The organism is Massilia norwichensis, assembly GCF_024753245.1.
Classification (GTDB): Bacteria; Pseudomonadota; Gammaproteobacteria; order Burkholderiales; family Burkholderiaceae_D; genus Telluria; species Telluria norwichensis.
In genome coordinates this window covers 57,672-114,162 of sequence record NZ_JANUGX010000022.1, presented here as the reverse complement: position 1 = coordinate 114,162, position 56,491 = coordinate 57,672, and the positions used below count along the sequence as shown (strand labels likewise).

Sequence of the window (56,491 nt, the reverse complement as noted above, 5' to 3'; positions counted from 1 at the left end):
TAGAGCGGCACCCGCGCCGGCGCCGGCAGCGGACGCACCCAGGGCGGCGGCAACAGCGGCGGCTGCGGCGCGGCGAAGCCGGCGGCCAGGAAGCGGTGCAGCGACGACCAGGGCCAGTCGCCGGCCTGCTCGCAAAAGCCGTGGCGCATCGGGTTGCTGTGCACATAGTCGATCAGCTCCGCATATTCGGCATCGTCGCCGACGCGGTAGTCGCGGTAGTGGCGCTCCCAGATCGTGTTGTCGGCGGCGCCGGCCAGCACCAGCCCGGTCTTGTTCAGCGCCTTGGAAAAGGCGATCTTGACCGCACGCCAGCGGGTGGCGCAATCGTGGTCGCCTGGTGGCAGGGTCCAGATCGCGTGCGCGTGATCGGGCAGGACTACCCAGGCATCGACGTGGAAGGGCTTGCGGATCCGGGCCTGGCGCATGGCTTCGCCAAACGCCGAAAAGTGATCCGTCAGCAATGTGCTGTTCCGGTCCAGCAGGCGTACCGTGAAAAAGTACGTCATGCCGGGCACGCGGTTATCGCGGTAACGTGTCATGAATGATCGTGGCGTGAGCCGACCTCAACGACGCCTGATTCTACACATGAGATGGAAAACGGGCCGATCCATTTCCGCGCGAAAAAACCTTGGCGCGCAAGCCGGCAAGCAGGTTTCAGGATTGTCCAGAACCCTGCTTGCAGCCAGCGATCGGCGAAAAAAAAGCTCCCCGCAGGGAGCTTTTGTGGTGCCGATGCGACTGGGGCGCCGCGAGCAGCTTAGGCGCTGAGCGGTTTGTAGCGGATACGCTTCGGCTTCGCGCCTTCTTCGCCTAGGCGCTTCTTCTTGTCGGCTTCGTATTCCTGGTAGTTACCGTCGAAGAAGGTGACCTGCGAGTTGCCCTCGAACGCCAGGATGTGCGTCGCGATGCGGTCCAGGAACCAGCGGTCGTGCGAGATCACCATCACGCTGCCGGCGAATTCCAGCAGCGCATCTTCCAGCGCACGCAGGGTTTCGACGTCGAGGTCGTTCGACGGTTCGTCCAGCAGCAGGACGTTGCCGCCTTGCAGCAGGGTTTTCGCCAGGTGCAGACGGCCGCGTTCGCCGCCGGACAGGTTGCCGACCACTTTCTGCTGGTCGCCGCCCTTGAAGTTGAAGCGGCCGAGGTAGGCGCGCGACGGCATTTCGAAGCGGCCCACGCTCAGCATGTCGGCGCCGCCGGTGACGTCTTCGAACACGGTCTTGGTGTTGGCCAGGTCTTCGCGGGTCTGACCGACCAGCGAGACTTTCGCGGTCTGGCCGATCACGACTTCACCGCTGTCCGGCTGCTCGAGGCCGGCGATCATCTTGAACAGGGTCGACTTACCGGCGCCGTTCGGGCCGATGATGCCGACGATCGCGCCCGGCGGCACGGTGAACGACAGGTTGTCGATCAGCAGGCGGTCGCCGAAGGCTTTGCTGACGTTCTTGAACTCGATGACTTCGTTGCCCAGACGCTCGGCGACCGGGATGAAGATCTCCTGGGTCTCGTTGCGCTTCTGGTATTCGTATTCGCTCAGTTCGTTGAAGCGGGCCAGACGGGCTTTCGACTTGGCTTGGCGCGCCTTCGGATTCTGGCGTGCCCATTCCAGCTCTTTCGCCAGCGCTTTCTGGCGTGCCGATTCGGTCGCTTCTTCCTGCTTCAGGCGGGCTTCCTTCTGCTCCAGCCAGGACGAGTAATTGCCCTTCCACGGGATGCCGTGGCCGCGGTCCAGTTCCAGGATCCATTCGGCGGCGTTGTCGAGGAAGTAGCGGTCGTGGGTGATGCCGACCACGGTGCCCGGGAAGCGCAGCAGGAACTGCTCCAGCCACTCGACCGATTCGGCGTCCAGGTGGTTGGTCGGCTCGTCCAGCAGCAGCATGTCCGGCTTGCTGAGCAGCAGCTTGCACAGCGCCACGCGGCGCTTCTCGCCGCCCGACAGCACGCCGATCTTCTGGTCCCACGGCGGCAGGCGCAGCGCATCGGCGGCCATTTCCATCTGCAGGTTCAGGTTGCCGCCGTCGGCTGCGGCGATGATCGATTCCAGGCGCTCCTGCTCCTTGGCGAGCGCGTCGAAGTCGGCGTCTTCTTCCGCATAGGCGGCGTACACGGCTTCCAGCTTGGCTTGCGCCTCGAAGGCTTCGCCGAGGCCGGATTCCACTTCCTGGCGCACGGTCTTTTCCGGATCCAGTTGCGGTTCCTGTGGCAGGTAGCCGATGTTCAGGCCCGGCATCGGGCGCGCTTCGCCCTGGATGTCGGTGTCGATACCGGCCATGATCTTCAACAGCGTCGATTTGCCCGAGCCGTTCAGGCCCAGCACGCCGATCTTCGCGCCCGGGAAAAAGGACAGAGAAATGTCTTTCAAGATCTGGCGCTTCGGTGGGACGATCTTGCCCACGCGGTTCATGGTGTAGACGTAATTGGCCATGTGATAGTAGTCGTAATACGGTGAGAAATAAGGACGACAGGATACTGTAAAAATTCGGGGGTCAGACACCGAATTTGGGCAATTTCCTAAAATCGGTGTCTGACCCCGGTTTGTGCTTGCTCAAGCCTTGGCGGTGGCTGGGCGGCGCAGCAGGCCCTCGATGGCGAACAGCGCCAGCGCTGCCCAGATCAGCACGAAGCCGATCAGGCGGTCCGGCGTGAACGGTTCGTGGAACAACCACACGCCCAGCAGGAATTGCAGGGTCGGCGACAGGTATTGCAGCAGGCCCAGCACCGACAAGGGGATCTGGCGCGCGCCCGAGGCGAACAGCAGCAGCGGGATCGCGGTGATCGGCCCGGCCGCGGCCAGCAGCAACTGGGTCGACGTGGAATCGGTGTTGATGAAGGCGTTTTGGCCGTGCATGGTCAGCCAGACCACGTAGGCGGCGGCCACCGGGAACAGCACCATGGTCTCGAAGGACAGGCCCTCCAGCGCGCCCAGCGCGGCGGTCTTGCGCAGCAGGCCGTAGCCGCCGAAGGTGAGCGCCAGCGCCAGCGCGATCCAGGGCACGGTGCCGGCCTGCCAGGTCAGCCAGCCGACGCCCAGCGCCGCCACCGCGATCGCCATCCACTGCGCCGGACGCAGCCGCTCTTTGAGCAGCAGGTAGCCGAGCGAGATGTTCACCAGCGGGTTGATGAAGTAACCCAGGCTGGCCTCGATCACGTGGTGGTTGTTGACCGCCCAGATATAGATCAGCCAGTTCAGGCTCAGCAGCACAGCCGAGGCGACGAAACTGCCGAACACGCGCGGCTGGCGCAGCACGGCGAGCCAGGCCCACTGCTTGCGCACCGCCAGCACGATCACCAGGAACAGCAGCGACCACAACATGCGGTGCGCCAGGATCTGCAAGGGCGGCACTTCGCCGATGGCATGGAAATACAGGGGGAACAAGCCCCAGCACAGGAAAGCCAGGGAGGCGGAAAGGATGCCGGTACGCATGGAGAAAGCCAAATCGAAGTCAGGCCGCGATTATCCCCGAACTGACACGAGTTCGCTGACGGCTTGCCATTTTCCTATTCGCTGAGACAATAGCGGTCCCGGAAGGCGGAATTTCACCGCTATTTCCAAAAAGCAATGGTGATACCTTGAGCGAGCAACACAAGAAAAGCAGTACAGCGGCCTTGACCCTGGCGGCCGTCGGTATCGTCTACGGCGACATCGGCACCAGCCCGCTGTACACGCTGAAGACCATCTTCGACCCGACCCACGGCCTGGCCCTGAGCACGCCGAATCTGCTCGGCATCGTGTCCCTGATCTTCTGGGGCCTGACGATGATCGTCTCGCTCAAGTATGTGACCCTGGTGCTGCGTGCCGACAACCGCGGCGAGGGCGGCATCATGGCCCTGATGGCGCTGGCCCTGAATTCCGTCACGCGCCACTCGCGCTGGCACTACGTGCTGATGGTGATCGGCGTGTTCGGCGCCACCATGTTCTACGGCGACAGCGTGATCACGCCGGCGATTTCCGTGCTCGGTGCGATCGAGGGCCTGGAAGTGGCCACGCCCGGCCTCGAAAAATGGGTGGTGCCGCTGACCATCGTGGTGCTGGTGATCCTGTACAGCGTGCAGCGCCACGGCACCGCCGGCATCGGCCGCTTCTTCGGCCCGGTGATGATCGTCTGGTTCGCGGCGCTGGCCGTGATGGGCGTGATCAACATCGTCCAGGCGCCGGTGATCCTGCAGGCGCTGAACCCGCTGCACGCCTTCGAATTCATGCTGCGCGAACGCTTTGTCGCCTTTGTTGCGCTGGGCGCGGTGGTGCTGGCCTTTACCGGCGCCGAAGCCCTGTACGCCGACATGGGCCACTTCGGCAAGAAGCCGATCCGCGTCGCCTGGTTCCTCATCGTGTTCCCGGCGCTGGCCCTGAACTACCTGGGCCAGGGCGGCCTGCTGATCACGCATCCGGAAGCGCTGGAAAATCCCTTCTTCCGCCAGCTCGGCAGCTGGAGCGTGCTGCCGCTGGTGCTGCTGTCGACCATGGCCACCGTGATCGCCTCGCAGGCGACGATTTCCGGCACCTTTTCGATGACCAAGCAGGCGATCGCGCTCGGCCTGCTGCCGCGCATGCGCGTGATGCACACCTCGGAAAGCGAGATCGGCCAGATCTACATCCCGGCCGTCAACTGGCTGCAGCTGGCGGTGGTGCTGATTGCGGTGGTCGGCTTCGGCTCGTCCGACAAACTGGCCGGCGCCTACGGCATCGCGGTGACGGCCACCATGTTCGCCACCACGATCCTGACCTTCTTCGTGACGCGCTACCGCTGGCACCTGCCGCTGCTGCTGTGCATCGGCGCGACCGGCTTCTTCATGATCATGGACATCATGCTGTTCTCGGCCAGCACCCTGAAACTGCTGCACGGCGGCTGGTTCCCGCTGCTGCTGGGCGCGATCCTCCTGACCATCATGCTGACCTGGAAGCGCGGGCGCGAGCTGGTGTTCGAGAACCTGGAAAAGCACGCGATTCCGCTCGAGGACTTCCTGCAGTCGCTGTTCGTCGGCCCGCCCACGCGCGTGGCCGGCACCGCGATCTTCCTGCGCGGCGAAACCGACGGCGTGCCGCACGCCCTGCTGCACAATCTGCTGCACAACAAGGTGCTGCACGAACGGGTCGTGTTCCTCACGGTGCACATCCGCGAAGAGCCGTATGTGCCGGCCGCCGAGCAGGTCGAGGTGGTGGCGCTGGGCCACAACTGCTTCCAGTTGAACGTGCACTACGGTTTCAAGGACGAAGCCGACATCCCCGGCATCCTGCGCCTGTGCGAAGCCAAGAACCTGACGTTCGAGATGATGGAGACCTCCTTCTTCATCGCGCGCCAGACCGTGATCTCGGTGCCGGGCCAGGGCATGATGCCGTGGCGCGAGCACTTATTTGTGCTCATGCAGAGAAACGCGCGTACCGCCGCCGACTATTACCAGATCCCGGCCAACCGCGTGATCGAGCTCGGGACGCAAGTCGAAATCTGAGGTCGGCTCAAGCAATGCCGGCGACGACAAAGGCGTACAAATTTGGGACAGACAGGCTTATATGCTCTTGGTATGGTCGAAGTTTCCTTAGTTAAACTTCGACCCTGTACGAGGAGTAGCATGAAACTGTTGTCCTTCCCGCTGGCGGCCGCCTTTGCCGCCGTGTTGAGCCTGACCGCCTGCGGCGGCGGTGGTGGCGATGCCGGCAGCGGCAACGGCGGCCTCTCGAATGCCACCATCAAGATTGCTAGCGAAACTGTCGGCACCGGTACGGCCACCGCCGCCACCGGCAACCGCGTGCTGGTCAATTACACCGGCTGGCTGTACAGCACCACCGCCACCGGCAACAAGGGGACCCAGTTCGACACCAGCGCCGTCAGGGGCCCTTACGAGTTAATCGTTGGCGGCAACGTGATTCCCGGCTTTAGCCAGGCCGTGCAAGGCATGAAGGTGGGCGGCAAGCGCACCGTCGTGATTCCCGCGGTACTCGGTTACGGTTCCGCCGGCACCCAAGGCATTCCGCCGAACAGCGACCTGGTGTTCGACGTCGAGCTGCTCAAGATCTGCGCGACGGCCGTCCTGAACACGGCCTGCTGATTTCCCGGGCTTCTCCTCACTCGCGCAGCGCCAGCGCCGGCCGGATCCGCACCGCGGCCAGCGTGTGGCGCAGCGTCGACAGCAGCGCCACCGCGCCGGCCACCAGCACCGCCCCGGCCAGGGTCCAGGCCCCGACCGGCGCGCGTTCGGCGAAGGCGCCCAGGTAGCGCTGGATCGCCAGCCAGGCGAACGGCAGGCCGAGCAGGGCGCCACTGCCCACCAGCAGCGCGAATTCGCGCATCACCAGTTTCCCGATCGCCGCGCGGCCGGCACCGTACAGCTTGCGCAGCACGATCTCGCGCTCGCGCCGCTGCACGCTGTAGGCCGCCAGCACATAGATGCCGAAGGCCGCGATCGCGGTCGCGATCACGCTCGATACCGCCAGCAGCCGGGCCAGGCGCAGGTCGTCCGCATAGAACATGTCGTTCATGACCGTCCCGAGGCGCGAGACGCCCAGGGTCTCGTTCGGAAAATAGTGCGGCCACAGTTCTTCGACGGCGCGCTTGACCGTGTCCAGGTCGCCGCTGGCGCGCACCGTGAACAGGCCGACCCGCTCGCGCAGGTAGAACACGCTCGGCTGCTGGCCTTCGCGCGCCGAACGCTGGCGGATGTCGGGTGCCACGCCGACGATCTGCATCGGCGTGCCGCCCTGCGTCGCGCTGAGCATCTTGCCGACCGCCTCCTGGCTGGTCGGGAAGCCGAGCTGGCGCGCCGCCGCGGCGTTGACGACGATGCGGTCGTGGTCGCCGATCTTGTCCAGCCTAGGGTCGAACAGGCGGCCGGCGGCTGCCTTCACCCCATACACCTGGAAGAATTCCGGACTGACCGCGTACAGGTTGATGTCGGTGGCGCTGCCGCCGGCGCGACGCAGGGTCACGATGTTGTTGCCCATGCTGACCGGCGCGTGCGAGACCGACACGCCGGCCACGCCGGGCAGGCGCGCCACGGCCTCGCGGAAGGCCACGGTGCGCGGATCGCGCATGTCGTTCGCGGCCGGGAAGATCAGCAGCGGGGCCGGGTCGAAGCCGGGGTCGAGGCTGCTGGCGTAGCGGGTCTGCCAGGCCACGGCCAGGGTGGTGCCGGTCAGGCCGATGGCCACCGCGAACTGCAGCGTGGTGAGCGCGCGCCGCAGCCACAGGCCGTGCGCGCTCTCGCCGCTGCCGCGTCCAGCCAGGGCGGCACCGGCGCGCACGCGCAAGGCGGACCAGGTCGGATAGGCGCCGGCGCCCAGCCCGAGCAGCACGCCCAGCACCAGCGTCAGGGCCAGCGCGGCCGGGCTGAACATGCCTTCCAGCTTGCGCTGCACCAGATCCATGAACAGCGGCAGCAGCAGCCAGGCCAGCAGCAGGCCGAGAGTGGTCGCGATCAGGCAGACCAGCACCGACTCGGCCAGGAACTGGCGCGCCACCGCCCGCGCCGGCGCGCCCAGCACCTTGCGCATGGCGATCTCGCGTTGCCGCGCCAGCGTGCGCACCGTGGCCAGGTTGACGTAGTTGGTGCCCGCCAGCAGCAGGATCAGCAGCGCCACCATGGCCAGGCCGAGTACTGCCTGGCGGTTGCCGTGCGGCGCCATCATGTCGTTCACGTCCGGCGCCAGGTAAGCCTCGGCGAGCGGCCCGAGCCGGTATTCGATCAGGTCGCGTCCCTTCAGCGCCGCCACCTGCTCGGCCTGGTCGCGCTGGATCAGCGAGGACTGGCGCAGGCCGCGCTGGATCGCCGCGACCACCAGTGCCGGATCGGCGCCGGGCAGCAGTTTGATATACACCTTACCGGGCGAAAAACCCCAGGCCTCGAGGGTATTCTTGCGCACGTCGTCCGGCATGATCGTGCTGACGGTGCCGGCCAGCGCCTCGAAGGGCATGGTGCTGGCCGCCGGCTGGTCTTCGACCACCGCCGCCACGACATAGGTCTGCTTGTCGCCCTGCAGGGTCTTGCCAAGCGCGTCGACGCGGCCGAACAGCTTGATGGCGCTCGCGCGCGTCAGCGCCAGCGTGTCCGGACGGCTCAGCGCCGCGTGCAGGTCGCCGGCCAGCACCCTGGGCGCGAAGATCTTCTCGAAGTCGGGGTCGACCAGCGTCACCCCGAGCGCGACCGCCTGCTCGCCGACCCGGGCGTCCAGGCCGCGGTCCAGGTAGGCGCTGGCGAGCAGCGGCTGGCCACTGGCCAGTGCGGCGTCGCGCACCGGCAGGCTGGACAAAGCTGCCCAGCCGTTGCCGAGCAGGGCCGCGTTCCAGCGGTGTTCCAGCTGGTACACGCGTTCGCGCTCGGGCACCTGGCGGTCGTACGAGAACGAATGGCGGACGAAGCCGAGCAGCAGGAAGCACACCGCGATGCCGACCGCCAGGCCGAGCACCACCACCGCCGAGTAAGTCGGCTCCTTGGCCAGCAGGCGCCAGCCGATGCGGAAATCGCGCAGGGTCGTTTGTAGTCTGGTTTTCATGTTCTTCCTTTATTCGCGTAGTGCCAGCGCCGGCCGGATCCGCACCGCCGCCAGCGTGTGGCGCAGCGTCGATCCGAGTGCCACCGCGCCGGCCACCAGCAGCGCCGCGACGATGGTCCAGACCCCGATCGGGGCGCGTTCCGTGAAGCCGGCCAGGTAGTGCTCCATCGCCAGCCAGGCCGGCGGCAGCCCGAGCAGGGCGCCGGCGCCGATCAGTAGCAGGAATTCGCGCATCACCAGTCCGCCCACCGCCGCGCTGCCGGCGCCGTACAGCTTGCGCAGCACGATCTCGCGGGCGCGCCGCTGCACGCTGTAGGCCGCCAGCACGTAGATGCCGAAGGCGGCGATCGCGGTCGCGATCACGCTTGATGCGGCCAGCAGCTTGGCCAGGCGCAGGTCGTCGGCGTAGTTGCCGGCATAGATAGTGTCCATGCGCTCCATCTCCAGCACATCGTTCGGGAACCAGCGCGGCCACATGTCCTCGATCGCGTGGCGCACGGTCTCCAGGTCGCCCCGGCTGCGGACAGTGAAGGTGCCGGTGCGCGGCGACACGTAATAAACGTAGGCTTGTACCGTTTCGTGGGCCGAACGGTGGCGGATGTCGGGCACCACGCCGATCACCTGCCTGGTACCCTGGCCGTTCGGCTCGCGGATGATCTTGCCGACCGCATCCTGCGCACTGGCGAAGCCAAGCTGGCGCGCGCCTTCCTCGTTGAGTACGGCCTTGTCGCGGTCGTCGACCGTGTCGCGCGCCGCCTCGTACAGGCGGCCGGCGACAGGCGTCAAGCCGTACACCCCAAAGAACTCGGGGCTGACGTCGAGCCAATTGAGCTGGGTCGGGGCGCCGCCCTCGCGCTGCAGCGAGGTGCCGTTCATGTTGACCGTGACCCGGGTGCCGCTTTCCGCCACGCCGCTCACGCCCGGCAGGCGCAGCAGGGCGTCGTGGAAGGCGTGCACGGTCGGGTTGCGCATGTCGTCAGGGGCTTCCACGATCAGCAGCGGCGCCGCATCGAAGCCCGGATCGAGGCTGCTGGCATAGCGCGTCTGCCAGGCCACGGCCAGGGTCATGCCGGTCAGGCCCATCGCGGTGGCGAACTGCAGCACGGTGAGCACGCGGCGCAACCACAGGCCACCGGCGGTTTCGACGTTCCCGCGCCCGGACAGGGCGGCGGTCGGGCGCACCTTTAGCGCCGACCAGGTCGGGTAGGCGCCGGCCAGCACGCCGACCAGCACGCCCAGCAGCAGCGACAGCCCTACCGAGCCGAAGGTGAACATGCGGTCCAGCCTGCGCTGCACCAGGTCCGAAAACACCGGCAGCAGCAGCCAGGCCAGCAGCAGGCCGATCAGGGTAGCGATCAGGCACACCAGTACCGATTCGACCAGGAACTGGCGGCTGACCGAGCCGGCGCCGGCGCCCAGCACCTTGCGCACCGCGATTTCGCGCTGGCGGCGCAGGGTGCGCACCGTGGCCAGGTTGACGTAGTTGGTGGCAGCCAGTGCCAGGATCAGCAACGCTACCGCGGCCAGGCCGAAGATGGTCTTGCTGTCGCCGTGGGTGCCGGACTGTTCGCGCACGTCCGGGTCCAGGTAGGCGCCGGCCAGAGGACCCAGGCGGAAATCGATCAGGTCATGGCCGTTCAGGGATGCGATCTGCGCCGGCGACATCCTGGTGTAGAAGTTCGAAGCCAGCATGGCGCGGCGTACCGCCTCCGTCACCGCGCGCGGGTCCGCGCCGGGCGCCAGCTTGATGTAGGTCGGCCCGTGCGAAGAGCCCCAATTGGTCGTTACCAGCTGGCGGTATTCGTCGTTCCAGATCGTGGTTCGGGTACTCGCCAGCGCGTCGTAGGGAAGGGTGGTGGCGGCCGGCTGGTCCTCCAGCACCGCCAGGACCTGGTAGGGACGTCCGGCCACCTGGACGGTCTTGCCGACCGCGTCGGGCGCGCCGAACAGCTTGACGGCGGTTTCCCGGCTCAGGGCCAGCGTGTCGGGACGCGCGAGTGCTGCGGCCAGGTCGCCGGCCAGTACCCGCGGCTGGAAAATGGTGTTGAAGTCCGGGTCGACCGCAGCCATGGTGATCGACTGCACATGACTGCCGATCCTGACGTTGATGTCGCGCTGCAGAAAGGTCGTGGCCTGTAGCGGCACGCCGCTGGCAATGGCGGCATCGCGCGCGGGCAGGCTGACGGCGTTGCTCCAATTCGCATTGACGGCGCTGATGTTCCAGCGCGACATCAGGCGATAGATGTTGTCGCGCTGCGGCACGTGGCGGTCATAGGACAGCGAATGGCTGACGTAGCCGAGCAGCAGGAAGCAGGCGCAGAAGCCCACCGCCAGGCCCAGGATCACGACGGCCGAAAAGGCGGGTTCCTTGACCAGCAGGCGCCAGCCGATGCGGAAATCGCGGAGATGCAGTTTCATGATGCTTCCTTACGCAGCCTGCAGGGCGTCGACCACCACGCGGCCATCCAGCAGGTGCAGGGTGCGCGAGGCCTGCGCCGCGTGCGCCGGCGAGTGGGTCACCATCACCACGGTCGTGCCCTCGGCGTTAATCTGGCGCAGCAGGCGCATGACTTCGTCGCCGTGCGCGGTGTCGAGATTACCGGTCGGTTCGTCGGCCAGCAGCATCGCCGGGCCGGCCACCAGCGCGCGCGCGATCGCTACCCGCTGCTGCTGACCACCCGATAGCTGCGAGGGACGGTGGCCGGCGCGGTGCGCCACGCCCAGGCGCTGCAGCATCTCCTGCACGCGGCGGCGGCGCTCGGCGGCCGGGGTGCCGGTGTACTCCAGCGCCAGCTCGACGTTCTCGTACACGGACAATTCTTCGATCAGATTGAAACTCTGGAAGATGAAGCCGACCTTCCCGCGCCGCAGCGCGTTCAGGCGCGCTTCGCTCCAGCCGGCCACGTTCTGGCCCTCGAACCAGTATTCGCCGGAAGTCGGCACGTCCAGCAGGCCGAGCACGCTGAGGAGGGTCGACTTGCCGCAGCCGGACGGCCCGGTGATGGCCACGTATTCGCCGGCCGCGATGTCGAGGTCGATGCGGTCGAGCGCGGTGGTCTGCACTTCGCCGGCCTGGTGGATCTTGCTGACGCCTGAGAGTTTGAGCATGTCGGTTCCCTGTTCTGGAGGATGGATTATTTCGTCAATTGCAGCCGCTCGGCCTTGCCGAACGGGGTGTAGCTGGAGATGATGACCTGTTCGCCCTGCGCCAGGCCGGACAGCACCTCGACCTGGGCATTGTTGCGGCGTCCGAGTTTCACGGCGCGCTTCTCGACCCGCTCGCCGTCGCGGCCCAGCACGAACACCCAGGTGCCGCCGGTGTCGTTCACGAACGCGCCGTTCGGCAGCAGCATGGCCTTGGCCGGCTCGCCCAGGGTCAGCTGGACGTCCATGCTCTGGCCCGGGCTGATCACGCTGGGTTGGCCATCGGTGAACACCATCTCGGCGGTGAAGCGGCCTTCCTTGATCTGCGGGTAGACGGTGGCGACCTTCAGTGCGTAGGTCTTGCCGTCCTGGGTCACGCTGCCGACCCGGCCGACGCTCAGGCGGCTCAGGTAGAACTCGTCGACCAGGGCGCTGAGCTTGAAGTGCTGCGGATCGTCGATGCGGCCGATGTGCTGGTCCGGGCGCACGGTCTGGCCGACCAGCATGCGGAAATCGGTCAGCACGCCATCGGCCGGGGCCCGTACCGCCAGCGCGTCGACGGTGGCGCTGACCAGCTTCAGGCCGGACTGCAGGCCGTGCAGGCCGCTGTCCAGCTGGTCCAGCGCGCGGTCGCGCACCTTTTCCTCGTTGGCGACGGCGCGCTTTTCCTCGTCCAGCGCGCGCTGTTGCTGCGCCAGCTTATCGCTCGACTCTTCCAGCGCCACCGCGGAGATGAAACCCTGCTGCGCCAGGCGCTGGTTGCGGGCGTGCTGCTTCCGGGCCTGGCTCAGCGCGAACTCGAGTTCGGACTGGCGGCGCTGGTGGTCGGTGCGCACCGCTTCCTGGGCCACGCGCAGCTGGGCCGCGTTGAAGATCTGCTGCGAATATTCGGTCTGGCGCGCCAGCAGTTCCAGGTTGCGCTGCGGGTTCGACAGGCGGAACAGCAGGTCGCCCTTTTTGACGGCCTGGCCGTCCTTCGCGAACACCTCTTCCACGCGGCCGCTTTCGACCGAGTCGAGGATGATCGAATTCAGCGGTTCGGCGGTGGCGCGCACGACGATGTCGTCGCGGAACACGCCCTGTTCGACCCGCGCCAGGCGCACGTCGCGGCTGGCCACCTGCAGGCCGTGCGGCACGAACTGCCAGCCGGTCCAGGCCAGGGCGGCAGCGATGGCGGCAAGCACGGCGATGCGCTTGAACAGCCGGCCGCGCCGCTTCGGCACGACGCTGTCCATGGCGGCGCCGGTGACGGCGGAAGGAGGAATGTGATCCATGCTGATGCGTTGTGGTGAACGATGACCTGCTCTCTTCTGCAAGCGCCGTGCCAGGCCGTTTACCCCCCTTTTTTGGCTGCTTGTGCGGGTTTGTCCGCCGTACCTGTCCGGAACCGGACAGGTGGGCCTGTGCGCTTGCGGACAGGCGTCCGCCGCGACCAACCGCGGAGTCGCCGCGGCTAAGCCGCGCTGCTAGAATGGCAACACTATGGCCGATACCGCCGCCCACCTGCTGATCCTCGACGACGATAGCGACGTCGCCTATGCCGCCCAGATGCTGCTGCGCCGCCGCCACGGCCGGGTGACCACGCTCGACGATCCGGCGCGCCTGTCGAGCGTGCTCGACGCCGGTGTGCCGGACGTGGTCCTGCTCGACCTGAACTTCACGCCCGGCCGCATCGACGGCGCCGAAGGCCTGGCCGTGCTCGACCGCCTGCGCACGCTCGCCCATCCGCCCGCCGTGATCGCCCTGACCGCGTATGCCGACGTGCCGCTGGCGGTCGAGGCGCTCAAACGCGGGGCCAGCGATTTCATCACCAAACCCTGGGACAATGCGCGCCTGATCGCCGCCGTCGACACCGCGCTGGCACGCCGCAGCGCGCTCGCCGGCGGCGCCGCCACCAGCGGCTTGATGGGCGACTCGGCCGCCATGCGCGGCGTGAAATCGATGATCGCCAGCGTCGCGCCGACCGAAGCCAATGTGATGGTGCTGGGCGAGAACGGGGTCGGCAAGGAACTGGTGGCGCGCGCCATCCACGCGGCCTCCAGCCGCGCCGGCGCGACCTTCCTCGCGGTCGACATGGGCGCGCTGCCGGAATCGACCTTCGAGAGCGAATTGTTCGGCCACCGCAAGGGCTCGTTCACCGATGCCCGCAGCGACCGCGCCGGCCGCTTCCAGGCCGCGCGCGGCGGCACCCTGTTCCTCGACGAGATCGGCAACATGCCGCTGGCGGGGCAGGCCAGGCTGCTCACCGCGCTGGAGCGGCGCGAAGTCACGCCGATCGGCGCCGACCGCCCGGAAGCGATCGACGTGCGCATCGTCAGCGCCACCAATCTCGATGAGGCACGCCTGTTCGACCCCGCCGTGTTCCGCCCCGACCTGCTGTTCCGCCTGAACACCATCGTGATCCGCGTGCCGCCGCTGCGCGAACGGCGCGATGACGTGCCCGGCCTGCTGCACCACTACCTGTCGCTGTACGAGGCGCAGTACCGGCGGCCGGTGCGCGAGCTTGCCCCCAGCGCCCAGCAGCAGCTGTGCGAATGGTCGTGGCCGGGCAATGTGCGCGCGCTGCGCCATGCCTGCGAGCGCGCGGTGATCCTGGCCGCGCACGACGAGTACCGCTACGAGGATTTCGGCCTGGCGCTGCCGGCGCCAGTACCAGTGCCGGCTCCAGTGCCGGCCGCGGCGACGGCGGCCGCCGACGATGCGAACGTCGAATTCCGTCTCGGCGCGCTGGAGCGCGAGACCATTGCCGCCGCCCTCGACAAGGCCAAGGGCAACATCAGCCTGGCGGCGCGCATGCTCGGCCTCTCGCGCGCCGCGCTGTACCGCAAGCTGGGCAAGCATGGCATCTGAAACGCGCCTCAAAGCGGGCGCGCTGCTGTCGCTGGCCGGCATCGCCGTGCTGGCCTTCGGTGCCGGCGTGGTGCACGACTCGCCGCGCCTGGCGGTGCTGTGCCTGCTGGCCACGCTGCCGCTGGTGGCGAGCCTGTGGCGCTGCATCGACCGCCTGGGCGCCCTGCGCCGCCCGGCACCGCCGAGCGCGCCCGGCTTGCCGATCGAGCAGCAGGCCCTGCTCGACAATGCGCTGGCGCTGGAAGCGAGACTGGAACACACGCCGGTGGCCCTGTTCCGCATCGATGGCCCGGGGGGCGACGGCCAGGTCGCGCCGCTCAACGGCAACGCGCGCAAACTGGTGGCGCCGGGCCGCGCCAGCGATCCGGCCGACCTGTATCGCCAACTGGCGGCGCAGCCGGGCGAACGGCGCGCGTTGATCGACTTCGAGACCGAGCGCGGCACCGAACGTGCGCTGCTGGCGGTGTCTTCGCTGACGCTGCAGGGCAGGGCGCAGCGCCTGGCGGCCCTGATGCCGGTCGAGAGCGAACTCGAAGCCGAAGCTCTGCACGCCTGGCGCCAGCTGGTGCACGTGCTGACCCACGAGATCATGAATTCGCTGACGCCGGTGGCTTCGCTGTCGCACACGGCCTATGGCTTGCTCGGTGAGTTCCGCGGTGCGCTGCCGGAAGACGTGGGGCTGGACCTCAGCACCGCGCTGGACGCGATCCGGCGCCGCGCCGACAGCCTGGTCGATTTCGTGGCCAGCTACCGCAGCCTGTCGAACGTGCCGCCCGCGCGACCCGAGCGGCTGCGCCTGGATGCCTTGTTCGAGCGCGTCGCCGCGCTGGTCGGGCCAGGCTGGCGCGCGCGCGGCGGCGCCGTCGAATTTTCGGTCGAACCGGCATCGCTGGAACTGATGGCCGATCCGGGCCAGCTCGAACAGGCCCTGATCAATCTCCTCAAAAATGCTTTCGAGGCCACCGCCGGCAATGAGGGGAAGGCCGGCCACGCCTGGGTCGCGGCGCGGCTGGTGCGCGGCGGCCGCCTGCGCATCGAGGTCAGCGACGACGGTCCCGGTGTGCCGGACGGGCTGGCGGCGCACATCTTCACCCCCTTCTTCACCACCAAGAAACAGGGCGGCGGGATCGGCCTGGCCATGGTGCGCCACCTGGTCCACGAGAACGGCGGCACGGTGCGCCATGCGCGCTCGGTGGGGCGCGGCGCGCGCTTCGTGCTCACCTTCTGAATCCGGCGCATTGACCCATGCGTCCTGCGTACGCCTGATCTGGCGCAGGCCGGCAGCGGGTGGGCGGGGTATCGTTGGCGCGCACATCCTTGCCGATTCCATCCGGAGCCCGCCATGCCCTTGCCGCTGCTTGTCCTGCTGTTGCTGTTGTTGCCGCTCGCCGCGCGGGCCGAGCCGATGTTCGGTGCGACCTTCCTGCCCACCAACTTCCAGGCGCTCGCCATCGACGAAGCAGGGCGTGTGGCCGGGCGCGGCATGACGCCCGAGGGCGACGCCGCCGCCTTCGTGTGGACGGCCGCCAGTCTCGGCTTCCTGCCGCCGCCCGCGCCCGCGGGCAACACGGTGGTCGCGAACGCGATCGAGAACGGGGTGGCGGCGGGCGCCTGGACGCTCGGCGGCGGCACCCGCGGCTTCGTCTACAGCGGCGGCACCAGCCAGGATACCGGCACCCTGTACGGCGGCGACACGGTGGCCTGGGGCGTGAACGCGGCCGGGCAGGCGGTCGGCGAATCGCTGGACCCCGCCGGCAACCCGCGCGCCTTCCTGTACAGCGGCGGCGGCATCGCCGATATTGGCACGCTGGGCGGCAGCTACGCCCAGGCGCGCGACATCAACAACGGCGGTGTCATCGTCGGCGGTTCGCAGCCGGGTCCGGCCTTTCCGGACGATGGCTCGCACGCCTTCATCTACCGCGACGGCGTCATGACCGACCTCGGCACCCTGGGCGGCGGCTTCAGCTTCGCCAATGCGGTCAACGAGGCGGGCCAGGTGGCCGGCTACAGCCTCACCGCCGGCGACGTCGCCTTCCACCCTTTTCTCTACAGCGGGGGCACGCTGCTCGATCTCGGTTCCTTCGGCGGCGACTATGCCGAGGCCAGGGCGCTCAACGAGGCGGGCATGGTGGTCGGGCTGGCCAGCCTGCCGGGCGGCGGTTTCTCGCACGCCTTCCTGTACGCGGACGGCCAGCTGCTGGACCTGAACACCCTGGTCGAGGGCGGCCTGGGCGACTTCGTCTTGACGGAGGCCGTCGGCATCAATGGCGCCGGCCAGATCGTCGCCAATGGCTGCAACGACTTCGGCTTTTGCGTGCCGGTGCTGCTGTCGCCGGTGCCGGAGCCGGCGCAGGCCCTGCTGCTGCTGGCCGGGTTGCCGCTGCTGGGCCGGCGCCTGCTGGTGCACCGCCTGCGGCGCGCCATCCATCGCGAATAAACATTATGCTAAGTCTGCCTGGCGGCACTGACCGCGGCAGATTTGGAGAAAGTAATGGCAACAGCGGACACCAGCGACCCACATGCAATCGAACACCTGACTTCGCGCCAGCGCGTCTTCGCCATCGTCGGCGCCTCGTCCGGCAACCTGGTCGAATGGTTCGACTTCTACATCTACTCGTTCTGCGCCCTGTATTTCTCTTCCGCCTTTTTCCCGAAGGCCGACCCGACTGTCCAGCTGCTGAACACCGCCGGCATTTTCGCCGCCGGCTTCCTGATGCGCCCGGTGGGCGGCTGGCTGTTCGGCCGCATCGCCGACCGTTACGGCCGCCGCAACGCGATGATGATCTCGGTGCTGATGATGTGCGGCGGCTCGCTGCTGATCGCCTGCCTGCCGACCTACGCCACGATCGGCACGGCGGCGCCGGTGCTGCTGCTGGTGGCGCGCCTGTTCCAGGGTCTGTCGGTGGGCGGTGAATACGGCACCAGCGCGACCTACATGAGCGAGGTGGCGGAGCCGGGCCGCAAGGGTTTCTTTGCCTCCTTCCAGTACGTCACCCTGATCGGCGGCCAGCTGGCGGCGCTGCTGGTGCTGGGCATCCTGCAACTGCTGCTGTCGCACGAGGAGCTGGTGGCCTGGGGCTGGCGCATCCCGTTCGTGGTCGGCGCGGCCTCGGCCCTGGTCTCGCTCTACCTGCGCCGCTCGCTGCACGAAACCACCAAGGAATCGGAGCGCAAGAGCGAACAGGCCGGCAGCGTGAGTTCGCTGCTCAGGCACCACGGGCGCGCCTTCGTCACGGTGCTGGGTTTTACCGCCGGCGGCTCGCTGATCTTCTACGCTTTCACCACCTACATGCAGAAGTACCTGGTCAACACGGTCGGCATGAGCACTCCCACCGCCAGCCGGGTGATGACGGTCTGCCTGCTGATCTACATGCTGATGCAGCCGCTATTTGGCGCGCTGTCCGACCGCATCGGCCGCAAGACTTCGATGATCCTGTTCGGGCTTCTCGCGGCGATCTTCACGGTGCCGATCCTGAGCACGCTGCGCGGCGTCGACAGCCCGCTGATGGCCGGCGTCCTGATCACCTGCGCGCTGGCGATCGTCAGCTTCTATACCTCGATCGGCGGCCTGATCAAGGCCGAGATGTTCCCGGTCGAGGTGCGCGCGCTGGGCGTGGGTTTGTCGTATGCGATCGCGAACGCGGTCTTCGGCGGCTCGGCCGAATACGTGGCCCTGTGGTTCAAGCAGGCCGGCCACGAGCCGTATTTCTACTGGTACGTCAGCATCATGGCCGCCGTCGCCTGCCTGGTGGCCTTCCTGATGCCGGACCCGACCAAGTCGGGCCACCTCAAGTGATATGAGCGTCTAACAAACCCGCAGGGCAAGGCGCAGCGTCGAAGACAGTACGCCAGTACGGCGAGACGATGCAACGCCGCCATGTGGGTTTTGTTAGGCGCTCAGGATCATGTCGATGTGCAGGATGCCGTCTTCGTCATAGGGCTCGGAGACGGTGACGAAGCCGAAGCTGGCATAGAACCGTTCCAGGTGCGCCTGCGCACCGATGCGGATCGCGTGGCCCGGATGCAGCTGGCAAGCCAGCGCGATACCCTGGGCCACCAGTTCGCGCCCGAGGCCGCTGCCGCGCGCGGCCGGGCTGGTGACCACGCGGCCGATCGACATCTCCTCGTACTTCGCGCCCGGCGCCAGGCAGCGCAGGTGCGCGACCAGTTCCGGCTTGCCATCGGCATCGCGCCAGCCGAGCAGGTGCTGGGCGCCCGGGTCGAGACCGTCGATGTCCGGGTACAGGCAGGTCTGTTCCAGCACGAACACTTCCTGGCGCAAAGCCAGCATTGCATACAGCTGCGCGACCGTCAGGTCGGCAAAACGACTCCATTGCCACGTAATCATTTGTTTATATCGATGAACAATTGTTTGTTTAAACGGCGGTCTCGAAACCTTCGAGCACGTTGACGACACTGGTGCCGAGCTCGGGCACCACGGCGCCGCCTTCGAACACGAAGACGGTCGGCAGGCCCAGGTAGCCGATGCGCTCGCCGACGCGCAGGAAATCCGCCGCCGTGAGGCCGAAGTGCGTTCGCGGCGCACCATGCAGGCTGCCCACGCCCAGCGATACCACCAGCGCCTGCGGTGCGAACATCGACATTTTGAGGCAGCCCGATTCCAGCGCCGTGAACCACTGGTTCGAGGTCGCGTCCTGCGCCAGCGGCAGGTTCATGTTGTAGCCGAGGCCTTCGCCTTCGCCGATTTCGTCGGCGTGGCCGAGGTAATAGGGGTAGTCCTGGCGCGGATCGGCGTGGATCGAGGCGAACAGCACGTCCTTGCGCTGATAAAAGATGCGCTGGGTGCCGCTGCCGTGGTGGTAATCGAGGTCGAGGATGGCGATGCGCTGCAGGCCGTCGTCCAGCAGGTGCTGGGCCGCCAGCGCGGCATTGTTCAGGAAGCAGCCGCCGCCGAAATGGTCGGCGCCCGCGTGGTGGCCGGGCGGGCGGGTCAGCGCAAAGCTGCCGCGCTCGCCCAGGCGCAAGGCATGCGCCGCGTTGACGGCGCAATCGGCCCCGGTCTTGGCTGCGACCCAGGTGCCGGCGGTGAGCGGGGTGGCGCTGTCCATCGAGTACAAGCCCAGGCGGGCCGTGAAATCGTCCGGCTCGATGTCGTGGCGCATGCCGCGGATCGGCCACACCGAGGGCAGGGCATCCTGCTGGCCGTTGCGCGGATCGAGATTCGACCACTCGCTCCAGGCGGAACGCAAGAAATGCAGGTAGCGCGGCGTGTGCACCCGCTCCAGCGACACCAGCGGCACGCCGTGCGGGGTGACGATCTGGCCCAGGCCGCGCCGGCTCAGCTCGGCGACGACAAGGTCGGCCCGCTCGGGCTTTTCCGAACACGGCACGCGCTCGCCGCGCGCCAGCGTGTGGCGCGGCGCGTGTTGCGCGTGGTGTTCGTTGTAAAAGGTGAGCAAAGGGACCTCGTGCGGTGACATAACTGTTGTCGTTCCAGGCATTGCCCGAAACGACTTCCCGCGCAAGCGGGAATCCATGCCGAGCGTCCGGTCGCCGCACCATCTGCCTGGCTACTGCGGCTCGCGGAGCCTCGATATGGGTCCCCGCTTTCGCGAGGACGACGTACAAGTATTAGCAATTACCGCACAGTGTACTGCTGTTATACGCAGCAACAAAATCGTCGAAGCTGCCGGTGTCCGTCTGCTCGATCTGCTGCTGCTCGGCCAGCGAGGCCTGCGCCATCTCGTCGAACACGGCGACTTCAGCCGGCATCAGCGGCTCGGCACGGAAGGCTTGCGCATGCAGCTCGCTCTGCTGCAGGCCGAATTTGGCGAAGGAGCCGAGCGCACGCACTTCGTCGAGTACGCGGGCCGACGGGGTCAGGGCCGGGTCGAGCACCTTGGCCTTCTGCGCTTCCAGCGAGGCCAGATGCGCACCCTGGTAATTGTGCTCCTGGTCCAGCAGCTCGGCCAGCGGGCGGATGCGCTCGATCAGCTCCAGTGCCCAGTCCTTGAGCGGCACCTCGACATCGTCGCGCGTGAGGGTCAGGTCGGGGCGGCGGCCTTCCTTGACGGTACGGGCGAAATTGCGGGCGTGGACCTGGCCCTCCATCGCATTGATCTTCGGGCTTTCCTCGAGCGCGCAGAACAGCAGGAAGGCGTCCAGGAAGCGGCCGGTCTCGACGGCGATGCCGACCGGTTCGAACGGATCGACGTCCAGGCAGCGCACCTCGATGTACTGCACGCCACGGTTGCACAGCGCCTGCACCGGACGCTCGCCGGTGCGGATCACGCGCTTCGGCCGGATCGTCGAATAGTATTCGTTCTCGATCTGCAGGATGTTGGTCGACAGCTGGACCCATTCGCCATCCTTCTTGGTGCCGACCTCTTCATACGGCGGATACGGACGGCTGACCGCGTCCATCAGCGAGGACACATAGCTTTCCAGGCTGTTCTCGTGCGGGCGCAGGCCGGACTGGGCGTCGTTCTGGTAACCCAGGTCGCTCATGCGCAGGCTGGTCGCGTAGGGCAGGTACAAGGTGTCGTCGGACAGCGTTTCCAGGCTGTGCTCGCGGCCGCGCAGGAAACCCTTGGCCAGCACCGGCGAGGCGCCGAACAGATACATCAGCAGCCAGCTGTAGCGGCGGAAGTTGCGGATCATCGCGATGTAGCTCTCGGACTGGAAGTCGCGCAATGCGTGGCGACGTTCTTCCGTGATGCCTTCGCTCTGGGCGATCAGGGTCCACAGCTGTTCCGGCAGCGAGTAGTTGTAGTGGATGCCGGCGATGCATTGCATGGCCTTGCCGTAGCGCAGCGCCAGGCCGCGGCGGTAGACGTGCTTGAGCATGCCGATGTTCGATTTGCCGTACCAGGCGATCTCGATGTCTTCTTCCGCCGGCAGGTCGCAGGGCATCGACTGGCTCCACAGCATCTCGGCGCCCAGCTTGGTGTAGGCGTAGCGGTGGATCGCGTCCAGGCGGTGGAGCGCCAGGCCAATGTCGTGCTCGGCCGGGGTGATGAATTCGAGCAGGGCTTCCGCGTAATCGGTGGTGATTTGCGGATGCGTGAGCGCGGAGCCGAGTTGCACCGGATGCGGCGTGCGTGCCAGGTGGCCCTGGGCGTCGACGCGCAAGGTCTCGCGCTCGATGCCGCGCAGGCCCTGCAACAGCAGGCCGCGGTGGGCATCGTCGTCCAGCAGGGCGAGGCGGCGTTCTAGTTGGTTCGGCTTCGACACGGTGTTTCCTTTCTTGTACTGCAGATGAGGTGCAGAGAGTAACCGAAAATAGCCAAGCGCGCCGGGCACCCGCCAATTCTGCATTCTGTGGTGCTTTTGTTACTGAAATATGTCGTCCGGGTTGCGTGGCGGTGTCGCGGGCGGCGCGATGGGCGTGGCAGCGGGGGCGCCCGCCGCCGGCGCCGCGTCTGCCGGCGGCGTGCGCTGGGCCGCGATCCAGCGCCGCACCTGGCGCTCCAGCACGCCCAGCGGCAGGGCGCCGTTTTCCAGTACGGCATCGTGGAAGGCGCGCACATCGAAGCGCTCGCCCAGCGCCGCCTGCGCCTCCGCGCGCAGCGAGGCGATGCGCAGCTGGCCCAGTTTATAACCCAGCGCCTCGCCCGGCCGGACGATGTAGCGGTCGACCTCGACTTCGTTGTCCGGCGCCGGATTCGCGGTGTTCGCATTCAGGTAGTCGATCGCCTGCTGGCGGCTCCAGCCCATCGCGTGGATGCCGGTATCGGCCACCAGGCGCGCGGCGCGCAGCAGTTCGTCGGCCAGGTAGCCGAAGCGCGAGAACGGGTCGCGCAGCAGGCCCAGCTCCGGCCCCAGGCTTTCGGCATACTGGGCCCAGCCTTCGCCGTAGGCCACATACCAGCCCTGGCGGCGGAAGGCCGGCAGCGCGCTGTTGCCCTGGGTGCGCGCCACCTGCAGGTGGTGGCCGGGCAGGCCTTCGTGCAGGGTCAGGGTCTCGATTTCCCACAGCGGCCGCGTGTTCAGGCGCGCGGTATTGATCACCAGCGCCGCCATCCGGTCCGGGCTGCCGGCCTCGTAATAGGCCGCGCCCTGGCCCTCGGCGCCGGCCGCCTGCACCGGCTTGACCGCCAGTTCGTCGCCGGGGATCGCATTGAACAGCAGCGGCAGCTTGCTGGCCACGCGCGCGATGCTGCGGCGGTAGCGGTTCAGCAGCGCTTCCGGCTCCGTATAAAACAGGCGCGGATCGCTGCGCGCGAAGGCGATGAACTGGTTCAGGTTGCCGCGAAAGCCGGTGCTCGGCACCATCGCCGCGATCTCGGCGCGGATGCGCACCACTTCCTTCTGGCCCAGCGCGTGGATCTCGGCGGGCGTCAGGTCGGAGGTGGTCGCGCTTTTCACGAGAAAGGCGTACCAGGCCGGCCCGCCCGGCAGGCTGGAGGCCGCGATCGTGGTCCGCGCGGCCGGCAGGTAGTCGTTGCGGATGAAGTCTTCGAGCAGCTGCAGGCTGGGCGCGAGGTTGGCCACTGCAGCCTGGCCATCGAGCGCCAGTTTGTCGCGCGCTTCCTGGGGAATCGTGGCCGGCAGGCGCCTGAAAGGTTCGGACAGCGCGCCGTCGCCAAGATGCTCGCGCAGCGCGCGCAGCTGGGCCGGCAGGCCGGCCATCGCCACCTTCGGCGCGGTCCAGCCGGTGCGCATGCCGGCGCGCAGCTGCTCGATCAGGCCGTCGATGTGGCGCGGCACCGCGCCCAGGCGCGCGATGTAGCTGCGGTAGTCGTCTTCGGTAATGAAAGGCATCTGCGCGGCCAGTTGCGGCAGGCGGATGTGGAGGCCGTCACGCGCGGTGATCGGCTGCGGGTCGACCGGCGCCAGGGCGTTGCGTGCCAGGCTGCGTTCCTTGTCGAGGACGAACAGCTCGAGCGACAGCAGGTCCTGGCCCTTCAACTGGCTGCGGTCGAGCTGGCGCGCCAGCTCCAGCATGTGGCGCTCGTGGTCCAGCGTCCTGGCGGCGCCGGCCGGCGAGCTGTCGCTCAGCAGCGCATCGTAGCGGTGGTCGCCGATCGAGGTCGCGAATTCCGGCTGGTGCTTCAGCCGCCATTGCCAGTCGCGCTCGAACAGGGCCTGGGCCTGGTCGTGCATCGTCTCCTTGCTGCTGTCGCCGGCTTGCGCGGCGGGCGGCGCCAGCAGGCAGCTCACCGTCAACAGGGTGAACGTGAACAGGGAAAGGCTCAGCCGGGCCGCGAACAGCCGGGGCGCGGACAGGCGAGGCATGCGTGGCTCCAGGAAGTGGGCCGGCCATTGTAACAAAGGGGGCTGTCGGCCCGCGCCGGGCTGGTTTATCCGGCGACCCGGCCGCCGCTGACGCGCTCGATGCCGCCCAGGTCGCGCCAGCTCTGCACCTCGCGATAGCCGCCGTCTGCCAGCAGCGCGCGCACGCTGGCGGCCTGGTCGTAGCCGTGTTCCATCAAGAGCCAGCCGCCCGCCGTTAGGTGCGCAGGGCTGCCGGCGACGATGGTGCGCAGCGCCGACAGGCCATCGGCGTGGTCGGTCAGGGCGCCGCTGGGCTCGAAACGCAGGTCGCCCTGCGACAGGTGTGCGTCGCCAGCGGCAATGTAGGGGGGATTCGAGACGATCAGTTCGAAGCGTTCGCCGGCGGCGAGGGCGCCGAACCAGTCGCTTTGCAGGAAGCGCACGCGCGCCTGGTTGTTCGCGGCATTGCGCTGCGCCACCGCCAGCGCCGCTGCGCTGACATCCAGCGCGGTGACCGATGCATCCGGGCGATTATGGGCGATCGAGACGGCGATCGCGCCGCTGCCGGTGCCCATGTCGAGCAGGCGGCCCTGCGGCGGCAGGCGCTCGAGCGCGAGTTCGACGATCAGTTCCGTGTCTGGACGCGGGATCAGGACCGCGTCGCTGACTTCGAAATCGAGGCCGAAGAATTCGCGCCGGCCGACGATGTAGGCGATCGGCTCGCCGGCCAGGCGGCGCGCGACCAGCGCATCGAGGCGCGCCGCTTCCTCCGCGCCCAGCGGCTGCTCGGCGCGGGTGATCAGCTGCACGCGCGTCAAACCGGTCGCGTGGCACAGCAGGATGCGGTTTTCCAGCGCATTGAGCGGCAGCGCGGCCTGGGCCGCGGCGATGGACGTGCCGGGCAGAACGATCATCGGCTTGTGCGGCGCAGCAGCACCCAGATCAGGCTGACGGTCAGGATGACGAACCAGACCGCCGACCACTGCGGCACGTTCAAACCGAATACCGTGTCCTGGGCCGCCTCGCACAGGCCATCGGCGCGGAACAGCCAGGGCATGGCGGTCGCGGTCGGGATCTTGTTCAGCAGGGTTTCCATCGGGTCGATGCCGCAGGAAAAGCCCGGGTGGGCCAGCACATATAAATGCTTGCCGACCGTGCCCAAGCCGCCCAGCGCGCACAGCAGCGCCAGCGTGGCGAGCGCCTTGATCTTGTTGGCGAAGGCGCCGATCAGGCTGAAGATGGCAATGCCCAGGAACGCATAGCGCTGGATCACGCACAGCGGGCAGGGCAGCATGTCCTTGGCGTGCTGGAGATAGAGGGCCGCGCCGACCAGGGCGAGGCTGACGGCGGCAATCGAGAGCAGGGCGTTGCGGGAACTGGGCATAGGTGATCCTGTGATGACGAATCTTGCGATTTTCGCACGGCCAAGCTTAACTTGGCCTGAATCAAACCGGGGTCAGACACCAGATTTTGGCAAAAGCCTGCGGGACATTTCCAAAAATCGGTGTCTGACCCCGGTTTGATGTTGATCAGTCGCCGAGGGCGGCCAGCAGTTCGGCCTGGTGCTCGGCGGACAGGGCGCTGGTCAGTTCGTTCAGGTCGCCGTCCATGATCATGTCGAGCTTATACAGCGTCAGGTTGATCCGGTGGTCGGTCAGGCGGCCCTGCGGGAAGTTGTAGGTGCGGATGCGCTCGCTGCGGTCGCCCGAGCCGATCAGGCTTTTACGGGTGGCCGCTTCCTTGCTCTGCTGTTCGCGCAGCTGCACGTCCTTGATGCGCGCGGCCAGCACCTTCATCGCTTGCGCCTTGTTCTTGTGCTGGCTGCGGTCGTCCTGGCACTCGACCACGATCCCGGTCGGCAGGTGGGTGATGCGCACTGCGGAGTCGGTCTTGTTGATGTGCTGGCCGCCGGCGCCCGAGGCGCGGTAGGTGTCGATGCGCAGGTCGGCCGGGTTGATCTGCACGTCCTCGACCTCGTCCGCCTCCGGCATCACCGCCACCGTGCAGGCCGAGGTGTGGATGCGGCCCTGCGTTTCGGTGGCCGGCACGCGCTGCACGCGGTGGCCGCCGGACTCGAATTTCAGTTTCGAATACACGCCGTTGCCGATGATGCGGGCGATGACTTCGCGGTAGCCGCCCAGGTCCGATTCCGAGGCCGACACGATCTCGACCTGCCAGCGGTTGCGTTCGGCGTAGCGGGTGTACATGCGCAGCAGATCGCCGGCGAACAGCGCCGATTCGTCGCCGCCGGTGCCGGCGCGGATCTCGAGGAAGATGTTGCGCTCGTCGTTCTCGTCCTTCGGCAGCAGCATCTTCTGCAGTTCCAGGTCGAGCTCGGCCAGCCGCTGTTTGGCGGCTTCGATCTCGTCCTGCGCGAATTCCTTCATCTCCGGATCGGCCAGCATGTCCTGCGCCGCGACGATGTCGCCCTGGGCGGTCTGGTACTGGTGGTAGACCGAGACCAGCGGGCCGAGCTCGGCATGTTCCCGGCTCATCTTGCGGAAGTTGTCCATGTTCGAAGTCGCACCTTCGGTCGCCAGCAATTCGTCCAGTTCGACGAGGCGGTTGGCCAACTGGTCCAGCTTGAACAGCATGGATGGTTTCATAGCGTTCTGAAAAAATAGAGGAAAGAGATACCGCAGGGCGGCAGCATACACGGACACGGCCGGGATGCGCTGCAAACAGGCCGTGCGTAAAAGGGAAGCGGGCGCTAACGGCGGCCGCGGAACAGCTGGGGCAGCAGGGTGGCCAGGCGCGCGCGTTCGTCGCCCTGGGCACGGTGCAGGGCCTGTTGCGGGCCGTGCAGGAATTTGGCGGTCAGACCTTTTGAAAGCGCTTCCAGCACGGCGTCGACGTCTTCGCCTTTCGCCAGCAGCTTGCGCGCGCGTTCGAGTTCGGCCAGGCGCAGGCTTTCGCTGGATTCGTGCAGGTCGCGGATCACCGGCACCACGGCGCGGTCGCCGATCCAGTGCATGAAGGATTGCACACGGGTTTCGATGATGGCCTCGGCCTGGGCCACCGCCGCTTGCCGGTGTTCGACGCCGGTGCGCACCACGTCCGCCAGGTCGTCGACGGTGTACAGGAACACGTCGTCGAGCTTGCCGACTTCCGGTTCGATGTCGCGCGGGACCGCCAGGTCGACCATGAACATCGGACGGTGGCGGCGTGCCTTGATGGCGCGTTCGACCAGGCCCTTGCCGATCAGCGGCAGCGTCGACGCGGTCGAGGAGATCACGATATCGAACTGCGGCAGCAGTTCCGGCAGATCGGCCAGGCGGATCGCGCGGCCGGCAAAGCGCGCGGCCAGCGATTCGCCGCGCTCCAGCGTGCGGTTGGCGATGGTGATCGATTTCGGGTTGTGGGCCGCGAAGTGGGTCGCGCACAGCTCGATCATCTCGCCGGCGCCGATGAACAGCACGTTCTGGCTGCTCACCGAATCGAAGATGCGTTCCGACAGGCGCACCGCGGCGGCGGCCATCGACACGCTGTGGGCGCCGATCTCGGTGGTGCTGCGCACTTCCTTGGCGACCGCGAAGCTGCGCTGGAACAGCTGGTGCAGGTAGGTGCCGAGACCGCCGGCTTCATCGGCGACGCGCACCGCATCCTTCATCTGGCCCAGGATCTGCGCTTCGCCCAGCACCATCGAATCGAGGCCGGAGGCAACGCGGAAGGCGTGGCGCACCGCGTCATGCTGGGGCAGCATGTACAGGTGCGGACGCAGATCGGCAAATTGCAGGCGGTGGTAGTCGGCCAGGAAACGCGCGGAGGCGTCGAGCGGATCGGCGACGTCGCTGGCGGCATACATCTCGGTGCGGTTGCAGGTCGAGAGCAGGGCCGCTTCGTCCTCGCCGCCGCTATTGAAACGGGAGAACCAACCGCGCGCCGCCTGTACCGCCTGGCCCAGGTGTTCGGGCGCCAGCGCCAGTTGCTCGCGCAGCGAGACTGGTGCGGTATTGTGATTCAGGCCGACAGCGAGGAGTTGCATGGGTGATCAAAAAATGGGCAGCGCGCCCATTATACCGCGATGCCGGTCAGCCTTCACTAAGGGGTTTCACGGCAGGCCTTCAGGCCCCCAGCTTCTCCAGCCGGTAGCCGTAGCTGTACACGGGAACCAGGCGGAAACCGTTCTCCGGACGCAGGCGCAGCTTGTTGCGTACGCGCGAGACGTGGGTGTCCATGGTGCGCGAGGGTACTGCGGTTTCGCGTACCCAGATCGACTCGTGGATGTAGGCACGCGACAGCGGACGGCCGAGGTTACGGAAGAACAACAGCGCCAGGTTGAATTCCTTGTGCGTGACGTCGATCGATTCGCCGCCCATGGTCAGGCGGCCCGGCCGGGTTTCAAAGGTGTAGGGGCCGAATTGCAGCTGTTCGGCGCCGTTCTGCGACGGGTAGGCGCGGCGCAGCAGGGCTTGCACGCGCGCTACCAGTTCGCCGCGGCGCAGCGGCTTGACCAGGTAGTCGTCGGCGCCGGCGGTCACGCCGGACACGATGTCGTCTTCCGAGGCGCTGCCGGCCAGGAAGATGGTCGGCGTGTTCGGCGCCATCTTTTCCTTGGCGCGGCGCAGCAGTTCCGCACCCGGGACATCGCTGATTTGCCAGTCCATGATCAGCAGGTCGGTGCTGTCCTTGCGCAGTTGTCCCAGCATTTCCTTGCCGCTATCGAAGGCCTGGCATTGATGGCCAGCACCAGTCAGCACCTGGCAGATCAGTTCTGCTTGGGCGGTATCGTTGTCCAGTACGGTAATTCTCATGATGATGCGATCTCGGCAGGTGGGACTACAACTAATCCTGATGTAGGATCGTTCCTACAACTTATTTCCGAATATAGCAGACTTTCTAAAATCAAAGCTACATATGCCTCAGATAAATTTACATTTTCGTTGGGGAATAGCGTCACAGCCGTAACAACCCCCGCTTACATAGCGGGCTACACTGCTGCTATGACAGTGAAATGGGGAATACGATGCTCAAAAAGCTCTTCAGGAAAAAGACACAAGTCGCCGGCGCAGTCGCTCTGCTGCCGCTGTCGAGCGATGACATCGAACGCGTACGCGAGCGCTGCCGGGCGCTGGTGCGCAAGCGGGCGGCGATCTCGGCCGGCATTTCGGCAGTGCCGATCCCGGGCGTGGACATGGTGGCGGATCTCACAAGCTTCGCCTCGATGGTCGAGGACATCAACAAGGATTTCGGCCTGACCCCGGCGCAGATCGACGCGCTGCAGCCGCACATGCGGATCGCGACCTACCAGGCGATGGCGGCGCTGGGCGGCACGCTGGTGGGCAAGCTGGTGACCAAGGAACTGGTGCTGAAACTGCTGCAGAAATCGGGCGCCAAGCTGGCGGCCAAGTCGGCCACCAAGGTCGTGCCGCTGGCGGGACAGATCGCCTCGGCGGCGATCGGGTTCGCGCTGTTTCGCCAGATGGGCTACCAGCACGTGGAAGCCTGCGCCAGGGTGGCGCAGGAGGTAGGACAGAAGACGGTGACGCCGGTTTAGGCGTCCGGCAGCACCACGTTGACGTCGAGGACTTCCAGGTTGCCCTGGCGGTCCAGCGAAATCTTGATGTCGTCCGCGTTGACCTTGGTGTACTTCGAGATCACTTCGATCAGTTCGCGGTGCAGGGCCGGCAGGAAGTCCGGGCCGCTGCGGCCGCCGCGTTCGCGGGCGATGATGATCTGCAGCCTTTCCTTGGCCGCCGTGGCACTCTGCTGTTTCTTGGGAAACAGGAAGTTAAGCAAGGGCATGTCACTTCGCTCCGAATAGACGCTGCAGGAAACCCGGCTTCTCGTAGCTGGTGAAGCGCAGCGGGATCTCTTCGCCGAGGAAGCGGCCGATCACGTCCTGGTAAGCCTGGGCGACGTCGGTTTCCTTGAAGTGGATCGCCGGATTGCCCTGGTTCGAGGCGTGCAGCACGGCTTCCGATTCCGGAATGATGCCGATCAGCGGGATGCGCAGGATTTCCTGCACGTCCTGGTAGGACAGCATCTCGTCGTTTTCCACGCGGCGCGGCGAATAACGGGTGATCAGGAGGTGTTCCTTGACCGGCTCGCCGCCGCTCTGGGCGCGGCGCGACTTCGCTTGCAGGATGCCGAGGATGCGGTCGGAATCGCGCACCGACGACACTTCCGGGTTGGTGACGATGATCGCTTCGTCGGCGAAGGTCAGGGCCATCAGCGCGCCGTGCTCGATACCGGCCGGCGAATCGCAGATGATGAATTCGAAGCCCATCTGGACCAGCTCGTTCAGCACGCGCTCGACGCCGTCTTCGGTCAGGGCGTCCTTGTCGCGGGTTTGCGAGGCCGGCAGGATGAACAGGTTGTCGCAGTGCTTGTCCTTGATCAGGGCCTGGGTCAGCGTCGCTTCCTTGTTCACCACGTTGATCAGGTCGTACACCACACGGCGTTCGCAACCCATGATCAGGTCGAGGTTACGCAGGCCGACGTCGAAGTCGATGACGGCGGTCTTGTGGCCGCGCATCGCCAGGCCGGTCGCAAAGCTCGCGCTCGAAGTGGTCTTGCCCACACCGCCCTTACCGGACGTTACAACGATAATTCTTGCCATGAAAATTAAATGTCCTATTCAGTATCTGGTCAGTGCTGATTAGCGGTTAGGCGAACCCAGCGATGATATATCGATTCGGTCGCCAACCAAACGGATTTGTGCCGGCTGGCGCGTCAGTTCGGCCGGAAAACCGTCGTCGAAGGTACGGTACACGCCGGCGATCGACACCAGTTCCGGCTGCATGGCCAGCGCGAAGATGCGCGCATCGGCATTGCCGGAAGCGCCGGCCAGGGCACGGCCGTGCAGCGGCGCATACACGTGGATGCTGCCGTCGGCGATGATTTCGGCGCCATTGTTGACGACCGCGGTGATGATCAGGTCGGTGCCGCGCGCATAGATGCGCTGGCCGGCACGCACCGGGGTGTCGACGATCATGGCCTGGACCGGTGCCGCCGCGACCGGCGCAGGTGCCGGGGCCGGAGCGGGCGCAGGTGCCGGCGCAGCCGGGGCTTCCTCGCGCGCCGGCGCGGCATCGGTCCGCGCCTCGGGGACCCGCGTCCCGCTCGAGCCGTCGTCCAGGAACAGGCCGTGGCTGCGGATCGCCGCATGCAGCGCGGCCGGCGCGCCGCGTACCGCGACCGCGTTCAGGCGGTAATTCTTGAGCAGGGCCACCAGCGCCGGCCAGTCGACCTGGGCGGCGTCGTCGGCGATGCCGGCGACGTCGATGACGGCGAATTCATCTTCGAAAAAGTCCGACACCCCACCGGTCATCTGCTTGAGGGCGGCATCGATCGCAATCGGATCGGCCGAATGCAGGATGGTCGAAATGGCCACGACCGTGGAAATCTTGATTTCGATGGGCAGGGAGCTCGGGGATCTGGACATAAAACGTTCTGGTTGGCACTAGCCCGTGCATTCTACTGTGAAATTTCCTTGAAAGGTAAAGGGTTTAGGGCGTTTCGTAATAGGCGGCAACGGGTGTTTCCACACATAAAAAACTGAACGATAAAAGGTGCTCTGCAATAACACGGAAAGCTGTTTTCGCCGTTCTCTCTAATAAATAAACTGATAAGATTGATTTTGCTTAAACGTGCTATTAGCGTTGCATCTAGCATTGTTGGCTTTCCAGCCAACAGGCCCACTTTTCGGAGATTGATATGGAAGACGTCGTCATCGTGGCCGCCGGCCGCACCGCCATCGGCAAATTCGGCGGCACCCTCTCGAAGATCCCTGCCACCGAACTCGGCGCCCAGGTGATCAAGCACCTGGTGGCGAAGACCGGCATCGATCCGGCCGCGATCAGCGAAGTCATCATGGGTCAGGTGCTGACCGCCGGCGCCGGCCAGAACCCGGCGCGCCAGGCCGTGATCAAGGCCGGCCTGCCCGACAGCGTCCCGGCCTCGACCCTGAACGTGGTTTGCGGCAGCGGCCTGCGCGCCACCCACCTGGCGGCGCAAGCCATCATGTGCGGCGACGCCCAGATCGTGATCGCCGGCGGCCAGGAAAACATGAGCGCCTCGCCGCACGTGCTGAACGGTTCGCGCGACGGCTTCCGCATGGGCGACGCCAAGCTGACCGACACCATGATCGTCGACGGCCTGTGGGATGTGTACAACCAGTACCACATGGGCGTGACCGCCGAGAACGTGGCCCGCAAGTTCGAGATCTCGCGCGCCGAGCAGGACGAATTCGCGCTGGCTTCGCAGAACAAGGCCGAAGCCGCCATGAAGGCCGGCAAGTTCAAGGACGAGATCATCCCGATCGAAATTCCGTCGAAGAAGGGCCCGACCATCTTCGATACCGACGAGTACCCGAAACATGGCGCCACCCTCGAGGGTCTGGCCAGCCTGCGCCCGGCCTTCAACAAGGAAGGTTCCGTCACCGCCGGCAACGCCTCCGGCCTGAACGACGGTGCCGCCGCCGTGATCATGATGTCGGCTTCGAAAGCCAAGGAGCTGGGCCTGGCCCCGATCGCGCGCATCAAGGCGTATTCGCTGGCCGGCCTGGACCCGACCATCATGGGCATGGGCCCGGTACCGGCTGCCCGCATGTGCCTGGAAAAGGCCGGCTGGACCCACGAAGAAGTCGACCTCATGGAAATCAACGAAGCCTTCGCGGCCCAGGCCGTGGCCGTCAACAAGCAGATGGGCTGGGACACCTCGAAGATCAACGTCAATGGCGGCGCCATCGCGCTGGGCCACCCGATCGGCGCCTCCGGTGCGCGCGTGCTGGTGACCCTGCTGCACGAAATGGTCCGCCGCGACGCCAAGAAGGGGCTGGCCAGCCTCTGCATCGGCGGCGGCATGGGCGTGGCGCTGGCGGTCGAGCGCGACTGATCGCAACTGAGAGCAACTGAGAGCAACTGAGCGGATTGCAGTCGAAAGCAGTTCCTACAAGGTTCGGATAAAAACTAGGAGAAGACAATGGCTAGAGTGGCATTAGTGACTGGCGGCATGGGTGGCCTCGGCGAAGCGATCTGCATCAAACTGGCTGCGCTCGGCTACACGGTCGTGACGACTTATTCGCCCGGCAGCAAGAAAGCGGAAGGCTGGCTGGCGTCGATGAAAGAGCAGGGCTACGACTTCAAGGCCTACGAGTGCGACGTCGCCGACTACGATTCGGCCCAGGCCTGCGTGGCCAAGGTCGTGCAGGAAGTCGGCCCGGTCGACGTCCTGGTCAACAACGCCGGTATCACCCGCGACATGACCTTCAAGAAGATGGACAAGGTCAACTGGGATGCGGTCATGAAGACCAACCTCGATTCCGTGTTCAACATGACCAAGCCGGTCGCCGACGGCATGGTCGAGCGCGGCTGGGGCCGGATTATCAACATCTCGTCCGTCAACGGCCAGAAGGGCGCCTTCGGCCAGACCAACTATTCGGCGGCCAAGGCCGGCATCCACGGCTTCACCAAGGCCCTGGCGCTGGAAGTGGCACGCAAGGGCGTGACCGTGAACACCATCTCGCCGGGCTATATCGGCACCAAGATGGTGACCGACATCCCGAGCGAGGTGCTGGAAACGAAGATCATCCCGCAGATCCCGATGGGCCGCCTGGGCAAGCCGGAAGAAGTGGCCGGCCTGGTCGCCTACCTGTCCTCGGACGAGGCGGCTTTCGTGACCGGCGCCAACATCGCCATCAACGGTGGCCAGCACATGCAGTAAGCCGGGCCTGCGTATCGCGTTCGAAACACCGCCCTCGGGCGGTGTTTTGTTATCCGAAAGGGTTTTATTCATGTCCTTTGCCGCCAAGCCCTACTTGCGCTCGGTTACGATCGATCCCGCCGCCGATGCCGATCCCGATGACTACCCGTTCTCGATTCCGGCCGTGCGCGAACTCGGCGTGCTGGAGCCGCACCCGGACGTCACCTTTTTTGTGGGCGAGAACGGCGCCGGCAAGTCGACCGTGCTGGAAGCGATCGCCGTGGCACTGGACATGCCGGCCGAGGGCGGCACGCGCAATGTGCTGCGCGAGCAGCAGGAGGTATCGCCGCTGCACCGCTGCCTGAAGCTGGTCAAGGGTTTCAAACGGCCGCGCTATTCGTATTTCCTGCGCGCCGAAAGCCTGTTCAATGTGTTCACCTACCTGGACAGCCTGCCGGGGAACCCCGAACCTTCGCTGCACCTGCGTTCGCACGGCGAAGCCTTCATGGACGTGCTGCAGGGCTTCAGCGGCGATGGCATCTATCTGCTGGACGAACCGGAAGCGGCGCTGTCGCCGAACCGCCAGCTGGCCGCGCTGGCCGTGATCGACCGGCTGGTCAAACAGGGCGCCCAGTTCATCATCGCCACCCACTCGCCGATCCTGCTGGCCTATCCGCGCGCCAAGATCCTGCTGTTCGACGAGACCGGCATCAGCCACGTCGACTACGAAGACACCGAACACTACGCGGTCACGCGCGACTTTCTGAACCATTACCCGCGCCGCCTGCAGCAACTGCTGGACGACGCCGACTAGCCGCTCGGCTGCGCCGCGCCTGCGCTGGCTTGTCGTATGCTCGTACCAACGACGACGACAACGAGGCAGGCATGGCAATCGATACCAGGCAGGTGCAGGAAACGGTGATGCTTCCCGGTCCGCAGCGCTACGAATACTTCATCCAGCGCGTGGTCGCGACCGGCACCGTATGGAGCCTGTACCGCAACGGCTGGGCGCTGGCGAAGAAGGAAGACGGCACCCTCGTGTTTCCGCTGTGGCCGGACAGCGAATTTGCGAAAATATGCGCAGATTACGAGTGGACCGGCTATGAGCCGCAGTCCTTCCCATTGGATGAGCTGGTCGGCGGGCTGCTGCCGCAGCTGGAGCAGGACGGCATCGCCACCGGCGTGTTCTACACCCCGGGCGCGCGCGACGTGATGCCGAGCGCCGGCCTGCTGCTGCGCGACCTGGACGACGAATTGAAGAGCCAGAGGAACCCATGAATGCCTTGCCCCACGGCGGCCTTGCGCTGTCCAGCCTCGAAGAACAACTGCTGCAGCCCGGCGTGAAGGGCTTGCCGATCACGGCGCCGCTGCGCCAGGGCGCGATCGGCGTGCAGGGCTGGAATGTGCTGCATGGCGATACCAGCTACCCGGTCGCGGTGCTGAAGACATCGGCGCTGCGCCACAACCTGGACTGGATGCGCGCCTTCTGCGCACGCCACCAGGTCGAACTGGCGCCGCACGGCAAGACCACCATGAGCCCGCAGTTGTTCGGCGCCCAGCTCGCCAACGGCGCCTGGGGCATCACGCTGGCCAATGCGGTGCAGGTGCAGGTCGCGCACCGCTTCGGCGTGCGGCGCGTGCTGATCGCGAACCAGCTGGTGGCGCGCAGCGACGTGCGCGCCGTGCTGCAGCTGCTGCACGACGACCCCGACTTCGAATGCTACGTGCTGGCCGATTCGCTGGCCGGGGTGGCGAGGCTGAGCGAGGAAATCGCGGCGCATCCGCTGGCGCGGCCGCTGCCGGTGCTGGTCGAACTCGGCCTGTCGGGCAAGCGCGCCGGCTGCCGCACGCCGGAGGAGGCGATGACGGTGGCGCGCGCCCTCGAACGGGCGCCGGGGCTGTTGCTGGCCGGCTTCGAAGGCTATGAAGGTTTACTGGACGATCCGGCTGCGGTCGAGGACTTCGTCGGCAAGCTGGGCGCGCTGGTGCTGGAAGCCGATGACGAAGGCCTGTTCGGCGCGGGCGAGATCATGGTCTCGGCTGGCGGCTCCAGCTTCTTCGACCTGGTCTCGCGCGGCTTCCAGCACCTGCATGGTTTGTCGCGGCCGCTGCGCCCGGTGCTGCGCAGCGGCTGCTACCTGACCAGCGACCACGGCATGTACCAGGGCGCGCTGCGCCAGCTCGACGAACGCGAACGGATCGCGCCCGGCGCAGGGTTGCGGCCGGCGCTGGAGATCTGGAGCGTGGTGCAGTCGCGTCCCGAGCCGGGTCTCGCCATCCTCACCATGGGCAAGCGCGACGCCTCGCATGACGCCGGCCTGCCGGTGCCGCTGTGGACCCATCGCCCCGGTCCGGGCAGCCCCCACGCGCTGCCGGCCGCCTGCGAAATCGTCAAGATGAACGACCAGCACGCCTACCTGCGCCTGCCCGAGGGCGACCCGATGCGTGACATGCTGGCGGTCGGCGACCTGGTCGGCTGCGGCATCTCGCACCCGTGCACGACCTTCGACCGCTGGCCGCTGCTGCTGGCGGTGGATGACGACTACCTGGTGCGCGGCGCGCTCAACACCTTCTTCTGAGATGTGAAGCGGCCGGGCGGTACGCTACAATCGACTGTCGCCTCATGAAAACCATGCCCATGCCCGCCATTCCGCCGTCGCTGTTCCCGCCCATCCTGCCCAACCGCCACGGTATGCTGGCCGTCGACGAACTGCACACGATCTATTGGGAAGAAGTGGGCAACCCGAACGGCATCCCGGTGATCTTCCTGCACGGTGGCCCGGGCGCCGGGCTGTCGCCGCAGCACCGCCGCTTCTTCGACCCGGCGGTCTACCGCGTGATCCTGTTCGACCAGCGCGGCGCCGGCAAGTCGATCCCGCTCGGCGAATGGCGCAACAACACGACCCAGCTGCTGATCGAGGACATCGAGCGCCTGCGCGCCATGTTCGGCATCGAGCGCTGGCTGGTGTTCGGCGGCTCCTGGGGCTCGACCCTGGCGCTGGCCTACGGGCAGGCGCATCCGCAGCACTGCCTCGGCTTCGTGCTGCGCGGGATCTTCCTGTGCACCCCGGCCGAGATCGAATTCTTCCTGTACGGCGTGCAGTGGTTCTATCCCGAGCTGTACGACGACTTCATCGCGCCGATCCCGCCCGAAGAACGCGGCGACCTTTTAAAGGCCTACACGCGCCGCCTGCTGTGCGACGATCCGCAGCAGTACTGGCCGGCCGCGCGCGCCTGGAGCCGTTTCGAGGGCCGCCGCGTGTTCCTGCTGCCGCAGGAGGACGAGGCCTCGTCCGACACCCTCGACCTGGGCGTCGGCCGTCTCGAGTCGCACTACATGGCCAACGGCGGCTTCCTCGACAACGACCAGTTGATCCGCGACGTGGACCGCATCGCCCACCTGCCGGCCGTGATCGTGCAGGGCCGCTACGACGTCATCTGCCCGCCGCTGTCGGCTTACCGCCTGCACCAGGCCTGGCCCGGCTCGCGCCTGCGCATGATCCCGGACGCCGGCCATGGCGCGCTGGAGCACGGCATCGCGCGCGCACTGGTCGCCGCGACCGAGCAGTTCAAGCGTTTCGGCCGCTTCGAATGACGGCCGCCGTATTGGCATGGCAGCCTGCTACACTGGCACCATGAACATCCAGACCAACGACATCGGCCACGTCATCCAGCTCGCGATCGCCCCGGTATTCCTGCTCACCGGCGTGGCCACCAAGCTGACCGTGTTGATGAACCGCCTGGCGCGCATCATCGACCGTACCCGCGTACTCAAGGCGGAACTGCGCAAGGGGCCGGACGCCGAGGCGCATGAGGAGCTGGATGTGCTGTACACGCGCTGGCAGCTGATCAATTACGCACTGAGCGCGAGCACCGGCTGCGGCCTGCTGATCTGCGTGATCATCGCCTTCCTGTTCCTCGACGATACGACCAACCTGCCGCTCGACCGCTACATCGCCGGCATGTTCGTGCTGGCGATGATCGCCCTGATTGCCAGTTTCATTTTCCTGCTGCGCGAGGTGTTCGTCTCGTTCCGCTACATGCGCATGCACCTGCATGACGCCGCCCGCTAGATTCGCTAGATTCAATAGAAAGACCAGTCCATGCACGACTACCAACGTCCTCCCACCCTGCATCGCTATGGCATGCGCACCGAGCTGGAACAGGCGCTCAGCGCCGGCCAGTTCCGCCTGCTGCCGGCGAACGGCTTCCTGACCCTGTCGTTCTCGCAGGCCTGGGACAAGCAGCTGTTCACCGCGCTGGGCCCGGCCGACGCCTGCCTGGTCATCCACAACACCGAGGAATTCGGCGAGCGCCTGCACCGCGCGGTGCAGCGCACGCTGCCCAACTGGGCCGGCATCGACGGTCCGGTCGAATACGGCGTGCGTTCGCGCCTGGGCCTGGCCTTCAGCAAGAGCGCGGCCGAGGCCCGCGAGAAGGAATGGAAATTCGCCTGGCGCTCGATGTCGCCGCAGGCCAGCCTGAATCCGGTCACGGTGCGGATCGGCAGTATCGAGCAGTTTGCGGAGCTGCGTTCGCCGGAAAGCTACCCGGTCTGACGCTTGTTATTTTAGATACACGGGTCTAGGAAAACCCGGTTTAATGCCGGGCATCCGCCGTCGTTCCCGCGAAGGCGGGAATCCAAGCTTGCAAGCGTTTCGACTGCTCACGCAGAACTTGGGTCCCCGCTTTCGCGGGGACGACGGTCTACTCAATCGACCGGCCCAAATGAACGCACCGATTCCCACCACCGCCTACCCGCACCTGCTGTCCCCGCTCGACCTCGGTTTCACCACGCTGAAGAACCGCGTGATCATGGGCTCGATGCACACCGGGCTCGAAGACCGCTTCTACAACTACGGCAAGCTGGCGGCCTTCTACCGCGAGCGGGCGCGCGGCGGCGTCGGCCTGATCGTCACCGGCGGCATCTCGCCGAACCGCCAGGGCTGGCTGCTGCCCTTCGGCGGCACCCTGAACTTCATGGGCGACGTGCTGAATCACCGCCGGGTCACGCGCGCGGTGCACGAGGAGGGCGGCAAGATCCTGCTGCAGATCCTGCACGCGGGGCGCTACGGCTACCAGCCGCTGGTGGTCTCGAGCTCGAACCAGAAGTCGCCGATTTCGCCGTTCCGCCCGCGCGCGCTGAGCGAAAGCGGGATCGAAGCCACGATCCGCGCTTACGTGCGCTGCGCGAAGCTGGCCAAACAGGCCGGCTACGACGGCGTCGAGGTGATGGGCAGCGAGGGTTACCTGCTGAACCAGTTCCTGTGCGCGCGCACCAACCGCCGTACCGACCGCTGGGGCGGCCCCATCGAAAACCGCATGCGCCTGCCGGTCGAGGTGGTGCGCCGCATCCGCGCTGCCGTCGGCCGCGACTTCATCATCATGTACCGCCACTCGGTGCTGGACCTGGTCGAGGGCGGCAACACCTGGGATGAGATCGTGACCGTGGCGAAGGCGCTGGAAAGCGCCGGCGCGACCATCCTGAATACCGGCTACGGCTGGCACGAAGCGCGGATTCCCACCATCGTCACCTCGGTGCCGCGCGCGGCGTTCGCCGAAGTGGCGGGCCGGCTGCGCAAGGAGGTGACGATTCCGGTGGTGGCATCGAACCGCATCAACATGCCCTTCGACGCCGAGGGCCTGCTGGCGCGTGCCGACGCCGACCTGGTATCGATGGCGCGGCCCTTCCTGGCCGACCCCGACTGGGTCGCCAAGGCGGCCGCCAACCGCAGCGACGAGATCAATACCTGCATCGCCTGCAACCAGGCCTGCCTCGACCACACCTTCTCGAACAAGCGTGCGACCTGCCTGGTGAATCCGCGCGCCTGCCACGAGACGGAGCTGGTGTACCGGCCCGCCCAGCGCAAGCGCCGCGTCGCCGTGGTCGGTGCCGGACCGGCCGGGCTGTCGGCGGCCACTGTCGCCGCCGAATGCGGTCACGAGGTGACGCTGTTCGATGCCGCGGACAGCATCGGCGGCCAGTTCCGGGTCGCCATGCGCATCCCCGGCAAGGAAGAATTCACGGAGACGATCCGCTACTTTGCGCGCAAGCTGGAACTGACGGGCGTGCAGCTGCGCCTCGGCCAGCGCGTCGGCCGCGATGAATTGATCGCGGCCGGCTACGACGACGTGATCGTGGCCACCGGCGTCTCGGTGCGCATGCCGCGCATCGAGGGTATCGATCATCCGAAGGTACTGTCCTATCTGGACGTGCTGCGCGGCGGCGCGCAGGTCGGCAAGCGGGTGGCGATCATCGGCGCCGGCGGCATCGGCTTCGATACCGCCGAATACCTGCTGCACGATCCGCTGGAAAGCCTGCCGGTGCCGGTCGATAAATGGATGGGCGAGTGGGGCGTCGACCTGGCCGTGCGCGAGGCCGGCGGCTTGACCGCGGCGCACAAGCCGACCCCGCTGCGCAGCATCTGGCTGCTGCAGCGCAAGACCACCCGTCCGGGGGCGGGACTGGGCAAGACCTCGGGCTGGGTGCACCGCGCCACGCTGGCGCGCCATGGCGTGGTGATGATGGCGGGCGTGCAGTACGAGCGCATCGACGACGCCGGCCTGCACATCGTCGTCGGCGGCGAAAAAAAGCTGTTGGACGTCGACAACGTCGTCATCTGCGCCGGGCAGGAAAGCCTGGCCGAGCTGATGCCTTCGGATGCGCCGAAGGCTGGGCCGCGCTTCCACAAGATCGGCGGCGCGGCGCTGGCGGCCGAGCTGGACGCGAAGCGGGCGATCCGCGAAGGCGCCGAGCTGGCGGCGCGGCTGTAAGCGCCGCCCATAAAAAGGGCCGGGCGCACTGCTGCCCGGCCGCTATCACCAATCGTTCAGGCCTCAGTCCTGGCCGGCCCCGCTGCTGCCTTTTTTACTCTTCTTGCTCGTATAGTCGGACGGTTTCTGATCGCTCTGCATCGGTCCCGATCCGCTGACCTGCTTCTGTTCCATGCCGCCGTAGCCCGACTGGCGCGAGGCGTTCAGGCGGTCTTCCTCGCCGCGCGCCTGCATGCGCTGGGCGCTCTGGCGGGCGCTCCAGCCGGCTTGCTGGGCATTGCTGCCGCCACGCTGGGTGCCGACGTTCTGGTCGCCGATGCCGTTGCCCTGCAGCGAGCCGCGGGCGCGCAGGGCCGCACCCTGCTGTTCGATATTTGCCGACTGCACGTTGGCGCCGCCCGGTGCCACCCAGCCCGGCGCGCGCGGCTGCAGGCTGCCATTGGCAACAGGAACGATTTTTTCCTTGGCAATGCCACGTGCGCGGACGCTGTCCGGTCCTTTTTGCTTGGTCATTTTGATCCTCCTCAGATGCTGCGCTTGTTGAAGCGCGGACAGGACGATCATGCGCGCAGGGAAGGCCGTATTCCAGAGGAATCGGGAGCGCACCTTTGTAGGATTTGAACTACCAATATTCTCGCTGGAATGAAGAGTATTGGTTACTGTTGAGCTTGTTGCTGCGATGAGGGAACTTGGGCCCCCGCCTGCGCGGGGGCGACGCAGATAACGGCAGGCGACGTCGTTATCTGCGGGCGACCTTCTATTTACTTCTTGCGCACCACCACGCAACCGATCGAGTAACCGGCGCCGAAGGAGCAGATCACGCCCTTGCTGCCGCTCGGCATGTCGTCCTGGTACTTGTGGAAGGCGATGATCGAGCCGGCCGACGAGGTGTTGGCGTAGGTGTCGAGAATCACCGGCGCTTCTTCCGGCGTGGCGTCGCGGCCCATCAGCATGCGCACGATCAGCTGGTTCATGTTCAGGTTGGCCTGGTGCAGCCAGAAACGCGAGATGTCCTCGACCTTCAGGCCGGACGCTTCGACGGTCTCGCGGATCATCTCGGCCGCCATCGGGCAGACTTCCTTGAACACCTTGCGGCCCTGCTGGCGGAACAGCTTATCCGGCAGGCCGATGCCGGCTTCGTCGAAGCGGTTCATGAAGCCGAAGTTGTTGCGGATATTGTTCGAGAACTTGGTCTTCAGTTTCGAATCGAGGATCTCGAACTGGTGCTCGCCGATGGCGGTGTCGGCCGCTTCGATGATCATCGCGGTGCAGGCGTCGCCGAAGATGAAATGGCTGTCGCGGTCGCGGAAGTTCAGGTGGGCGCTGGTGATTTCCGGGTTCAGCACCAGCACGGCGCGCGCCTGGCCGGTCTGCACGGCGCCGGCCGCGGTCTGGATCGCGAAGGTGGCCGACGAGCAGGCCACGTTCATGTCGAAGCCGAAGCCTTCGATGCCGAGCGCATCCTGCACCTCGACCGCCATGGCCGGGTAGGCGCGCTGCATGTTGCTGGCGGCAACCAGCACCATGTCGATGTCGGCCGGGGTGCGCTTGGCGCGGGCCAGCGCTTCGCGCGCGGCGGCGACGCAGATCTCGGCCTGCAGCGACAGTTCCTCGTCGGCGCGTTCCTTGATGCGCGAGGTCATGTGTTTCGGATCGAGGATGCCGCTCTTCTCCATCACGTAGCGCGACTTGATGCCCGAGGCTTTCTCGATGAAGGCGCTGCTGGAGGGTTCGAGGGCGGTGACTTCGCCGGCGGCGATCTTGTCCGCGTTCTCGGCGTTGAACAACTCGACGTAAGCGTTGAAGGCCGTCACCAGCTCGTCGTTGGAGATCGAGTTCGGTGGCGTAAACAGGCCGGTGCCGCTGATGACGACAGGTTTCATGATTGGCTTTCTAAGGTGATAACGGGAGGAAACTCCCCGCGAATCTGCCGATTCTACACAATCGTGCAGACCGTGGGAACGCCCTGGGTGTTGCATCAAAAGTGCGTCAGGCAGCGCTCAATGCGCCTGCTGGGCCAGCGTTCCGGCTTTTTCCACCGTGTCCGCACGCTTCGACAACTGCAGCGGCAGCCCCTGCAGGTGACGCAGCGCCTGGGCCAGCTGGAAGTCGGTGGAACTGCCGAATTCGACGGGTTTGCGGTGGCGTTCGGCGGCCAGGATGCGCATCTGCGCCCTGATGTCTTCCCGGCGCGTGGCTTCTTCATGGCCGTGGTCGTTCGACAGATGGCTGTTGAGGTCCGCTTCGCGCATGCGCAGCGCATTCAGGCCATCGCCGTCGGCGTTTTCGTCGACCGGGAAGTCGGGCAGCACGCCGCGCGCCTGGATCGAGCGCCCGCTCGGCGTGTAGTAGCGCGCGGTGGTCAGTTTCACGGCGGTGTCGCCGGTCATCGGGCGGATCGTCTGCACCGAGCCCTTGCCGAAGGTCGGGCTGCCGACGATCGCCGCGCGCCTGTGGTCCTGCAGCGCGCCGGCCACGATTTCGGAAGCCGAGGCCGAGCCGGTATTCACCAGCACCACCATCGGGATGGTCTTGAACAGGGCCGGCACCTGTTTCAACGGGTCCTCGCCGCGGCCCAGCATGTAGTATTCGGGGCGGCCGTAGAAGCGCGCCTTCGATTCTTCCAGCTGGCCATTGGTCGAGACGATCTCGGCACCCTCGGGCAGGAAGGCGGCGGCGACGCCGATCGCACCCTGCAGCAGGCCGCCGGGGTCGTTGCGCAGGTCGAGCACCAGGCCCTTCAAGTCCACTTGCTCGCGCGCCAGGCTGGCCAGTTTTGCCGCCAGGTCGTTCAGCGTCGGCTCCTGGAACTGCGCGATGCGCACCCAGGCATAGGCTGCGCCATTGGACTGGATGATCTTGCCCTTGACGCTTTTTTGCACGATTTCGTCACGCACCACCGTGATCTCCAGCGGCGCGGGGCTGCCTGCGCGCAGGATGCTCAGCACGACTTTCGTGCGCGGCTCGCCGCGCATGCGTTTGATCGCCTCCTCGAGTTCCATGTCCTGGACCTTGGCGCCGTCGATACGGACGATCAGGTCGCCGGGCTGGATGCCGGCGCGCGCGGCCGGCGAATCCTCGATCGGGGCGACGATCTTGACGTAGCCTTCGTCGCTCTGGCCGATCTCGATGCCGAGGCCGACGAAGCGGCCTTCGGTGCCCTCGCGCAGCTCGCGGTAGGCTTTCTGGTCGAGGTAGGCCGAATGCGGGTCGAGCGCGTCGACCATGCCGGAGATGGCATGGGTCATCAGCTTGCTGTCGTCGACCGGTTCGACATAGGTGGACTTGATCAGGCCATAGACGCCGGCCAGCTGGCGCAGGCTGTCCAGGGGCATGCCGTCCTCGACCGGCTTGTGGGCCAGGGCGGAAAACTGCATCGTGACCGCGACGCCGAGGATGGCGCCTAGGGTGAGGAGGGCGGAATGCCGGAGTTTCGAGCCCATGTGCTGGTCGGTCCTTCGCTAACGTTATGCCTGAGCGCAGCAAAGTATAACCGTCGCGCGCCTGCAGAGCGCGCTCAGGCCCGATTTGAGCGCGTATGCACAGTGATATAATGGCCAGCCCACGTGCATGTGTTGCTTACTTAAAATGAAGAAAGTTCTCATTCTCGGCGTCAACGGCTTCATCGGCCACCACCTGTCCAAGCGCATCCTCGAGACGACCGACTGGGAAGTCTACGGCATGGACATGAATTGCGAGCGCATCACCGAGCTGCTCGACCATCCGCGGATGCACTTCTTCGAAGGCGACATCACGATCAACAAGGAGTGGGTCGAGTACCACGTCAAGAAATGCGACGTGATCCTGCCGCTGGTGGCGATTGCCACGCCCTCGACCTATGTGCAGCAGCCGCTGCGCGTGTTCGAACTGGACTTCGAAGCCAACCTGCCGATCGTGCGCGCGGCGGCCAGGTACAAGAAGCACCTGGTGTTCCCGTCGACCTCGGAAGTGTACGGCATGTGCCACGACGAGGAATTCGATCCGGAGAACTCGGAACTGGTCTATGGCCCGATCAACAAGCCGCGCTGGATCTACGCCTGCTCGAAGCAGCTGATGGACCGTGTGATCTGGGGCTACGGCATGGAAGGCCTGAACTTCACCCTGTTCCGCCCGTTCAACTGGGTCGGCGCCGGCCTGGATTCGATCCACACCCCGAAAGAGGGTTCCTCGCGCGTGCTGACCCAGTTCCTGGGCCACATCGTGCGCGGCGAGCCGATCCAGCTGGTCGACGGCGGCGCGCAGAAGCGTTCGTTTACGTATGTCGACGACGGCATCGAAGCGCTGATGAAGATTATCGAGAACAAGGACGGCGCGGCAAGCGGCAAGATCTACAACATCGGCAACCCGTCGAACAATTACTCGATCCGCGAACTGGCCCACATGATGCTGGAACTGGCCGCCGAGTACCCGGAATACCGCGACACCGCCAAGGAAGTGAAACTGGTCGACACCAGCTCGGGCGCCTACTACGGCACCGGCTACCAGGACGTGCAGAACCGCGTGCCGAAGATCGAGAACACGATCGCCGAACTGGGCTGGGCGCCACAGGTCAACATGCGCGACGCGCTGGCCAAGATCTTCGATTCCTACAAGGACAAGCTGGTCGATGCGAAAGACCTGATCCCGGAGCGCCGCCAGCAGCAGCGCGGCTGATTGTTCCGGCCCCACGAAAAACGCCGTTCCTGCCCAGCGCGGGAACGGCGTTTTTTACATCTTCGTCCTTACAAGTTCAGCGAACTTGTAAATCCTTGTAGGCCGCGGCAGGTACCCGGTAAGTAATTGTAAGAATCGACACGAGAGAAAAGACCGGGCTCTATAGTTGTTATCAGTTTTTCTCTCTCTCCACTTCTTGAAGTGGTCTTTGCCCACGGCGCCCCCGTGGGCTTTTTTATGTCGACGATGCCCATGCTTACCCGCTTGCTCCGCGCCTGCCTGCTCAGCCTTGCCCTCGGCGCGACAGGTGCCAGTCTTGCCGTCCCCTTGATGGAGATGCGCGCCGAAGACTTGCTGCCGATGACGGCCGAATTCAAACAGTCCCTGCACCTGAACGCCAACCAGCAGACCTTGTGGCAGCAGGTCGACAGCCGTTCGCGCGCCGTGCTGCGCGAGCGCCAGCAACGTCGCATAGCGCTGCAGGAAAAAGCGAAAAGCCTGCTGGCCAACCCGGACCTCGAACTGCGCGAGCTGAACGCGCTGGTCGATGCCGAAAGCGCCGCCAGCGCCCAGGAAGACAAACAACTGCGTGAATGGTGGCTGAGCCTGAACGATGCGCTCGACGACGCCCAGCGGCGCCAGGTCGCGACCTTGTTGGGCGAGCAGCTGCTGCGGGTGGTGCCGGAGGCGCGTCCCGGCGGCGAGCGCGGCGGACGCGGCGGCGAAAAAGGGGGAGAGCGGGGCGGCCGCGGCATGGGTAATCACGGCCGTGGCGGCATGGGCGGCCCCGGTGGCATCAGTATCGGCGGCTGAGTAACACGGACAAGCCCCCCAGCCGCGCGACATTTCCCTGGTCTTTCGACGGATTTGCTTCCTTGTCATGTATCGTAAAGTAACAGCAGGCCCTGGACCGGCTTTTTGCTGAGGCTTAGCGGCTAGAATTTGATCGAACCGGACGGCAACAGTCCGGGTAACCGATAACGACAAGCATGAGCAAACTGATGCCTGGGCCGACCAGGCGGCCACCAGCGCCGAGCCGCATTCCACTTCCGCCGCCACGCCGGCCGCATCCAACACCGAGCCACACTGCCTCTCGACCATCGCCAAGATGGTATTTGGCCTCCGCTACGAAATGAAACTGTAGTGAATGCAAGACAGCAGCCCGGTTTCGGCGGGCCGGGCTGTGATACATTTGCCGATGGCCACAAGCCGTTCTTTTCCCTGCAACCAAGGACTACCGCGTGAAACGTTACCTTCTGAGCACCCTGACCTTGTCGCTGATGGCCGCATTCGCCAGCGCCGCCGACACCGCCCATACCGCTGCTGCCGGCACCACCTCCGGCATCGAGACGCAGTACATCGACCCGGGCGTGCGCGTCCAGGACGATTTCTTCGGCCACCTGAACGGCAAGTGGCTGCAGACGACGGAGATCCCGTCGGACCGCACCAGCTGGGGCACTTTCATTCAACTGCGCGACAGCACCCTGGGCCAGGTCCGCGGCATCATCGAAACGGTGCAGAAGAAGCCGGGCAAGAAAGTCGGCAGCGACGAGCAGAAGATCGGCGACCTGTACGCCAGCTTCATGGACGAGAAAAAGCTCGACGCGCTCGGCACCCGCCCGCTGGCCGGCGAACTGCAGCGCATCCGCGCACTGAAGGACAAGAAGGGCGTGCCGGCCCTGGTCGCCCACCTGTCGCAGATCGGCGTCGCCACCCCCTACGGCATCGGCGTCGCCCAGGATGCGAAAGAGTCGACCAAGTACGCGACCTACATCCGCCAGGGCGGCCTGGGTCTGCCGGACCGCGACTATTATCTGAAGATGGACGACAAGCGCATGGCCGGCATCAAGGCCAAGTACGAGACGCACGTCGCCAACATGCTGACGCTGGCCGGCGACAAGGATGCGGCCGCCAAGGCCAAGGCCATCGTGGCCTTCGAGACCGAGCTGGCACAGGTGCAGTGGAACCGCGTCGACCTGCGCGATCCGAACAAGAGCTACAACAAGATGAGCGTGGACGAGCTGTCCAAGCTGGCGCCGGACTACGACTGGAAGGCAGCGCTGGGCGCGGCCGGCATCGGCAACAAGGCCGATTACGTGATCGTCGGCCAGCCGAGCTACATCACCGGTTTCAACACCGTGCTGGCCAAGACCGACCTCGACACCGTCAAGGCCTACTTCCAGTGGCAGGTGCTGCGCGAATACGCGCCTTACCTGTCGAATGCCTTCGTCAACGAGCGCTTCGATTTCTACGGCAAGACCCTGTCGGGCGTGAAGGAAATGGAACCGCGCTGGAAGCGTGGCGTCGCCACCGTCGAAGGCGCGCTGGGCGAAGCCCTGGGCCGCGAATACACCGCCCAGTACTTCCCGCCGGAGCGCAAGGCCCGCATGGAAGAGCTGGTGAAGAACGTGCTGGCCGCCTACAAGGAATCGATCGACAACCTCGACTGGATGGGCCCGGAAACCAAGAAGGAAGCGCAAGCCAAGCTGGCCAAGTTCAACCCGAAGATCGGCTACCCGAACAAGTGGCGCGACTACTCGAAGCTGGCGATCAAGAAGGATGACCTGGTCGGCAACGTGATGCGCACCGCGACCTTCGCCTACAACCGCAACATCAACAAGCTGGGCAAGCCGATCGACCGCGAAGAGTGGGGCATGACCCCGCAGACCATCAACGCGTACTACAACTCGCGCCTGAACGAAATCGTGTTCCCGGCCGCGATCCTGCAGCCGCCGTTCTTCAACATGGCAGCCGACGACGCCGTGAACTACGGGGCGATCGGCGCCGTGATCGGCCACGAGATCGGCCACGGCTTCGACGACAAGGGTTCGCAGTCGGACGGCGACGGCAACCTGCGCAACTGGTGGACCGCCGAAGACCAGGCCCGCTTCAAGGCCAAGACCGACATGCTGGTCAAGCAGTACGACGCCTTCGAGCCGGTGCCGGGCTACCACGTCAACGGCGCCCTGACCCTGGGCGAGAACATCGGCGACAACTCGGGCCTGGCGATCGCCTACAAAGCCTACAAGATCTCGCTGCACGGCAAGCAGGCGCCGGTGATCGACAATCTCACCGGCGACCAGCGCTTCTTCATGGGCTTCGGCCAGGTGTGGCGCTCGAAGATGCGCGACGAGGCGGCGATGAACCAGGTCAAGACCGATCCGCACTCGCCGGGCCAGTTCCGCGCCAACGGCACCCTGCGCAACCAGGCCGCCTTCTACGAAGCCTTCGGCGTCAAGGAAGGCGACAAGATGTACCTGAAGCCTGAAGAGCGCGTCACGATCTGGTAATACCAAGCACCAGAACAGGGCTGGCGGCGATCCCGCCGGCCCCATCCACCCATAACAATCCGAGGGAGATGCAAGAATGAAGAAGCAGTATCTGTTGAGCGCCCTGACCCTGGCCCTGATCGCCAGCGTCAGCCACGCAGAAGGCACCGGCGGCGCCGCTGCCGCAGCAAAAGCCACCGCCACCAAGGGCCAGACCCTGAGCGCCGGCATCGCCACCCAATACATCGAATCGTCCGTGCGCCCGCAGGACGATTTCTTCGAATACCTGAACGGCAAGTGGCTCAAGACCGTCGAGATCCCGTCGGATAAATCGAGCTGGGGCTCGTTCATGGAACTGCGCGAGAACACCCTGCCGCAGCTGCGCGGCATCATCGAGAATGTCGCCCAGAAGGGCGGCGCCAAGGGCACCGACGAACAGCGCATCGGCGACTTCTACGCCAGCTTCATGGACGAAGCGCGCCTGGAGCAGCTGGGCGCGACCCCGCTGAAGGGTGAGCTCGACAAGATCGCCGCACTGAAGGACAAGTCCGAGCTGCCGGCCATGCTGGCGCGCCTGGGCAAGATCGGCGTGGGTGTTCCCTTCGACTTCGGCATCCACCAGGACAACAAGGATTCGACCAAGTACGTCGCCGACATCGGCCAGGGCGGCCTGGGCATGCCGGACCGCGATTACTACCTGAAGGCCGACGACAAGAAACTGGCCGAGACCAAGGCCAAGTACCAGCAGCACGTCGAGAAGATGCTGAGCATGGCCGGCGACAAGAACGCTGCCGCGAATGCCAAGGCCATCGTCGACTTCGAGACCGAGATCGCCAAGGTGCAGTGGACCAAGGTCGAACTGCGCGACCCGATCAAGGCCTACAACAAGGTCAACCTGGCCGACCTGAACACGATGGCTCCGGGCTTCGACTGGAAGACCTGGCTGGACACCGCCGGCCTGTCGGGCAAGACCACCTATGTGATCGTCGGCCAGCCGACCTACCTGAAGGCCTTCATGGAAGTGGCCAACCGGACCCCGATCGACACCTGGAAGGCTTACCTGTCGCTGCACCTGATCGAATCCTACGGCAGCTTCCTGTCGAAGAACTTCGTCGACGAGCGCTTCGACTTCTACGGCCGCACCCTGTCGGGCGTGAAGGAACAGGAACCGCGCTGGAAGCGTGGCGTGGGCGCGGTCGAGCGTTCGCAGGGCGAATCGCTGGGCAAGCTGTATGTGGCCCAGTACTTCTCGCCGGAGAAAAAGGCGCGCATGGAAGCGCTGGTGAAGAACCTGCTGGCCGCCTACAAGGATTCGATCGACAAGCTCGACTGGATGAGCCCGGCCACCAAGAAGGAAGCGCAAGCCAAGTTGGCCAAGTTCACCCCGAAGATCGGTTACCCGAACAAGTGGAAGGACTACTCCAAGCTGGTGGTCTCGCGTGACGACCTGGTCGGCAACGTGATGCGTTCGCGCGTGGTCGAAGCCGACCGCGAGCTCGATAAACTGGGCAAGCCGATCGACCGCGAAGAATGGGGCATGACGCCGCAGACCATCAACGCGTACTACAACCCGGAGATGAACGAAATCGTGTTCCCGGCCGCGATCCTGCAGCCGCCGTTCTTCGACGCCAACGCGGATGACGCGGTCAACTACGGCGGCATCGGCGCCGTGATCGGCCACGAGATCAGCCACGGCTTCGACGACCAGGGCGCCCAGTACGACGGCAACGGCAACCTGCGCGACTGGTGGACGCCAAGCGACCACAAGAACTTCAAGGCCAAGACCACGGCACTGGTCAACCAGTACAACGCCTTCGCGCCGCTGCCGGGCTACCACGTCAACGGCGAACTGACCCTGGGCGAAAACATCGCCGACAACTCGGGTCTGGCGATCGCCTACAAGGCCTACCACATCTCGCTGAAGGGCAAGAAGGCGCCTGTGATCGAAGGCATGACCGGCGACCAGCGCCTGTACGCCGGCTGGGCCCAGGTGTGGCGTTCGAAGATGCGCGAGCAGCAGCAGATCGTGCAGGTGAAAACCGACCCGCACTCGCCGGGCCAGTACCGTGCCAACGGCACGCTGCGCAACCAGCCGGGCTTCTACGAAGCCTACAAGGTGAAGCAGGGCGACAAGATGTACCTGGCGCCGAATGAGCGCGTGATCATCTGGTGATGAGTATCCGGTAATTCCCTTGCTTTCGTGAGGTGAAGGCCGCGGCATGCCGCGGCCTTTTTTATTGACGCTACAATAAGTCAATAACCACAACCGAAGGGACTGTCCTGTCATGAAACGCCGTGCAAACCGCATCCTGTTGAGTGCCCTGAGCCTGGTGCTGGCCGCCGGCTTCGCCCACGCGGAAGGCAGCAAAGCCGTCAGAACCGCCAAAACCGCACCGGCGGCGGCGCGCCCCCTGCTCGCCAGCGGCATCGCGACCCAGTACATCGACCCGTCGGTGCGTCCGCAGAACGATTTTTACCGGCACCTGAACGGCAAGTGGCTGCAGACCGTGGAGATCCCGGCCGACCAGTCCAGCTGGGGTTCCTTCGACCAGTTGTACGAGAATTCGCTGACCGAACTGCGCGGCCTGATCGAAAAAGCCGCGACCGCCGATGGCGCCCGCGATGCCGACGCCAGGCGCATCGGCGACTACTACGCCAGCTTCATGGACGAGGCGCGGCTCGAGCAGCTCGGCATCGCGCCGCTGCAGGGAGAGCTCGACCGCATCGCCGCCCTGAAGGACAAGGCCGGGCTGCCGGCGCTGCTGGCCCACCTCGGCAAGATCGGCGTGAACCTGCCCTTCGACTTCTATATTCACCAGGACAACAAGGACTCGACCAAGTACATCGCCGACATCGTGCAAGGCGGCCTGGCGATGCCGGACCGCGACTACTACCTGAAGGAAGACGATGAAAAGCTGGCCGATGCCAAGGCCAGGTACGAACGGCACGTCGAGCGCATGCTGACGCTGGCCGGCAACCCGCGCGCGGTGTTCGACGCCCGCTCCATCGTCGGCTTCGAGACCGAGCTCGCGAAGCTGCAGTGGACCAAGGTCGAGCTGCGCGATCCGATCAAGGCCTACAACAAGGTCGCCCTGGCCGACCTGGACAAGCTGGCGCCGGGCTTCGACTGGCAAGCTTGGCTGGAGGCCGCCGGCCTGGCCGGCAAGACCAGCCACCTGATCGTCGGCCAGCCGAGTTACCTGAAGGCCTTCGTCGAGGTCGCGAACAAGACCTCGCTGGATACCTGGAAGACCTATCTCTCGATGCACCTGCTGGATGCCTATGCCGGCTACCTGTCGAAGAATTTCGCCGACGAGCGTTTCGACTTCTACGGCAAGACCCTGTCCGGCACGCCGGAGATGGAGCCGCGCTGGAAACGCGGCGTCGGCGCGGTCGAGCGTGCGCAGGGTGAGGCCTTGGGCAAGCTCTATGTGGCGCAGTACTTCCCACCCGAGCGCAAAGCGCGTATGGAAGCACTGGTGAAGAACCTGCTGGTGGCCTATAAACAGTCGATCGACAAGCTCGACTGGATGAGCCCGAAAACCAAAAAGGAAGCGCAGGCCAAGCTGGCCAAATTCACGCCCAAGGTCGGCTACCCGAACAAGTGGAAGGATTATTCGAAGCTGGTGGTCAAGCGCGACGACCTGGTTGGCAACGTGATGCGTTCGAAAGTGGTCGAAGCCGAGCGTGAGCTGAACAAACTCGGCAAGCCGATCGACCGCGACGAGTGGGGCATGACGCCGCAAACGGTGAATGCCTACTACAACCCGGAGCTGAACGAGATCGTGTTCCCGGCCGCGATCCTGCAGCCGCCGTTCTTCGACGCGAATGCCGACGATGCCGCGAACTATGGCGCGATCGGCGCGGTGATCGGCCACGAGATCAGCCACGGCTTCGACGACCAGGGCGCGCAATACGACGGCGACGGCAACCTGCGCGACTGGTGGACCTCGGCCGATCACAAGAACTTCAAGGCGAAGACCGCGATGCTGGTCAAGCAGTACAACGCCTTCGAACCCCTGAAGGGCTACCGTGTGAACGGCGAGCTGACGCTGGGCGAGAACATCGCCGACAACGCCGGCCTGGCAATCGCCTATAAAGCCTACAAGATCTCGTTGAAGGGGAAGAAGGCGCCGGTCATCGACGGCCTCACCGGTGAGCAGCGCCTGTACATGGGCTTCGGCCAGGTATGGCGTTCGAAGATGCGCGAACCGCAGCAGATCGTGCAGGTCAAAACCGATCCGCACTCGCCGGACCAGTTCCGCGCCAACGGCACGCTGCGCAACCAGCCGGGTTTTTATGAGGCGTTCGGGGTCAAGCCGGGGGATGGGATGTATCTGGCGCCGAAGGAGCGGGTGATCATCTGGTGACAAGGGCATCTTCGTAGGCGACAGGCAGGCATCGGAAACGCGTGTGCGACGCGAACCCCCTGCCTTTTGCGATACGCCCGGTTCGAGATGATCGTGTCATCGTGCCTGTGGCCCAAGATGATCGAGGGCGGCATCACTGGCGCGCTGACGGCCGCTACGCTGGCGGGCCGCCAGCAAGACCAGCAGTATGATCAGCCCCGCCAGACTGATGGCACGCCCGGTCGTCTCGGCAGGTAAGCCGGCCCAGTGCAGCGCTACCAGGTGGTGGCCGCTGGCTACCTGTACCAGTGCCAGGCCGGTATCTGGATCCACCACCAAGGGTTGCGGCAAGCCGTCCACCGTTACTCGCCAGCCCTGCACCGCGAACACGGGCATACGGACCGCAACAGCGTGCGACGCATCGACAGTCGCCGATAGCGCATGACTGCGGTGGCGAACATCCTTGCATGCGATGGCCAGGTCTCGGCATTCTCCTGCCAGCTTGCCGTTATCGACATAAGTTTTCCATCGCGGTCCACGGACCGCCGGAACATATTCAGGCTGTCCGAATTCGCCGCGCATGAACTCGGACCGGGCCGGCAGGCGTTCGCCATGGCGTACCAAGCTCCACTGCAGGTAGGCGCTCTGCGCACACTGCGCTGCAACCAGGACGATAATCATTGCACGTGCCGTTCGGCTCCAGCGCGACCATCCTCTTTCAGCGAGGTGAATCGCGAGGGCCAGGTTAGCTAAAATGCAGGCCAGGAAGATGAAGCGGTAGGGAAACTGAATCTTTTGCAGCGGTGATAGCACTGCATAAAGCGGATACGCCAGTTCGGTGCTGAACAGCATGGCAGCGGCGCCAATGATGGCAAGACGGCGTGCTAGAGTGCCCATCGGTGTCAGTGCCTGGTTCTTGCCAGGACCCAGCGCCAGTATTACCGTGCCCATTGTGAGCAGGGAAAAGGGCCACTGGATTGCGAACCAATGGATGGAGGTAAAGATGGGAAAGATGAATCGTCTTCTCCAGTCGAAACCGTTACCCTCGGTCCAGCCACTGGGCGTAATCAAATGCATTTGCGTCAACGCGGGATATAGGAAAAAGGCGCTTAGGGCCAGTCCAAGGATAATTCCCGCTGCCCATAAAACGTGACCGCGGAACGTGTCCCGACGAGGAAAGGCAAACAGCAGACGCGCTAACGCGGTACTTATCAGCGTCATCAAGCCACTCAGCAGGTGGCTCAAACAGATCAGGCAGAGCAGCGGCGCCAGTATGTATGGGCGAGGGCGGTCGCGTGTGCTTTCGATGGCGAAAAGGAGGCAGAAAGGAATACTGAGCGACCAGGGAAAGCCGGCCAGGGAAGTAGAGAGAAAATAAAGCAACGGGCACGCTATGACAAACATCGTGCTGAAGAGCGCGTGGTGCGAAGGGTAACGCCGCAGCACGACGCCGTACACCACGCCGCCCAGCAGTAGGTAGGGAACAGCGGCAGCGCAGATCAGGGCTTTTTCCGGCTGCAGCCCCAGCAGTGCAAAGCCAGTCGTCACGTAATAGAACAATGGCTGATAAAACAGGAAGGCTGGATCGCCCAACCCGCTGCGCGAAGCATGTGCCCAGCGCGGCAAAAGCCAGCCTTCCTTGATGGCGTCCGAAAACTGGTCGGCCCAGCGCAGGTGAACTGCAATGTCGCCTTGGTGGCCAAGGCTGTGAGTGAGCAAAGGAATTGCCCATAACAGCAGGGTAAAAATGCACACGCAGCCAAAACCGAAAAGGCGTGTGTGTTTTCCCAAAAATATGTTCATGTTTCGTTGCCCGTTAGCTGTCCGAAGCTAGCGCTTCAGTCTCACGGACAGTGCCGGAACCCTTCGCCGGCGCAGAACGTCGGCGGGACCTGTACCTGATTGCTAATAGCACAAGCAACGCGGCGAGCGCCGCCAGGCTGACAATCCGGCCTGTTGTGTCGGCCGCTGTGCCAGTCCAGCGCAACGCCACCAGGTGACGCCCGGGACCCAGCTTTACCAGGGGTAAGCCAGTATCCGGATCCGCGATCAATGCTTGCGGCTGGCCGTCCACCGTCACGCTCCAGGCAGGGAAGGCAAAGACGGGCAGGCGTACGCTGACAGGGCGCGGCGTCTCGATGACAACAGACAACGCATGCGTGCGCTTGACAAGCGCATCGCAATAAATCTGAAGGCGGCGACATTCGCCCTCCAGCTTGCCGTCTGCTACCCATTGAGTCCAGTGCGGACCACGCACGGCAGGCTGGTATTCCGGCTGCCCGAAACGGCCCACCATGAAGGTATCGCGGGCCGGCAACTGGACGCCATTGCGGTATAGTCCGAGCTGCAGGAAGCCGGTGAGAGCACATTGGATCGCCACCAATAGCACGACCGCAATGCGTGCCGTCCTACCCCAACGTGTCCAGGCGCCTTCGGCAATGTGGATTGCCAGCGAGAGGTTGGCCAGCACTGCAGCGATGAATATGAAGCGGTAAGGATATTGCAGCATCCGCAGTTGCTTGATATAGGCGTAAAGCGGATAGGCCAGCTCGGTCGACAGCAGCAGCGCGGCCAACGCCACTAGCGAGAGACGACGTGCCAGTATCTGCATGGGCTTGGCTGGTGTGTGCCAGGGAAAGATGCTCAACACGATCGTTCCCAGAGTGACGAGTCCGAGCGGCCATTGGATTGCCGCCCAGCGTAGGCCATCACGCGCATGTGCAATCGGAAAAACGAAAGCACGCGCCCACATGTGCTCGCTTTCCGACCAGCCGGCGGGAGTAATCAGTTTCAGCTGGGTCACGGCAGGGTAGATGAAGAATGCCGCCAAAGCCAGCCCCAGCAGCACGCCCGCACCCCAGTCAAGGTGGCCGCGCAAGGTGCGGCGTGCTGGGAACGCGAACATCAGCCGTCCAAGCGCAGTCGCGCACAGCGTGATGAGACCGCTGAGGAGATGGCTCAGGCAAACGAGGCACAACAGCATCCCCAAGCGCGTCACACGTGGCCGGTCACGGATGCTTTCGGAAACGAATAAAAGCGCAAACGGCACGCTCAATAACCAGGGAAAGGCGCCCAGGTTAGTTGGCAGAAAGTACAGCAGAGGCCCGGCGACGACGAAGACGGCACCAGCCAGCGCTATCTGGCCGGAATAGCGGCTGAGGAAAGTCTGGTATACGATCGCACCCAGCAGCATGTAGGGAACCATGATGCCCAGCAATAGCGCGTATTCAGATCGAATGCCCAGCAGAGCGAAGCTGCTGGTGATGTAGTAAAACAGCGGTTGGTAGTACACAAAGCTCGGGTCACCCAGACCAAGCATGGCGGCATGCGCCCAGCGCGGCAGTAACTGGCCGTCACGTAGTGCGTCAGCAAACTGCTCTGCCCAGCGCAGGTGCGTCGGAATGTCGTGTTGGTCGGTCAGGCGCAGGGTCAACAGCGGATACAGCCACATCAGACCAATGAAGAGCATGAGGCAAGCCAGACCTCCGGTCGAAGCACGTCTGGTTGTCATGGACGCTGTTCCCGATGACTGTCATTGGAGTACTCGCCCGCCAGTTCCGACCCGAGCAGGCGGTTGACCAGATATAGCGGCCGGCGCTTGACCTCGTTGAAGATACGGCCGACATACTCGCCCAGCAGACCCACCGAGATCAGCTGCACGCCGCCCAGGAACAGGATCACCGCCATCAGGGACGGATAACCGCGCACCGGGTCACCGTACATCATCGCTTTCCAGATCACGAATAGCGCATACACCATGGACAGCACGGCGACGAACAAGCCGAGGTAGGTGGACACCTTCAGCGGGGCGACCGTGAATGAAGTGATGCCTTCGATCGCGAAGTTCCACAGCTTCCAGTAGTTCCATTTTGTTTCGCCGGCTGCGCGCGGGTCGCGCCGGTAGAGGAAGGGTTTTGATGGGAAACCTACCCAGGCGAACAGGCCCTTCATGAAACGGTGCTCTTCGCGCAGCAGGGACAGTGCCTGCACGGCGCGGCGCGACATCAGGCGGAAGTCGCCGGTGTCCTTCGGGATTTCTACCCGGCTGACCTGCTTGATCAGGCGATAAAAGTATTTTGCCGTGGTCTTCTTGAACCAGCTTTCGCCATCGCGAACGGTGCGTGTGCCGTAGACCACGTCGTAGC

The 56,491-nt window shown here is 65.4% G+C and carries 46 protein-coding genes (1 of these 46 running past the window's edge); 21 read left to right on the top strand and 25 right to left on the bottom strand.

Annotated features, from left to right (window positions below; translation table 11 throughout):
- The 3 genes from NX782_RS17865 to rarD form a co-directional block, all read right to left on the bottom strand.
- On the bottom strand, positions 1-539 hold a 539-nt coding region (locus NX782_RS17865), incomplete at its 3' end, for an REP-associated tyrosine transposase (protein WP_258846832.1).
- A gap of 218 nt (positions 540-757) precedes the next feature.
- Positions 758-2,425, bottom strand: coding sequence for an energy-dependent translational throttle protein EttA (ettA, locus tag NX782_RS17860; RefSeq protein ID WP_258846831.1), 1,668 nt, complete (start codon positions 2,423-2,425; stop codon positions 758-760).
- A gap of 120 nt (positions 2,426-2,545) precedes the next feature.
- Positions 2,546-3,424, bottom strand: a complete 879-nt coding sequence (gene rarD / locus NX782_RS17855) for an EamA family transporter RarD (protein WP_258846830.1) — start codon at positions 3,422-3,424, stop codon at positions 2,546-2,548.
- A 146-nt stretch (positions 3,425-3,570) separates the two neighbouring features.
- Between rarD and NX782_RS17850 the strand changes: the two genes are divergently transcribed.
- Positions 3,571-5,448 carry a potassium transporter Kup gene (locus tag NX782_RS17850; protein WP_258846829.1) on the top strand — a complete coding sequence of 626 codons (1,878 nt, stop codon included), beginning with the start codon at positions 3,571-3,573 and terminating at the stop codon, positions 5,446-5,448.
- 120 nt (positions 5,449-5,568) lie between these two features.
- Positions 5,569-6,045, top strand: a complete 477-nt coding sequence (locus NX782_RS17845; protein ID WP_258846828.1) for an FKBP-type peptidyl-prolyl cis-trans isomerase — start codon at positions 5,569-5,571, stop codon at positions 6,043-6,045.
- 16 nt (positions 6,046-6,061) lie between these two features.
- On the opposite strand, the gene NX782_RS17840 is transcribed toward NX782_RS17845, so the two are convergent.
- The 4 genes from NX782_RS17840 to NX782_RS17825 are packed head-to-tail and all read right to left on the bottom strand — an operon-like array spanning position 6,062 to position 12,903.
- A complete protein-coding gene (locus NX782_RS17840) occupies positions 6,062-8,485 on the bottom strand; it encodes an ABC transporter permease (RefSeq protein WP_258846827.1) in 2,424 nt (807 codons plus the stop codon).
- Positions 8,486-8,494: 9 nt separating this feature from the next.
- Positions 8,495-10,903: an ABC transporter permease gene (locus tag NX782_RS17835; protein WP_258846826.1), complete on the bottom strand. Its 2,409-nt coding sequence runs from the start codon at positions 10,901-10,903 to the stop codon at positions 8,495-8,497.
- Between the two features lie 9 nt (positions 10,904-10,912).
- Positions 10,913-11,593 (bottom strand): ABC transporter ATP-binding protein, encoded by a 681-nt coding sequence (locus NX782_RS17830; RefSeq protein WP_258846825.1) that lies wholly within the window; start codon positions 11,591-11,593, stop codon positions 10,913-10,915.
- Between the two features lie 26 nt (positions 11,594-11,619).
- The gene (locus NX782_RS17825; protein ID WP_258846824.1) at positions 11,620-12,903 is read right to left on the bottom strand and encodes an efflux RND transporter periplasmic adaptor subunit; all 1,284 of its coding nucleotides are present in this window, start codon (positions 12,901-12,903) and stop codon (positions 11,620-11,622) included.
- Positions 12,904-13,111: 208 nt separating this feature from the next.
- On the opposite strand from NX782_RS17825, the gene NX782_RS17820 reads away from it, so the two are divergent.
- The 4 genes from NX782_RS17820 to NX782_RS17805 all read left to right on the top strand — a co-directional run bounded on the left by NX782_RS17820 (position 13,112) and on the right by NX782_RS17805 (position 18,275).
- Positions 13,112-14,479 (top strand): sigma-54-dependent transcriptional regulator, encoded by a 1,368-nt coding sequence (locus NX782_RS17820; protein ID WP_258846823.1) that lies wholly within the window; start codon positions 13,112-13,114, stop codon positions 14,477-14,479.
- A complete protein-coding gene (locus NX782_RS17815; RefSeq protein WP_258846822.1) occupies positions 14,469-15,707 on the top strand; it encodes a sensor histidine kinase in 1,239 nt (412 codons plus the stop codon). The genes NX782_RS17820 and NX782_RS17815 overlap by 11 nt, the downstream gene beginning before the upstream one ends.
- A 114-nt stretch (positions 15,708-15,821) precedes the next feature.
- Positions 15,822-16,916, top strand: coding sequence for a hypothetical protein (locus tag NX782_RS17810; protein WP_258846821.1), 1,095 nt, complete (start codon positions 15,822-15,824; stop codon positions 16,914-16,916).
- Between the two features lie 54 nt (positions 16,917-16,970).
- Complete coding sequence (locus NX782_RS17805) at positions 16,971-18,275, top strand: MFS family transporter (protein WP_258846820.1); 1,305 nt, start codon at positions 16,971-16,973, stop codon at positions 18,273-18,275.
- Positions 18,276-18,368: 93 nt separating this feature from the next.
- Here NX782_RS17805 and NX782_RS17800 read toward each other — a convergent pair whose 3' ends face one another.
- The 9 genes from NX782_RS17800 to NX782_RS17760 all read right to left on the bottom strand — a co-directional run bounded on the left by NX782_RS17800 (position 18,369) and on the right by NX782_RS17760 (position 28,410).
- Positions 18,369-18,827, bottom strand: a complete 459-nt coding sequence (locus tag NX782_RS17800; RefSeq protein WP_258846819.1) for a GNAT family N-acetyltransferase — start codon at positions 18,825-18,827, stop codon at positions 18,369-18,371.
- A gap of 28 nt (positions 18,828-18,855) precedes the next feature.
- Positions 18,856-19,899, bottom strand: a complete 1,044-nt coding sequence (locus NX782_RS17795; RefSeq protein WP_258846818.1) for a histone deacetylase family protein — start codon at positions 19,897-19,899, stop codon at positions 18,856-18,858.
- 172 nt (positions 19,900-20,071) lie between these two features.
- Entirely contained in the window at positions 20,072-21,757 is a 1,686-nt protein-coding gene (gene gshA / locus NX782_RS17790; RefSeq protein ID WP_370661809.1) for a glutamate--cysteine ligase, read from the bottom strand.
- Between the two features lie 15 nt (positions 21,758-21,772).
- A complete protein-coding gene (locus tag NX782_RS17785) occupies positions 21,773-23,677 on the bottom strand; it encodes a DUF885 domain-containing protein (RefSeq protein WP_258846816.1) in 1,905 nt (634 codons plus the stop codon).
- A gap of 65 nt (positions 23,678-23,742) precedes the next feature.
- Entirely contained in the window at positions 23,743-24,570 is an 828-nt protein-coding gene (gene prmC / locus NX782_RS17780; RefSeq protein WP_258846815.1) for a peptide chain release factor N(5)-glutamine methyltransferase, read from the bottom strand.
- The gene (locus NX782_RS17775; RefSeq protein ID WP_258846814.1) at positions 24,567-25,040 is read right to left on the bottom strand and encodes a disulfide bond formation protein B; all 474 of its coding nucleotides are present in this window, start codon (positions 25,038-25,040) and stop codon (positions 24,567-24,569) included. Before NX782_RS17775 ends, prmC begins: the two co-directional genes overlap by 4 nt.
- A 145-nt stretch (positions 25,041-25,185) precedes the next feature.
- A complete protein-coding gene (prfA, locus tag NX782_RS17770) occupies positions 25,186-26,262 on the bottom strand; it encodes a peptide chain release factor 1 (RefSeq protein WP_258846813.1) in 1,077 nt (358 codons plus the stop codon).
- Positions 26,263-26,366: 104 nt separating this feature from the next.
- Positions 26,367-27,641 (bottom strand): glutamyl-tRNA reductase, encoded by a 1,275-nt coding sequence (hemA, locus tag NX782_RS17765; protein WP_258846812.1) that lies wholly within the window; start codon positions 27,639-27,641, stop codon positions 26,367-26,369.
- A 79-nt stretch (positions 27,642-27,720) separates the two neighbouring features.
- A complete protein-coding gene (locus NX782_RS17760; protein WP_258846811.1) occupies positions 27,721-28,410 on the bottom strand; it encodes a response regulator transcription factor in 690 nt (229 codons plus the stop codon).
- A gap of 212 nt (positions 28,411-28,622) precedes the next feature.
- Here NX782_RS17760 and NX782_RS17755 point away from each other — a divergent pair, with 212 nt between their 5' ends.
- On the top strand, positions 28,623-29,153 hold the full coding sequence (locus NX782_RS17755) for a YcjF family protein (RefSeq protein ID WP_258846810.1): 531 nt from the start codon (positions 28,623-28,625) through the stop codon (positions 29,151-29,153).
- Here the strand turns inward: NX782_RS17755 and minE are convergent.
- Genes minE through minC form a run of 3 tightly spaced genes read right to left on the bottom strand, consistent with a single transcriptional unit; the run spans position 29,150 to position 31,043 of the window.
- Positions 29,150-29,401, bottom strand: a complete 252-nt coding sequence (minE, locus tag NX782_RS17750; RefSeq protein WP_258846809.1) for a cell division topological specificity factor MinE — start codon at positions 29,399-29,401, stop codon at positions 29,150-29,152. The two genes, NX782_RS17755 and minE, sit on opposite strands and share 4 nt — an antisense overlap.
- Before the next feature lies 1 nt (position 29,402).
- Entirely contained in the window at positions 29,403-30,218 is an 816-nt protein-coding gene (gene minD, locus NX782_RS17745; RefSeq protein WP_258846808.1) for a septum site-determining protein MinD, read from the bottom strand.
- Positions 30,219-30,257: 39 nt separating this feature from the next.
- Entirely contained in the window at positions 30,258-31,043 is a 786-nt protein-coding gene (gene minC, locus NX782_RS17740) for a septum site-determining protein MinC (protein WP_258846807.1), read from the bottom strand.
- A gap of 272 nt (positions 31,044-31,315) precedes the next feature.
- Here minC and NX782_RS17735 point away from each other — a divergent pair, with 272 nt between their 5' ends.
- The 9 genes from NX782_RS17735 to NX782_RS17695 all read left to right on the top strand — a co-directional run bounded on the left by NX782_RS17735 (position 31,316) and on the right by NX782_RS17695 (position 40,075).
- Complete coding sequence (locus NX782_RS17735) at positions 31,316-32,494, top strand: acetyl-CoA C-acetyltransferase (protein WP_258846806.1); 1,179 nt, start codon at positions 31,316-31,318, stop codon at positions 32,492-32,494.
- A gap of 87 nt (positions 32,495-32,581) precedes the next feature.
- Positions 32,582-33,322, top strand: a complete 741-nt coding sequence (gene phbB / locus NX782_RS17730) for an acetoacetyl-CoA reductase (RefSeq protein ID WP_258846805.1) — start codon at positions 32,582-32,584, stop codon at positions 33,320-33,322.
- Between the two features lie 70 nt (positions 33,323-33,392).
- Positions 33,393-34,115 (top strand): AAA family ATPase, encoded by a 723-nt coding sequence (locus NX782_RS17725; RefSeq protein ID WP_258846804.1) that lies wholly within the window; start codon positions 33,393-33,395, stop codon positions 34,113-34,115.
- A 71-nt stretch (positions 34,116-34,186) separates the two neighbouring features.
- Positions 34,187-34,579, top strand: coding sequence for a DUF2750 domain-containing protein (locus NX782_RS17720; protein WP_258846803.1), 393 nt, complete (start codon positions 34,187-34,189; stop codon positions 34,577-34,579).
- Positions 34,576-35,880 carry an amino acid deaminase gene (locus NX782_RS17715; RefSeq protein WP_258846802.1) on the top strand — a complete coding sequence of 435 codons (1,305 nt, stop codon included), beginning with the start codon at positions 34,576-34,578 and terminating at the stop codon, positions 35,878-35,880. Before NX782_RS17720 ends, NX782_RS17715 begins: the two co-directional genes overlap by 4 nt.
- A gap of 59 nt (positions 35,881-35,939) precedes the next feature.
- Complete coding sequence (gene pip / locus NX782_RS17710; RefSeq protein WP_258846836.1) at positions 35,940-36,896, top strand: prolyl aminopeptidase; 957 nt, start codon at positions 35,940-35,942, stop codon at positions 36,894-36,896.
- Positions 36,897-36,936: 40 nt separating this feature from the next.
- Positions 36,937-37,374: a DUF2721 domain-containing protein gene (locus NX782_RS17705; RefSeq protein WP_258846835.1), complete on the top strand. Its 438-nt coding sequence runs from the start codon at positions 36,937-36,939 to the stop codon at positions 37,372-37,374.
- A gap of 30 nt (positions 37,375-37,404) precedes the next feature.
- Complete coding sequence (locus NX782_RS17700) at positions 37,405-37,860, top strand: hypothetical protein (RefSeq protein WP_258846801.1); 456 nt, start codon at positions 37,405-37,407, stop codon at positions 37,858-37,860.
- Between the two features lie 169 nt (positions 37,861-38,029).
- Positions 38,030-40,075, top strand: coding sequence for an NADPH-dependent 2,4-dienoyl-CoA reductase (locus tag NX782_RS17695; RefSeq protein ID WP_258846800.1), 2,046 nt, complete (start codon positions 38,030-38,032; stop codon positions 40,073-40,075).
- Between the two features lie 63 nt (positions 40,076-40,138).
- Here the strand turns inward: NX782_RS17695 and NX782_RS17690 are convergent, their stop codons facing one another.
- From NX782_RS17690 to NX782_RS17680, 3 genes are all read right to left on the bottom strand, one after another.
- Positions 40,139-40,588 (bottom strand): hypothetical protein, encoded by a 450-nt coding sequence (locus tag NX782_RS17690; protein WP_258846799.1) that lies wholly within the window; start codon positions 40,586-40,588, stop codon positions 40,139-40,141.
- A 248-nt stretch (positions 40,589-40,836) separates the two neighbouring features.
- Entirely contained in the window at positions 40,837-41,958 is a 1,122-nt protein-coding gene (locus NX782_RS17685) for a beta-ketoacyl-ACP synthase III (protein ID WP_258846798.1), read from the bottom strand.
- A gap of 117 nt (positions 41,959-42,075) precedes the next feature.
- Complete coding sequence (locus NX782_RS17680; protein WP_258846797.1) at positions 42,076-43,518, bottom strand: S41 family peptidase; 1,443 nt, start codon at positions 43,516-43,518, stop codon at positions 42,076-42,078.
- A 145-nt stretch (positions 43,519-43,663) separates the two neighbouring features.
- Between NX782_RS17680 and NX782_RS17675 the strand changes: the two genes are divergently transcribed.
- The 5 genes from NX782_RS17675 to NX782_RS17655 all read left to right on the top strand — a co-directional run bounded on the left by NX782_RS17675 (position 43,664) and on the right by NX782_RS17655 (position 52,367).
- Complete coding sequence (locus NX782_RS17675) at positions 43,664-44,728, top strand: bifunctional UDP-4-keto-pentose/UDP-xylose synthase (RefSeq protein ID WP_258846796.1); 1,065 nt, start codon at positions 43,664-43,666, stop codon at positions 44,726-44,728.
- A 252-nt stretch (positions 44,729-44,980) separates the two neighbouring features.
- Complete coding sequence (locus NX782_RS17670) at positions 44,981-45,541, top strand: hypothetical protein (protein WP_258846795.1); 561 nt, start codon at positions 44,981-44,983, stop codon at positions 45,539-45,541.
- 428 nt (positions 45,542-45,969) lie between these two features.
- Positions 45,970-48,018 carry a M13 family metallopeptidase gene (locus NX782_RS17665; RefSeq protein WP_258846794.1) on the top strand — a complete coding sequence of 683 codons (2,049 nt, stop codon included), beginning with the start codon at positions 45,970-45,972 and terminating at the stop codon, positions 48,016-48,018.
- A 76-nt stretch (positions 48,019-48,094) separates the two neighbouring features.
- Entirely contained in the window at positions 48,095-50,170 is a 2,076-nt protein-coding gene (locus NX782_RS17660) for a M13 family metallopeptidase (RefSeq protein ID WP_258846793.1), read from the top strand.
- Positions 50,171-50,282: 112 nt separating this feature from the next.
- Complete coding sequence (locus tag NX782_RS17655; protein ID WP_258846792.1) at positions 50,283-52,367, top strand: M13 family metallopeptidase; 2,085 nt, start codon at positions 50,283-50,285, stop codon at positions 52,365-52,367.
- A 96-nt stretch (positions 52,368-52,463) separates the two neighbouring features.
- On the opposite strand, the gene NX782_RS17650 is transcribed toward NX782_RS17655, so the two are convergent.
- The 3 genes in view from NX782_RS17650 to NX782_RS17640 are tightly spaced (at most 38 nt apart) and all read right to left on the bottom strand, a layout consistent with a single transcriptional unit that may run on beyond the window.
- On the bottom strand, positions 52,464-54,149 hold the full coding sequence (locus NX782_RS17650) for a 6-pyruvoyl-tetrahydropterin synthase-related protein (protein WP_258846791.1): 1,686 nt from the start codon (positions 54,147-54,149) through the stop codon (positions 52,464-52,466).
- 13 nt (positions 54,150-54,162) lie between these two features.
- Positions 54,163-55,815: a 6-pyruvoyl-tetrahydropterin synthase-related protein gene (locus NX782_RS17645; protein ID WP_258846790.1), complete on the bottom strand. Its 1,653-nt coding sequence runs from the start codon at positions 55,813-55,815 to the stop codon at positions 54,163-54,165.
- A gap of 38 nt (positions 55,816-55,853) precedes the next feature.
- Positions 55,854-56,491, bottom strand: the 3' portion of a protein-coding gene (locus tag NX782_RS17640) for a glycosyltransferase family 2 protein (RefSeq protein WP_258846789.1). Its footprint extends 412 nt past the window's final position; 638 of the gene's 1,050 nt are visible here — the last part of the coding sequence; its start codon lies off the right edge, out of view — the gene reads right to left on this strand; the stop codon is at positions 55,854-55,856.

Coding starts and splice junctions, on each gene's coding strand:
- ettA (WP_258846831.1), bottom strand. CDS start 2,425: ATGGCCAATTACGTCTACACCATGAACCGCGTGGGCAAGATCGTCCCA.
- rarD (WP_258846830.1), bottom strand. CDS start 3,424: ATGCGTACCGGCATCCTTTCCGCCTCCCTGGCTTTCCTGTGCTGGGGC.
- NX782_RS17845 (WP_258846828.1), top strand. CDS start 5,569: ATGAAACTGTTGTCCTTCCCGCTGGCGGCCGCCTTTGCCGCCGTGTTG.
- NX782_RS17840 (WP_258846827.1), bottom strand. CDS start 8,485: ATGAAAACCAGACTACAAACGACCCTGCGCGATTTCCGCATCGGCTGG.
- NX782_RS17835 (WP_258846826.1), bottom strand. CDS start 10,903: ATGAAACTGCATCTCCGCGATTTCCGCATCGGCTGGCGCCTGCTGGTC.
- NX782_RS17830 (WP_258846825.1), bottom strand. CDS start 11,593: ATGCTCAAACTCTCAGGCGTCAGCAAGATCCACCAGGCCGGCGAAGTG.
- NX782_RS17825 (WP_258846824.1), bottom strand. CDS start 12,903: ATGGATCACATTCCTCCTTCCGCCGTCACCGGCGCCGCCATGGACAGC.
- NX782_RS17820 (WP_258846823.1), top strand. CDS start 13,112: ATGGCCGATACCGCCGCCCACCTGCTGATCCTCGACGACGATAGCGAC.
- NX782_RS17815 (WP_258846822.1), top strand. CDS start 14,469: ATGGCATCTGAAACGCGCCTCAAAGCGGGCGCGCTGCTGTCGCTGGCC.
- NX782_RS17810 (WP_258846821.1), top strand. CDS start 15,822: ATGCCCTTGCCGCTGCTTGTCCTGCTGTTGCTGTTGTTGCCGCTCGCC.
- NX782_RS17805 (WP_258846820.1), top strand. CDS start 16,971: ATGGCAACAGCGGACACCAGCGACCCACATGCAATCGAACACCTGACT.
- NX782_RS17800 (WP_258846819.1), bottom strand. CDS start 18,827: ATGATTACGTGGCAATGGAGTCGTTTTGCCGACCTGACGGTCGCGCAG.
- gshA (WP_370661809.1), bottom strand. CDS start 21,757: ATGCAGAATTGGCGGGTGCCCGGCGCGCTTGGCTATTTTCGGTTACTC.
- NX782_RS17785 (WP_258846816.1), bottom strand. CDS start 23,677: ATGCCTCGCCTGTCCGCGCCCCGGCTGTTCGCGGCCCGGCTGAGCCTT.
- prmC (WP_258846815.1), bottom strand. CDS start 24,570: ATGATCGTTCTGCCCGGCACGTCCATCGCCGCGGCCCAGGCCGCGCTG.
- NX782_RS17775 (WP_258846814.1), bottom strand. CDS start 25,040: ATGCCCAGTTCCCGCAACGCCCTGCTCTCGATTGCCGCCGTCAGCCTC.
- prfA (WP_258846813.1), bottom strand. CDS start 26,262: ATGAAACCATCCATGCTGTTCAAGCTGGACCAGTTGGCCAACCGCCTC.
- hemA (WP_258846812.1), bottom strand. CDS start 27,641: ATGCAACTCCTCGCTGTCGGCCTGAATCACAATACCGCACCAGTCTCG.
- NX782_RS17760 (WP_258846811.1), bottom strand. CDS start 28,410: ATGAGAATTACCGTACTGGACAACGATACCGCCCAAGCAGAACTGATC.
- NX782_RS17755 (WP_258846810.1), top strand. CDS start 28,623: ATGCTCAAAAAGCTCTTCAGGAAAAAGACACAAGTCGCCGGCGCAGTC.
- minE (WP_258846809.1), bottom strand. CDS start 29,401: ATGCCCTTGCTTAACTTCCTGTTTCCCAAGAAACAGCAGAGTGCCACG.
- minD (WP_258846808.1), bottom strand. CDS start 30,218: ATGGCAAGAATTATCGTTGTAACGTCCGGTAAGGGCGGTGTGGGCAAG.
- minC (WP_258846807.1), bottom strand. CDS start 31,043: ATGTCCAGATCCCCGAGCTCCCTGCCCATCGAAATCAAGATTTCCACG.
- NX782_RS17735 (WP_258846806.1), top strand. CDS start 31,316: ATGGAAGACGTCGTCATCGTGGCCGCCGGCCGCACCGCCATCGGCAAA.
- phbB (WP_258846805.1), top strand. CDS start 32,582: ATGGCTAGAGTGGCATTAGTGACTGGCGGCATGGGTGGCCTCGGCGAA.
- NX782_RS17725 (WP_258846804.1), top strand. CDS start 33,393: ATGTCCTTTGCCGCCAAGCCCTACTTGCGCTCGGTTACGATCGATCCC.
- NX782_RS17720 (WP_258846803.1), top strand. CDS start 34,187: ATGGCAATCGATACCAGGCAGGTGCAGGAAACGGTGATGCTTCCCGGT.
- NX782_RS17715 (WP_258846802.1), top strand. CDS start 34,576: ATGAATGCCTTGCCCCACGGCGGCCTTGCGCTGTCCAGCCTCGAAGAA.
- pip (WP_258846836.1), top strand. CDS start 35,940: ATGCCCGCCATTCCGCCGTCGCTGTTCCCGCCCATCCTGCCCAACCGC.
- NX782_RS17705 (WP_258846835.1), top strand. CDS start 36,937: ATGAACATCCAGACCAACGACATCGGCCACGTCATCCAGCTCGCGATC.
- NX782_RS17700 (WP_258846801.1), top strand. CDS start 37,405: ATGCACGACTACCAACGTCCTCCCACCCTGCATCGCTATGGCATGCGC.
- NX782_RS17695 (WP_258846800.1), top strand. CDS start 38,030: ATGAACGCACCGATTCCCACCACCGCCTACCCGCACCTGCTGTCCCCG.
- NX782_RS17690 (WP_258846799.1), bottom strand. CDS start 40,588: ATGACCAAGCAAAAAGGACCGGACAGCGTCCGCGCACGTGGCATTGCC.
- NX782_RS17685 (WP_258846798.1), bottom strand. CDS start 41,958: ATGAAACCTGTCGTCATCAGCGGCACCGGCCTGTTTACGCCACCGAAC.
- NX782_RS17680 (WP_258846797.1), bottom strand. CDS start 43,518: ATGGGCTCGAAACTCCGGCATTCCGCCCTCCTCACCCTAGGCGCCATC.
- NX782_RS17675 (WP_258846796.1), top strand. CDS start 43,664: ATGAAGAAAGTTCTCATTCTCGGCGTCAACGGCTTCATCGGCCACCAC.
- NX782_RS17670 (WP_258846795.1), top strand. CDS start 44,981: ATGCTTACCCGCTTGCTCCGCGCCTGCCTGCTCAGCCTTGCCCTCGGC.
- NX782_RS17660 (WP_258846793.1), top strand. CDS start 48,095: ATGAAGAAGCAGTATCTGTTGAGCGCCCTGACCCTGGCCCTGATCGCC.
- NX782_RS17655 (WP_258846792.1), top strand. CDS start 50,283: ATGAAACGCCGTGCAAACCGCATCCTGTTGAGTGCCCTGAGCCTGGTG.
- NX782_RS17650 (WP_258846791.1), bottom strand. CDS start 54,149: ATGAACATATTTTTGGGAAAACACACACGCCTTTTCGGTTTTGGCTGC.
- NX782_RS17645 (WP_258846790.1), bottom strand. CDS start 55,815: ATGCTCTTCATTGGTCTGATGTGGCTGTATCCGCTGTTGACCCTGCGC.